The following is a 53,342-nucleotide window of genomic DNA, read 5'->3' on the forward strand; positions in this document are numbered from 1 at the left end:
ATTTATTGATTTGTTGACGGTGTTAGCCACGACGCAGTATTTGCACAAACCGGGTCATTTGTTTGGGGGTTTGGGGTTGTGTTTTGGCTTTGTGGGAACTGTTTCGCTGAGTTATTTGATAGTTATTTGGTTTCTGAATTTGGCGGGGATGAATTTTGGGCCGATCGGGAATCGACCTTTGTTATTTTTTGGGATTTTGTGTACAATTCTGTCGGTGCAGTTGATTTCTTTGGGGATTTTAGCTGAGTTGATGGCGCGGAATGTGGATGCTGATTATGTGGATAAGCAAATTAGCGAAATTATTGATGATTCTGGTTTTGATATTTAACCGCAGATTAAGGCAGATAAACACAGATAAACGCAGATAATTTTAAGATTGGAGAGTGAATGCCGTGCCGCTTGCAATTCAAGTCTAATAAATATCATATCGCCGGGAAATTTTGTTAAAAGCGCGTTTGAGATTACCTAATCTTAAATAGTATCCATTTGCCTTCTTTATCTACTATTTCTCCGTCAATATTTGGATGCCAATCGCTGCGAGTCAGGATATAATCTGCCTGATATTTTCTGGCTACTTTGACTAAATCCCCACTGCTGCGGCGGATGAAAAAGTCATTTCCTCCCCAAATCATTTGCGGGTTTAAGGGAACCCCTAAAACAGCTTCCATGCGAGTTTGCCATTCTTTGATGCCTTTTTCGGTAAAGGGAAAGTTCTTGAAGTTGACGACAATCGCTCTTTCGGAGAAAAACTGGAAGCTGGTAACTGAGGGGGGAATTAATACGAGTGAATCGCGGCTGCTACTTTGCGAAAATCGCACAGCTAATTTGCTTAAGTCGTCTCTGGGAACGGCATTGATATTAACTCTGGTTTGAAATACATTTAATATAGGTTTGGGGAGAATGCCTACAATTCCAAAAACTAAGGTGGCGGTAGTTATTAAGGCTAATGTGTGAGTTAGAGTCTGTTTTATAGATGTAGCTAGGGATGTTTTTTCTAAAATAAATGGGAAGGCGAGGATTGAGAAAAGCACTGGGATGCTAATTATTCGATCGCCAATTATTTCCCACGAGTCAGTCACCGGATATATCAAGCTAAAAATTACCGTTCCTGCTGCTAAAATCCACAACAATATATTATATCGTTTGGGCCATACATAATTTTTTGTTTGCCAAATTGATAATCCTAAGAAAATGATGCCCCTAAAAGGCAAAGTTAGTACAGCTAACAGCAACAAGCTAACAGCTATTTGTTTTTCTCTGTAAAGTCTATCTACCGTCAAAGCAACAGCAATAAATATAATTAATTGAGCAAAAGGTACGGTTCTAGCTAACTGTAGTTTGGCGATCAAAGCCAAAGGGTAAACTTCGACAAATACGTAATTTAGAAATAATGCAACAATTGATGTGCCAACAATTACATAAAAATTAACTTTGTCTTCTTTTGGCAATAAATCGGAGTTTTTGATGCACAGCAAGCCACCAATTATGAAACATATAAAGTTGAACCAATTCCCGACATCCCAATTTGAGGGGAGGATGTGGTGGGGGTTGCGGACTTTCGCGTGAATGTAGACAAAATCGGCGTTGTCGATAGTATGAGTGCTGGTAGTACCTGTTAATAACATCGGTACGTAAACGATACTTGCCATTCCTGCTAAAAGTGCGATCGCCAAAATCAATATTTTAAACTTCCGCTGTTTTACAGATTCAATAAATAAAACGGGCACCATCATCAATCCCGGCAACAAACCAACTAAAAATTGCAGCAAACAGCCCAGTCCAAAAAAGAAATATCCTGTCAGCCATTTCTGGCGCAAACTAAAGTAAATTCCCCAGATTGCGAAACCCATTGCGAAGGTACTGGGTACTGATTTGGTGGAAAATATCAGGGTGTTACCAACATCTGTAAATGAAGCGGCTATACATAAAAAAGCCATCGCTGCGGCAGGCAGTTTTGAATTAGTATAAATATTGATAATTGCGTAGCAAGCGAGGATAAATGAACCAAAGGCTAGGAATTGATAAATAAAGTGCGCTAGGGGAATGCTGGTTCCTAAGTTGGCGAGCAAATAAATGATATAATAATAGTAGTACCTGGGATTAAATTTCACCATTTCCTGAACGTAATAATCATTTTTATACAGTTCAGGATTTAGCATAAATTGAATTGGCGGCACTTCGGGAAAATTACCTCCAATTGGGAAAATATAGCCAGTTGCCATCAGGGAGGCGATGATGACAAAAGTATATAGAGATAAATTAAAATACTTGTGGGATTTTTGATATTTCTGCATTATACCTCTTGCAATCATTCCCAAATCATCTTCAAATACATCTGCGTCTATCTGTGTTTATCTGCTTTACATCTGCGGTTTCTGTATCTATTAATGATTTAGGCAATCTTGTCTTATTTACGGTTCAATTTACCTACTGACAGCTAAATTGTTAATCTCCAGTTGGCATTGGTTTGTTAAATCCTGTTTGCTGCTACTCAATACCTCAAGCAGCAGATACATGGGATTTTTGCCCTCAACTAATAGATTTAAGCCGATCGCACTTTTTTGACTGTAAGCCATCTCTGCTGAGTCTACTAATTTACCTTGCTTGTCCCACAAAGTCAAGCGCAGGGAAATTCCCGGACATTGTTGGTTGGGTAAATTGAGTTTGCCGGTAACTTGCGCCCTGTCTGAAATAGCACCTAAATACAGAAAAGATGTATCGAGTTTCGTGCTATTTTTAATGGGATGAGTTACAATTTTATATAGGTTATCCGATTCTCGATTGACTGAATAATTGGCGCTTGTGTAGACTGACTGCTGCAAACTAATCCAATCTAACTGCGTGCCCGGTCGATCGACTATTTGCCGCTGCATCGCATCCAGAGTCCTAACTGCCGTTGCTGTATCAGTCGGCCGCACCCTCCGGTAAACGCTGACAGTCACGCCGTTTTCTAGCTTAAACTGTTCCGGTAGCAATTGGAAATCGCGGGCAATTTCCCAGTTTTCAGTAAAGGCATCGTACACCACTTTAACCACATCTTGTTCGTGCGATCGCAAAACTTGTTCGTCAGTCGGTAACACCTGCTGAAAAGGTACAGCAACCACCGCATATTGTGACTGCAACAACTCCGGTAGCGGGTAAGTATCGCGCGAGTCAATTTGCGGCCTCCCGATTGTATTTAATTTCCACCAGCCCTCCGGCGGATTTAATTTGCGGTTGGCTTGTCGGAGTATGTTAGCATTAAAACTGTTAGAAGCACCGGCAATGTAAATCGGTTCTTCGTTGGGTGCTAATTTTCGCAGAAACTCTACTAATTTTACAACTTCGCCGTAGTCCGATCGCACTAACGGCGGAAAATTACCCACAAACAGTCTTGACAAATTAACTTTGAGAGGAATTAACCCGACTGCGGCATTCAAAACCAGGTACAAACCCGCCGCGCCCAGCATAAAATACCGGACTTTTCCCTTGAGTGTCAGCCAAGTTGTCCAGAAAAATGTTGACAATCCCAAAAGTGCGATCGGTGTAAGATGAATTGTATAGTGCAAGTAGCCGTAACGCAACACTAACAGCCATTCAACCAGCGACAAAACCCCAAACAACGAAACAAAAATAGCCGCCGACGGAACCAGGATTCGGGTGAGAATTCCCGCAGAAAAACCAATCACTACCAGCAGCCAAGTTCCCAAACCGTAAAAATCCGCATAACGAGTTAAAATATCATTTACAGGCAAACTCCAAGCGACATACAAATTGCGGTAGTCAACCGTCAGAGCACTGCGAGTAAAATCTCCCGCTACCAACATTAAAATAGTCAAGCTAGTTGCAGCTATCAAACCCAATTTGATGCCGGATTCAAACAAATTTTTCCAAGCTTTGTTTTGAATAGTTTTATATAGCAATCCTAAATGAATTGTGGGATGGGCTTCTAGCCCGTCCCGATCGGAATCCGTTTTATTTTGAATACATCGATCGGGGAATCCTAAATGAATTGTGGGATGGGCTTCTAGCCCGTCCCTATCGGAATCCAGAACCATGTTGATAACTGACTTGGGATTGCTATACTGTACAATAAACTCGATAAAAGCCTGTAAAGTCGCTGCACCAAAAAATGCGATCGCACTATAAGCAAAATGGCGCCGCAACAGAATAGCCGCCGCCAGCAAAAACCCAATCCACGGGATTTTCCACCAAGATTTCAGCTTAACATCCTGCAAATAAACCAAAATTGCCAAGGCTACAAACACACAGCCTCCAGTATCCAGATATCCCCGCAGAGTCGGTATCCAACTCATCGGAATTAATAAACTCAGCAGCACCGTTGACCAAAACACCCAGCGGGGATAAACTGGAATTAGCTTTGCAGAAATTGCCCCCAGCAACAGGCGAAACGGCAGCACATAAATCAGGGATACGCTGAGAATGTAACTCAGCCGAGACTCGCCAAATAAGAGAATAAACGGCACTAACGGCAAAGAAATTAACAGGTTTTTTTCCTTAGATAGCGATTCTATAACTCCGCGCCATGCTTGGGTTGGCGAGTCTCTAAATAAATTTGCCGTGTTGACTGTAGCGGTATTGTATCCCGCGTAATCCCACCAATAGAAAGTATGTTCGCTAGATACATAAATTGATGTTACTGCAACTGTTATAAAAACAAGTATAAACAGGAAAAAACCATCAATTATAAATTTTCTAGGCCATTTTAAAAAAACAAAATTGAATAATTCCATCACTCTCGCAGCCCTAAATAACTTCTAAACTTCCTCTTTCTCTCTTGCTTCGCGCCCTTTGCGCCTTCGCGGTTCGTTAACTTACTTTAAAACAGTACCTTGCAAAAAACCCTCCAACTTTTCTGCATATTGCCGATTGGCGATCGCACTTGGATGAAGGTCATGAGGTAAATTATTATTGGCAGGTATTTTCAAATCAACCGAAATATCGGCCGTAGCAATTCCCTCCTCACTTAACTCCTCCAACATCTTAGCAGAACCCGCATTAATTCCCGCCACAACTAACTTAACATTATTAGCCTCAGCCACACGGTTAAATTCTTCAATAATTGCCTTAGAAACCTCGTGACTTTTGTACAATCCCTCTTCAAATTGATTGTAATTAACCTCCAAAAAATGGCTTAATGCAGAAACCCGCATCAGCGGGAACTCGCGATATTCAAGTTTTGCCATTTTGTAGGTAAAATTATTTTCTCCATTCAGCCTAGCATCGGGCTGGAATAAAATACCCAGTTTATTCCAAGCAGCCATTTGCTTTCTTCTCGCCCTTAACAAAGTATTGCGGCGGTCGTGAAATCCCGCATAAGCAATCACCGCAATTTTTGGTTTATTTCCTTGTTTGAGTGCTTCTTTGAATTGAATCAACGAGTGCAGCGTGCCGTAGCCGTTAACCCCGAAATTCACTATTTCATATTTGGGTAATTTCTCTTGCAGCAACCAAGCATAAGTTTCGCTGTCATTCAATGACCAACCGTAGGTAAAAGAACAGCCAAATATCCAAATCTCAGGTTTTTTTGAAGATTGATTGTAAGTATTGAGTGGATGTGTTATTCTGAGACTATTATTGAGATGAGTTGCATTAAATGAGTAATTGCCGTTAAGCGTTACCTTGAACTTTCCCGGCAAATGTTTGTAGCCGAGTTCGGAGTCTTTGGTGAAAAAGTTACCTTTCGGTTCGACGGCAACATCAACATTTTCTATTTGCCAGGGTTTGTATCCCGCAACTCGCAAGACAATTTCAGCGGTGGTAGCAGATAGAAATATTGGAAAAATTAGATAAGTTATTAATCTGAAAGTAAAATTCTTAGCTATACCTTTTTTCATCAAAAAGATGGGTAGAAACCCCGTCCTTCTAGGACGGCTTTATATTGTCTTTTTTTTTGATTACTACCGCCTTGGAATTGGTTGAGTCGGTGTACTTTTGTGTTGCACTTTCAACGGGACAGTTACCGTTTCAAATCTTCCAATCCTGTACGCATAGTATTTGCTCACTCAGAGCCTCCCTTGCGGGGTAATGTTAGCTTGTCGGTCAATGTTTTTTAAGCTTTTTAGGCTAGCAGCACTGTTTCAGTGACCTTAGAACTGTTTAACCACTAGCGACAGAGCAGGGGACTAGCTTCGCATCCCAGGGTGTCGTGACTCAAAAAACGTAGTCCGCAAAGGACTTAGGCTGGTCAGGATGGCTTTCTAGATTTCTCTTTCAAGCCTCGTGCCTTCAGGCCGAGGTTCCTGACATTTTAGATGGCGGTGAAAGCAATCGACCGTTTTGGCGATCGCCCAAAACAGCAAACAATCGCAAATCAAATCACCGCACATGATATCACGGACTGGGCGATCGATATTTCTGGTTGTGCTACAAAGGCAGGTACTGAACGCAGTTAACTAAATCTTCAGGTTCGTTAACCTTAGCAATGATTTCCAAGTCACGAATGCAATCGCCAACAGTTACACTTTGTTGGTGAGCGTAGATGACGCCAGCAAAATTTACTGCTTCTTGCTGGCGGCGGTTTGCGATGGCTAAAAAATCCTCATCTTGGGTAAAAACAACGCGCTGAAGCTCGGCTGCGCGATCGAGTATAATAGGGTCGGGCATACCTGTTCTACCGTCGTCTTGAACTCTCAGAACATCTACATCCCGTCGCCGCAATCCCTCTGTAACAGGTAGAGGTACATTCTCATCCATGTACAGATTTATACTCATTTAATTAGTCCCTGGGCTCGGAGTTTTTTAGCCAAAGCAGATTCGCCAGCTTCTAGGCGCAACTTTTCGGCATACTCGAACCTGCGCTGCATATCTGCATCCAGCTCTTGTTTGTGATCCCAGTAGTAGGATAACGCAGAGTAAATTTTGCTCAAAGTCAGGTGAGGATAGGATTGGAATAATTCTTCAGGAGTCCAGCCGTAAGCTTTTACCGAAGTTATTAATTCAACGACTTTCATTGTGGTTCCGGCGATGAGAGGAACATTCTTCTCATCTAATTCCACATATTTGTATTCGGTTGCAGTTAGAGTCACGGTTTTTACCTTGTCGATCGCACTTCTATTATATCGATTAGATCGATCGCCCCAATCAAAACAAAACCCGCAAAAGCGGGTTTTCCAACAGTATCTTACAGAGGGACTTCCTCTGTGCAGCCACCGGCTTCAACCAGTGGATTAAATTCTAATAACCAGGCTCCTCCTCGTACTCAGGAGTCTTAGTCTTCTCAGGGATATTTACCCGAGGAGCCTGGTAAGGCTTCGGCGCCTCATCGTCAGCCCAAGCATCCGCCTCCACATCATCCTCGTACTCGTACTGCACGATCGGCTCCTTCGGGCGAGAAATCTCAGAGCGAGTGTACTGCGGCTTCTCCTCGTACTCCTCCTCATAATCGTCCTCCTCGCCGCCCCAATTATCCTCTTCGTAATCCTCGTAATCGTCGATCGGCTCAGGCTGCACCGCGCGCATCTGCTGCGGCTGCCGCACCGGAGGCCGGTTCCACTGCGAATCCTCATCCCAAGCTTCCTCAACCGCAGGCGCTGCTACCTTGCTACGCATTTCCGGTGCAGGTATCCGCACGCCCGGGCCCAATTGATTTCCCGTAGCCACGGGTTTCGGATAATAACCTTGCTCGTCCTCTTCCCGTTCCCAAGGTGCTTGGCCCAAACCGACGCGCTCCAGCAAACCCACACTAAGCTGTCTGAGCCTTTCCTCGGAACCTTCAAACACAATCAAACGATTTGGGCCGCTGCTGACAATTTCCTCAATCCCCAACTCGTAAGTGCTGAGAACTTGGTCGGGGATTTGGGGGATTCCCAGGGAAGCGATAATTATAGAAACTAACTTACCGTCTTCGGGGTCGAACCTAAAGCCCCGCACCCTACCTAAAAGTTCGCCGGTTTCGGTAATAACTTCGCTGTTAATCAAAATGCTGTAGACTTCAACATCAACATCATCTTCGATCGCGCTTTCATCTTCCACCAACAGCACGTCGCCGATTTCGCTGACATTGTTGAGGAACATAAACCTCGGCATTCCAGCGACCGCGAATATATTATCACGCAGACCGATCGCCACAACTTCCCGCCGATCGATGTCCACCCACAATTGACTAACCACCCCCAAGCGTTTACCTCTGTCGCGGGTGATGACCTGAGTGCCTAGAATGTCGGAGCGTTGGCAAATTTGTTCGGATGTCATTCTAACTTTAATCCTGATTTATTAAGTACATATATCACTCAACACGAGCGTTGACATAAACTCCGGGACTACAACTTCAGTCAGTCGATTTTAGATTTTAGATTTTAGATTTTAGATTTACTCCACAGATGAATGTGGGAGCTTGAACTAGGGTCTAAAATTTTCATCTATCCACGACTGTTGTCGGCGGCTTGTATCCGTTTTTGGGTAGGGTCATCAACAGACACTCAGGGACTATAGCTTCAGTCCGATGACTTGAGTATAAGCTCCCCGCGCTTGAGTAACGCCAATTGTACGCTCAGCCGATTGAATCATAGGTCGCCGCAAACTCACAACAATAAACTGGGCTTGTTCAGACTGTCGTTTTATCATTCTAGCTAATCGCTCCACATTTGCCCCATCCAGAAACATATCCACTTCATCAAAAGCGTAGAACGTAGACGGGCGGTAGCGTTGCAGCGCAAAAATAAAACTCAGCGCCGTCAAGGACTTTTCGCCTCCCGACATAGAAGCCAGCCGCTGTACGGGTTTGCCCTTCGGGTGAGCGACCAAATTCAAGCCGCTGCTGAAGGGGTCTTCCTGGTCATCTAGCTGGAGATAGCCATCGCCTTCGGAAAGTTCCGCAAAGATAGTCTGGAAGTTCTCGTTAACCGCGTCGAAAGCTTCCTTAAAAGCGCGCCGCCTGAGTGTGGTAAAGTTTTCGATTCTCAACAGCAGTTCAGTGCGTTCTCCTTCCAATGTCGTCAATTTTTGACTCAATTCTTGAAGGCGTTCTTGAGTGCGGTTGTACTCTGACAAGGCTAGCATATTGACCGGTTCTAAAGCTTGAATTCGTTTGGCGATCGCCTTTACTTCCTGCTGCAATTCCGTCAAATTGGCTTTCTCGACATTTTCAGGAATCGACGGCACGGGGTCGGGCATTTCCGCCCGCTGCGCTTCCAATAGAGTGCGGATGGCGGCTAATTGTTCCCGGCGTTCTTGCTGGGTTTCGTGGAGTTTTTGCAACTGCCACTGTAACTGCTGTTTGGCTAAATGCTGTTCTCGCAGTTGAGATTCCGCCCGATCGCGATCGCCCTTCTGCACGCCCAATTTTTCCTCAATTTGGGCCAAAGCCGCCTTAGCTTCGGCAATTTGTCCGTCGAGTTCTAACTGCTGCGAAACAATGCGATCGATCGCATCCGCCCCCGCATTTTGCTGCACTTGCCAATCCTGCAATTTCTCGCTGCCTTCCTTAATTTTGTCTTCCAAACGCCCGAATTGATTTTCCAAGTCTACAAGGCGCTGCTGGACGTTTCTCAGAGCCAATTCTCGCTCTTGCAGTTGCGCTTCCAGAGCGCGCAAACCCGATTGCATTTGCTGCCATTCGCTGTGACTGTTCGACTCTTCCAACTGCGCCAAAGTTTGCCGGTACTGCTGCAATTGACTTTCCTGTGCGGGCAATTCTCTCTCCAGCAACTGCAATCTCGATCGCGAATTAGTTAATTCCTGTGTATTTTTCGCAATTTGCGATCGCACTTGTTCCTGTTGCGCTTGCAAATTCTTAATTTCAGAATCCAACTGTTCCAAGCGCAACTGATTCTCGCGCAAATTTTGTTTTGCTTCCATCAATTCTTGGCTGCGAGTTTTGACAGCAACAGAAGCGCGATCGATCGCAATTTTGCACCGTTCCAAAATCCGCTCAATTTCCTCCAACCTTTCTTGCAGAGATGCGATCGTCCTCGCTTCAACAGCCTCGCCAGCATCAACCGTGCCAAAATGCAAAGTAGATCTGTTAGTAGAACTTCCCCCAGTCATCGCCCCGCTAGTTTCCAAAATTTCCCCGTCCAAAGTGACAATCCGGTACTGTCCCAAATAGCGGCGGGCATCACCGAGGTTGCTAAACACAACCGTACTGCCAAAAACGTAAGCAAAAATTTCCTGATACCGCGAATCGCAATCAATCAAATTAACAGCCGCATCCACAAATCCAGCCGCGCGCCGCAAATTTTCATTCACCGAATACCTGCCGCCCCTAATCTTATTCAAAGGCAAAAACGTCATCCTTCCCGCCCGTTTTTGTTTCAACAATTCGATCGCAGCAGCAGCCACGCTGTCATCTTCCACCACCATATTGCCCATGCGGCCGCCCGCCGCAATTTCCAGCGCCAACTGATAGCGCGGTTCTACCCTGCCCAGTTGAGCCACCAAGCCGCAAACTCCGCCAATTCCGCTTTGCGCGACAATTTTTGCAGTAAACGTTCCCGTCGCTTCTTGCAGTGCTTGAAACTGCACTTCTAGTTTGTCTAATTTGCGCTGTCTTTCCCGCTGTTCTTCCAACAAACGAGTTTGAGTTTCCTGTTGCAGTTGCAATTCTTGTTCGGCTTCGACTAAAATCTGATTCAGCGATTCTACTTGCAAAGATGCAACGCCTTTGGTTTCCACAAGGCGAGATTGCTGAGTTTTTTTCGCTGCAATTTCCTGTTCCAATACTTGCAGCGATTGGTTTTGTTCTTGAATTTGGCTTTGCAGGCGATCGGCTCTTTCGCCAATGGTAGCTTGTTCTGTACGCTGCGGTTCCAAAGTTTGCTGAACTGTTTCGATTTGGCGGTGCAGTTCCGTTTGCTGCTGTACCCAAACTTCGGCCGTCGAGGCGATCGCATTTGCAACTTCCCGATTTTCATCTAAACTTTGCTGGGCTGCGTCCCGCTGTTCCTGCAAACTTCCTATTTGAGACTTAACATAAGATATTTCAATCTCAATTTGCTCCAAACTTTGCTTAAATTGCCGAACTTCTGACTCGGTTTGTGCTATATTAGCAGCCATTTGGCCAGCAGTTATTTCTAAATCCTGTTTGCGGTTTTGCAGTTGCCGCCGTTCCGCTTCCTGAGTCGCAATTGTCGCTTGCAAAGCCAACAATTCCGACTCTCCCAAAGCTTTAACGCGGGCATTCAGCGCGTCAAGTTCGGCGGTTGCTGCTTGAATTTGGGTGCTAATTGTTTGCACTTGTTCCGTGAGAGATGCAGAAGTGCGATCGCCCGTTTCGATTTGTTCGCGCAGTTTCCATTCTTGTTGCTGCAATTGCCGGAATTTCAGCACAATTTCCCACTGCGACTTTTCTTGAAATTCCGCCCGCAATTTTTGATATTTTTCCGCTTTTGTGCGATCGTTCGCGAGTCTATCGCGCTGAGAAATCAGCTCTTTTTCCACAATGCGGCTGCGTTCTTCCACATCCTTAACTTCATCCAACTTCTGCCTTGCTAAGGAGATTTTGCGATCGAACTGAGCCACCCCAGCTAATTCGTCAATGATTTCTCTGCGTTCCTTAGAATTCATCGAAATAATACTCGTAACGTCTCCTTGCAGCACGACGTTATAGCCTTCGGGATAAATTCGCAAGCGGTTGAGTTGTTCGTGAAGTTGAGTCAGCGTGCAAGGTTGGCCGTTAATATAATAAGTTGAAGTGTAAGTACCTTGGCGAGTAACTCGAAGTTTGCGCGTCACACTCCACTCATCCGATTTTAGATTTTGGATTTTGGATTTTTTATTAGTAGCGGCGAGTAGTTGTCCGTTGTTGTCTTGAGTTGCTGCGATTTCAATGTCTTCTACGTCTTCAACAGATAACTCATCCGATTTTAGATTTTGGATTTTAGATTTTAGATTGGATGATTGTCCGTTGTTGTCTTCAGTTTCTGTAATTTCGATTGCTTCTATATCTTCTGCTTCCACAGATAACTCAGCCGATTGTGGATTAGCAGCAGATAGTTGTTCGTTACTCTCTTGAGTTTCTGAGATTTCATCCTCATCTTCATCCTGGGCGAACCATTCCTCCCCCACATCTTCCAGCGCAAAAGTCGCAGTAACGCTAGCTTCGATCGTACCGCGTTTGTTTTGGGCGCTGTTCACCAAATCCGGCAAACGTTCGGCCCGCATTCCCTTGGAACTCGAAAGTCCGAGACAAAACAGCAAAGCGTCGAGGATGTTGGACTTTCCAGAACCGTTGGGCCCGGAAACCACAGTAAAACCGGGCAGCACGGGAATGGACGTTGTGCCGCCAAAAGATTTAAAGTTAGTCAGTTCGATCCGTTTAATGTGAACCATGTGCTAGGAGTAGCTTTGGCTCTAGGTTGTTGTCACAGGGTAGCACAGGCAATGGGGCGATCGACAATGTGTTAACTTTCTGGCATTGTCGATCGAACCGATATCTTACACCTTTGTCAACAACCGAGTCGGCTTTTACTTAGGAATGAGAATTAAATAACTTAGGAATGAGAATTAAATAACTTGTATTTTTTGTAGGAAGTTATTTAATCCACGATCCTTACAATGCGTGATGGTTCTTGTGGGATGGGCGTCCCGCCCGTCCAGAAAGGGCGGGCGGGACACCCCACTTTCAAGAGTGTAAATTATTTAATTCGCGCTCCTTAAAAAGTTCGTTGAAAAACGTACAACATCTGCATTCCGAGCGAGCGCTACAAATTAACGTAAATTTTGATACAGATAACTCGCTGAAACTCGATCGGCAATATTTGCGCGATTAAACCTGAAAGCCTTGCCCAGAGAAAGTTCCAGTAAATACAATGCCTAAAATCCCTAATGTTACCCCTAGACATATAAAAACTTTCCGGTAAAATCGAACCAAAATTAATAATGTATAAAGTAACGAAGCGCATTATGGAGGGCAAACCCATTACACCAGCTCAGAACTCATCTAACCTGCCAGCTTCACCTGAAAGCGACGAACAACAAGTATTGCAAATTTGGGGTCGCGAACCCCTTAAAGGACACGTCAAAATCAGCGGTGCCAAAAACTCGGCTTTAGTCGTCATGGCAGGAGCCCTGCTATGCCCAGAGGATTGCCGTCTCCGCAACGTTCCCGGTCTAGTCGATGTCGCCCGCATGGGGCAAATTCTCTCGGCTGTAGGAGTCAACTTACAGCAGAACGGGGACGTTTTAGACATCAACGCCAGCAACCTGATAGACGCTCAAGCCCCCTACGAATTAGTCAGCCAACTGCGGGCGAGCTTCTTCATCATCGGCCCGCTGCTAGCGCGTTTGGGATTTGCCAAAGTCCCCTTACCCGGTGGGTGCGCCATCGGCGCGCGACCCGTTGAACTCCACGTTCGCGGTCTCCAAGCCCTCGGTGCCGAAGTCCACATCGACCACGGCACCGTTCACGCTTACGTCAAAGGGCCGAACCGCCGCCTGAAAGGAGCCAAAATTTATTTGGACTACCCCAGCGTCGGCGCAACTGAAACTTTGATGATGGCGGCGACTCTGGCGGAAGGAGAAACCGTGATTGAAAATGCGGCTCAAGAGCCGGAAGTCGCAGATTTGGCGAATTTCTGCTGCGCTATGGGAGCAAAAATTCAAGGCGCCGGCACGAATACGATCGTCATTTCGGGAGTTCCCAAGCTGCACGCGGTAGACTATTCAATTATTCCCGATCGCATTGAAGCCGGAACATTTTTAGTAGCAGGAGCCATCACTCACTCCGAAATCAGTTTGTCGCCGGTAATTCCCGACCACCTCACCGCAGTCATTGCCAAACTAAAGACAATTGGGGCGAAAATTATTGCAGAATCCCCCGACATTTTGCGGATAGTTCCGGGCAAAACTCACTCGGCCACAGACATCGAAACTCTGCCTTATCCCGGTTTCCCCACAGATATGCAAGCTCAGTTTATGGCTTTGCTGACGCTGAGCGAAGGCGACAGCTTGATCAAAGAAACCGTGTTTGAGAATCGCTTGCGCCACGTAGCAGAGCTCAACCGCATGGGCGCCGACATTCGCCTCAAAGGCAATGTAGCGATTGTGCGGGGAGTGTCGCGGCTGTCGGGTGCGCCTGTCGTGGCAACAGATTTGCGGGCTTCGGCGGCGTTAGTGTTAGCGGGACTGGCAGCCGATGGTGTCACAACCATCAGCAGCTTGCAGCACTTAGACCGCGGCTACGAGCAGTTAGAGGTGAAACTGCAAAAATTGGGAGCTAAGTTGCGGCGCGTCAAAGAGGGTACAGACCCGGCGACTGCTGAGGCTCCTGTCAATCCCGTGCGATCGGGTTTAAACTGTTAATTAGTCATTAGTCAGCAGTCATTAGTCATTAGGAAGAAGGAAGAAGGAAGAAGGAAGAAGGAAGAAGGAAGAAGAAAGAAAAATAATTCAACCTTTTTCAATTGCCAATTCATAATTCCCATTTCCCAATGACCAATGACTAACGACCAGTGACTATTGACTAATGACTCAGGATTAAAATGTCGAACATACCGCTCATCGGTTTAAAAGCAGACCAGTTTCGCCACCCGCTAGACTTGGAAGCCACCAGCACTCTCAAACAACTGCCGGGCCTGGATTTGATCGTGCGACAGTTGCTGGGACAACTGGGCGAACAGTTTTTCATGCTGGAAAATCTGGCTTCCAGCGTCCAAGTCGGCGAAAATCAACTGCCGCATCTGCATCAATTGCTGTTGGATGCCTGCAAAACTCTTGATTTGGAACCGCCGCAGCTTTATGTCCGCCAGCATCCGATGCCAAATGCTTACACCTTTGCGATGCGGGGAAGACAGCCTTTTGTGGTGATGCACACTTCTCTAATTGATTTGCTCACAGACGAGGAAGTTAAGGCAGTAATCGCTCACGAGTTGGGGCATTTGAAGTGCGAGCACGGAGTTTACCTGACTCTGGCTAATTTAATTGTGTTGGCCGCGGGTCAATTTTCGCCTGTAGGAACCGTGCTGGCGCAGGGTTTGCAGGCGCAAATGTTGGAATGGTTGCGGTGTGCCGAATTTACGTGCGATCGCGCCGCCTTGCTCGCCACTCAAGACCCAAGAGTGGTAGCATCTTTGTTGATGAAACTGGCCGGAGGTTCGCCGACTTTAGCTCCGAAACTGAATGTAGATGCGTTTTTGGCGCAGGCGCGGGCCTACGACGACCTCAGCAGCACTCAACTCGGAGAAATGCTCAAACAAGCTCAGACGGCTCAGTTGTCCCATCCTGTACCAGTATTGCGCGCCAGAGAGATCGATCGCTGGGCAAGTTCAAAAGATTATGAATCTTTGCTTGCAGGAAATCGAGCGGTGTGTTATGATGGTGAAACGAAAAAGGGCGGGTGGCGAAATTGGTAGACGCATCAGACTCAAAATCTGACACCGAAAGGTATGAGAGTTCGATTCTCTCCCCGCCCACTGCTAGAAAAGCTTAATAAATTTAGGGTTCCAGATGATAAGTCTGGAACCCTAATTTATATTGGGCATGGGGCATGGGGCATCGGGCATCGGGAATTGGGGATCGGGAATTGGGGATCGGGAATTGGGCATCGGGCTTGCAGTCAACAGTCAACAGTCAACAAATTTTATGGGTGAAATAGCGGCTTTAGGCGCTGCATTTGTCTGGACTCTATCTTCCACAATCTGGCAGCGAGTGGGACAGCAAATTCCAGCAGTGGTGCTAAACTTACTCAAAGGTGCGATCGCCCTTTTCATGCTCCTTGCCACTATACTAATTTTAGGCAAATCTTTACCAGCAGTCAACCCCAATATTTTAGCAATGCTGCTCATCAGCGGCGCCCTAGGAATTGGCATCGGAGACACCGCTTTCTTTATCGTATTAAAATATTTAGGCGCGAGGCGAGCGCTGCTTTTAGAAACCCTATCTCCCCCTTTAACAGCTTTATTTGGCTTAATATTTTTGCAAGAAAAGTTATCGCCCATTGCTTGTACTGGCATTTTTTTAACAATCTGCGGCGTAGCTTGGGTAATTGCAGAACGAACAGCCGAAACCACCTTACCATCAAAACATCTTTGGCAAGGATTAGCCATTAGTTTATTAGGACAAACATCCCACGCCGCTGGGGCAGTTTTATCCCGCGCCACCTTCACTCAAATAGATATCGATCCCCTGTGGACAGCAGCCTTGCGTTTGAGCGGCGGCTTAGCAGTCATGCTGTGCTTTTTGAACCCAACAAACCTTGACACTTTTAAGCAATTAAAAGCGCCAAAAATATTAGGTGCAATAATTCTAGCCGCTTTTTTAGGAACCTATCTCGGGATTTTCCTGCAACAGACTTCGCTGAAATATGCACCCGCAGGAATCGCTCAAGCACTTAGTTCTACCAGTCCCCTATTTATCCTGCCCTTAGCCGTGCTGGCGGGCGAAAAAGTGAGCCTTCGGGCTGTTTTGGGGGTAGTTTGTGCGATCGGCGGAATTGCCCTATTATTGGGATCGAACTAATTAGATGTAAGACTTGAGATTTAAGCTTTTAGATTTGATACTTCCAAAAAGAATGAAACTGTAGGTTTGCTCCCAACCATGATAGTCATCAGTGATTCCCCAATCTAAAATCTAAAATCTAAAATCTAAAATCTAAAATGGTATGACTGATTATAAAGGCGTTCGACAAACTAGCAATTTAGCACTTATTCACCAACAAATCAATTGGCTTCACCAACAGCCTGATGGCATCATATTTCAACAAAATTCCGGTGACAATTGCATCGCCGTCAAAAAAATGCAATCATTCTTACTACTGCTTTTAGCAGACAGAGAAACCTTAAGCACAAATGTAGCTCAATCAATCCTAGACCTCAACAATCCACTAAATTTAATATTTCCATATGCCAGAGCAATGCTGCTAGCATTAGTCTGGAAACATCAACCCAAAAATATCTATATCATCGGCTTTGGCGGCGGCAGCATCCCCAGATTTTTTCACCACTATTTCGCTGACGCGATGGTCGAATGTACAGATATTGACCCCACAGTAGTCGAAGTTGCTCGCAAATTTTTTGGCATTCAATTTGACGACAGACTAAAAGTCGCGATTCAAGACGGGCGCGAATATCTTGACCAACAAAATCCAACAGTAAAAAAAGATATAATTATTGTGGATGCTGGTTTTGGCAGCGGCTATATGCCCTATAGATTGGTGACACAAGAATTTTACCAACTGTGCAAAACTCATTTGTCAATGGCAGGTGCTTTAGTTGTCAACCTGTTCCACAAACAAGAGTTTAACGCAGCGGCGGTGAAAACCATTCAAACTGTGTTCGCACAAATTTATATATGCAATTTAGAAACCAGCAACTGCATTGTGATTGCGACTAATACTCCCTATTTAGCTAAAAATGAAATATTTTTGAAAGCCGAACTTATTCAAGATTTCCACAATTTAGGATTTTCCTTAATAGAAATGTCGCTTCAGTTCAAAAAATTAGCTGAATTGCCGGAATGGGTAAAAAATTGGGAAACGCTGCCAATTTTTACAGATGCTGAAATACCCGCAGGATATTTGGACTGATAAATATATGACTTACGCACTCGCCCACGAAGACACCGGGTTTTTTAACTCTTATTGAGGGTTTTAAGCCAATACGCTTGGGTTAAGGAAAATTGTAGCGAAAATGTTGGGCGGAGTGAAACGGAGGGTTCGTTCACTCGTGCCCAACCTACACACGATCAGTTTTGTTAGCACTAACTGAACTTTATTGGGTTTTAATACCAATTCTCGCCTCGTCTTGCAACAATCATGAGTGTTAGGTTTGTTTACGCTCACGCTTCAGGTAAGGTGCGTCGCTTTGAGATTGTCGCTCTTTTTTAGGATTTAAGGGTGGCGACGCACCCTACAGTTAACTGGTCGAAAAGTAGCTAATGGATTTAAAGAAACAATGAAAATTATTTTTGATGAATATCTACCAAAATGGAATTATCGTGCAGTGCCGACTATTTAACCAACGCTAAAGTTATTAAATTTTCATTCCTAAGACCAAATCTAAATCAGTCAAGAGTTGATACTAGGAAACATCTGTCTAAAAAATACTTGACAGTGAACTTCGGGCGGGGTAATATAGAAGTAGTGCAAAAAATAAAAAATATGAGACTAAAAAGTTGGGAGTCTCCCCGCAGCGAGGGCAGAAACTCCAAAGGCAAAGGCGGCTCAGCCAGAGCTCGACAGCTCAAAAAGCAACAGCAAACTCTGCGAAAACAGTTAAAAGCTCAACACGATCGACCAAACCACCAACAAAACCATCAAGGGAAGGAAACCGATAATTCCTTCCCTTATTTTTTATCTTTCTGCTGTGGCTCAATCCCGCTGAATGTTCGGACAAATCGTGCGAGTAATGCTCGCCTGCGAGGGTTGCTCTTGCCAGCGGTTGAGAATGGATTGCAACTCCCCCTTCAAAGTTTCTAACGCTGCAATTTGCTCGGAAATTTCCTCTACCTTCGCCGTTAGATGCTGCTTCGCTTCAGAGCAGGGCAACTCTCCCCGATCGCGAACTTGTAAAATCTCCTTAATCTCCTGAAGGCTCAAACCCAGAGTCTGAGATCGTTTAATAAACGCTAACCTGTTGAATACCGTTTCGCCAAACAAGCGATAACCAGCGGGCGATCGCTCCACCGCAGGAGACAGCAAGCCCATCTCCTCATAGTAGCGAACAGTTTTCACCGACAAACCGCTACAGGCAGCTACGGAGCCAATTTTGTAAAGTTTCTCGGCAACAGAAATATTCATAAACCAAGCATCAAAGATCTAGGATTGAAAGACTTTTCTTGCCATATCTTTTACTTTCTCAGATGCAGGGAGTCGATCGCAAACCAAGCCCAGTCGCCATTGCCCGTTAATCTTAATAAGGAGGATTTTTTTTAGACACGTTGTTAAGCACGGGCAACTGGGGTCGAGAAGACTGAGGAGGAAGATAGTATTCGGCAGCCGGTGCGGGTTTTTCGGCTCCAGAGCGGTAAATTTGCCACCAGCGGAGAGCCATCGCCACCCCAGCAGTACCCAGCCCAAAAGCCAATAAAGAGCCGCTCGCACCGATGCTGCCGATCGCTGCATCGACAACGCCCACTGTCACAACAAAGCTGGTAATTGGCTCTCTACGGTAAGCTGACCTCAAAAGTCGCGTCCACGAAGCATTCATTAGGTTTTACTCTGTTCTATATTTACTTACAAGCTCTAAAACTTAGAGTTGGCGGAACGATCGGGATTTCTAGCAAGGGAGACTAGCTTCACCTAAATTTATATTCTCGCCTGTGGGGAATTGTACGAGAGCGAGGCCAAATTGCCAAGCTTGTCAAATCAAAATTTCACCGAAAAACGAGCGAGAAGCCCCTGACTTTAGGCATGGGGAGGACAGCGGCAGCGACTTTAGTCGCTAAAATCCCCTTTCGGGGTTGGAGAGGTATGGTTGCCTCTCCAGTGAGGTATGGTTGCCTCAATTTCCCTTTCGGGTAATGTTCGCTTGTCGGTCAATGTTTTAAGAGCTTGTTAAGCTAGTCGCACGTCCTTAACCCTTGTACAGATGTTTAACGACTAGCGATAGAGCGAGGAACTAGCGTCGCATTCCCCGGTATCGTGACTCAAAAAACGTAGTCAGTAAAGACTTAGGCTGGTAAGGTAAGCTCAGGATTCAATCCCGCTCAAAGAGCCGGACAGTCTTAAAAGCCTCCGCCTTTAGGCGTGGGGTTCCTTACCCGAGATACATCCAAAAGCCAGCTCTTGCATTCTGTGAACCGATCTCTCTCGACAGAGAAGTCGCTAGGCTTGTTTCTAATTAATATTCTAATCAATTCCCGAATTTGTCGCGGTCAGCAGAGGTGACACCCGCTGCGGGAAAAGTCAAGACAAAGTGTGAGGCTGACCGCGCCAAACAGCTAAAATTAGTTGAGACCTAACCAGGACAGCAACCCCTGCCCTGTGACATACTCGATAATTAAAGTTAGGGAAAAACCGATCATCGCGGCTCGACCGTTAAGGCGTTCCGCGTAGCTGTTGAAGCCAAACTTTGGCTGTTCCAGTTTGGGAGTGACGGTGGGTTGTAGTTGTGTCATTGCTTTGGGTACCTGGCGATCGACGCTATTCAAATGTGAAATCGAATGTTAGTTACAATTCTTAAACATTGCTGCTTCTATTATAAAGAGGGTTAACCGCCGTCAACCGTCCCCGAAGAGAAAAAACTGCTGCCCGCTAAAGCCACTTAATTATATCCGCTCAAAATATGACTAATCAGTTAGATAACGATAAGCTTCCTGTCGCCGCACAGCGAGTTGCCTTTGCCCTTCGTACAGCAGGCTGGGTTTGCTTCTGGGTGCAGTTAGTGCTAGCGGTGGTGGCGGCGATCATTTTGCTCTTTGCCATCCCCTTCGCTATCCCCAGCGCTACCGCCCCTGCGGGATCGACCAGTGCCGGCACCGGCGGCGGCGTATTTTTTGCCATTTGCGGGCTAGCAGTGCTCAGTTACAGCGTATATCGCGCTTTCGGCTTCACCCGCTTGTCGAGAAAACTGCGATCGCCCGCCAACGCTGTGCGCCCCAAAAAAGCAGACACTATTAAAGACGTGCAGTTGACACTTTGGAGCAACTTATCGGGAATGGTGCTGACGCTGATCGGCGCAGAAGCTATCAGCGGCACTCTGTTAGCCAAATCTCTAGCTCAGCCGCAAGCTTTGTTCGGTGCCGCAGTCGATTTGGGTCGATTTATTCAGCCGCTAGACATATTTGTGGTACTCGCCAATACTCACGCCACTGTTGCCCACTTTGTCGGGATTATGGGGGCTCTTTGGTTGCTCGATCGCATCCACAAACAATAAAAAATCGGTAAAAAGGTAATTGGGAATTGGGAATCGGTAATCGGGAATTTCTACTCTCCCCTCTCCCCCTCTCCCACTCTCCCACTCCCCCCCTCTCCCCCTCTCCCACTCTCCCACTCTCCCACTCCCCCCCTCTCCCACTCTCCCCCTCTCCCCCTCTCCCCCTCCCCCACTCTCCCCCTCTCCCCCTCTCCCCCTCTCCCCCTCCCTTACTCCCCCAACCGACATCCGGAATCACTGCCAACCTGTCGAAGAACCTACTCAGATACCTTCTAGCAAGACAACATAAATATCATGGCACTGAAACCCGAGGCTTATTTTGGGGTGACAGATCACGCAACTATTGAAATTTCACAAGAAAGTTTTCGTTCTGTCCTCGGTCAAATAGAATCTGAACTCCTCTGTAGCGACACCTACAGCCACGCTCTAGCTAGCCTGCAAACAATGTTGGGCGAAGCCGCCTCCGCTGCCGAAATTTTAATTAGAGCAGTTAGCAGAGAAGCCGTCAAGCTCGCATTCGATCGATTGGGCAAACAAAACAAAATTGAAGCGCAAGTAGCCGAAGAGAGTTTGGCTACTGTAAGTCCCGCCATTGGGACGGTGACAGAATTTAGAGAATTAGAGCCGCCAGTACCTGCTCCTGTTTTCTATTGGCGCAGCGCTTCTTTGGCAGATCCCCCCAAAACCGAGTCCGACACTGAAAATGTCGATCGAGACACTTACATTTCAGAAGAAAACAAACAAGCGCCAAAAGACGAAATTCAAGTCGAGTCGGCTGCACCTGCAACTGTCATCGTCCCCAGAAAATCCTTCCCAGGATTCGGTTTTCTCCAGAATCATAAAAAACTCACCAAGGAAGAAACAGCAGCTTTAGCCGTTCAACAGCGGAAAGAGTGCCTGTGCGAGTTGGGTAGAGAATTGCGCAAGGGACGGCAAATTCGCGGACTATCCCTCCAGCAACTCCACAGTCAAACTCTCGTGCCGCTGCACCACATCGAAGCGATCGAAAATGGGGAAATCGAGAAATTGCCGCAAGATATTTACGTTAGAGGTTTTATTCGCCGGATCGGCGATGCTGTGGGACTCAACGGCAATGCTATGGCGGATGCTTTGCCCAAGCCAGATCCCAGCCAAACTCTGAATTCGTATTTATCTGTTCCCGACTCCGATTCTGCCGAAGGCTTTCAAATGAGTACGGTGCATTTGTACCTCGGCTACACCGCTGTGATGGCTGGGGCTGTAGGGGGTTTGGGTTGGCTGTCCCAGCAACCCGTGGTGCCTGGGGCAAAAGCAGTACCTCCAATGCAGGTGACACCGCCAGCCTCAGTTGCACCGGCTCAGAAGACCCCACAAAAAGCACCTCAACCGGGTTTGAAGAAGTCTAACACTCATGGGGGAATGATTGTGGGGGCTGACATGGCGCCGCCGGAGGTGATTTTTGGTTAGTCTTTTTTGACAACCTAAAAAAAACAGAACACCAGAGCCCCGACTTCTTTAAGAAGTCGGGGCTCTAACGCGCGAGATCGTTTTACGTTTAATATCGATCGTCCCACAGCATCAAAAGTGCATTTTCCAGTACATCAGGAAACCCGATATGTGCGCTGACACTCCCCAGCTATCAAGGCGTGGGGATTCTTGGTTCGCCGATCCACCTTTAAATTACCTATCCTTTCGGCACTACTTAAACCAAAAACCCGTTCGATAGAACCAAGTTCCGAGCCTAACTCAGACAACTCCAGAGGGCCGATCTCCCCAAGCGTTAAAGAATTACTTCTCTTGTTCCCGTATGCCCTACGGTACAATGGATTGACAGGTTTTATTTTTCTGGTTTTGGGTTGCGTTAACTACCCTAGCTATGTTTAATGTGGTTTTCGCTACCCACATTAAACATCTAGCATAGTTTTTTAGTTGGTCTAAGCTGTTGTGCATTTAAATTGTATATTTCGAGTCCCGATCGAAAATCGTCAAATCCTCTCCCCCTCTCCCCTTCTCCCCCTCTCTAATACCATAGGCAATCTAGATGCAACACAGCTTAGTCTTTTCACTTCGCGTCACGTCGCGGTTTATTATACTAAATTTTAAAAATATTAAATATTTTTATCAATCCTGGGTACTACAATCTTGATGAATTAAAGCCGTCCTAAAAAGACGGGGTTTTAAACCCAAATTTTTGATAAACTATCTATTCGACCAGTCACTTCGAGGTTTCTGACAAGATGAGTTACCCTGCCACCGCTGCTCCCTTGGAGATCGATCCGCTATCTACTCAGCCGCAAACAGTCACGAGTTTGGCGGCACCAGACACTGCTTTGGTAACGGCTGCTCAACTGCCACAAAAATCTTGGACGATCGAAGATAGCGAGAAACTGTACCGCATTCAAGGTTGGGGCGAACCGTATTTTTCGATCAACGCCGCCGGTCACGTTACAGTGTCTCCCAAGGGCGATCGCGGCGGTTCCCTCGACTTGTGCGAACTGGTAGAATCCCTAAAACAGCGAAATTTGGGTTTGCCTCTGCTGATTCGATTTGCTGATATTTTGGAAGACCGGATCGATCGCTTAAATTCGTGTTTTGCCAGAGCGATCGCCCGCTACAATTACAAAAATGTCTATCGCGGTGTCTTTCCAGTCAAATGCAACCAGCACCGACAATTAATTCAAGATTTGGTGCGTTTCGGTCAACCCCATCACTTCGGACTCGAAGCCGGCTCGAAACCAGAATTAATGATAGCTTTGGCTACCTTAAAAACCCCGGGCGCTTTGTTAATTTGCAACGGTTACAAAGACCGGGAATACATAGAAACCGCAATTTTGGCGCAGCGGCTAGGGCAAACTTCCGTAATTGTGCTGGAGCAAATTGAGGAAGTAGAACTCGCCATCGCCGCAAGCAAAGCATTAGGAATTAAACCGATTTTGGGAGTGCGGGCAAAACTCACTACCAAAGGCGTTGGCCGCTGGGGAGGTTCCACGGGCGATCGGGCAAAATTTGGCTTGACAATTCCTGAAATTATCCGCGCCGTCGGCGAACTAGAAAAAGCTGGAATGCTCGATTGTTTGCAGTTACTGCACTTCCACATCGGCTCTCAAATTTCCTCAATTAGCGTCATCAAAGACGCCATCCGAGAAGCCAGCCACATTTATGTAGAATTAGCTAAATTGGGAGCTAATATGAACTACTTGGATGTAGGCGGCGGACTCGGCGTTGACTACGACGGGTCTAAAACAAACTTCCACGCTTCCAAAAACTACAATATGCAAAACTACGCTAACGACGTAGTAGCGGGGGTGAAAGATGCTTGCGACGAGCGCAAAATCCCGGTTCCAATTATCATTAGCGAAAGCGGGCGGGCGATCGCATCTCACCAATCAGTGTTAGTTTTTGACGTACTCGGTACTAGCGATGTCCCCAGAGAAGTACCAGAACCAGTAGAAGAAAACGCGCACCAAATTCCGCGCAATCTTTACGAAATTTACCAATCGATCACTCCCGAAAATTACCAAGAAGTTTATCACGATGCCATCCAATTCAAGGAAGAAGCAGTCAGTTTATTTAACTTAGGCTATTTGGGAATTGCGGAACGGGCGAAAACCGAACAGTTGTACTGGGCTTGCTGCGATAAAATACAGGCGATCGCGCGGCAGAAAGAATACGTATCCGACGATTTGGAAGACTTAGAAAAGGTGATGGCATCCATTTATTACATCAACTTATCTGTTTTTCAGTCAGTACCCGACAGTTGGGCAATCAACCAATTGTTCCCAATTATGCCAATTAACCGACTAGACGAAGAACCGACTCAGCGCGGTATTTTAGCGGATCTAACCTGCGACAGCGACGGCAAAATCGACCAATTTATCGATTTGCGAGATGTCAAGTCTGTTTTGGAGCTGCATACTCTCAAACCTGGAGAACCCTACTATTTGGCGCTATTTTTGGGAGGTGCTTATCAAGAAATTATGGGCAACCTTCACAACTTATTCGGCGATGCAAATGCAGTTCACATCCAGCTAACGCCTTCTGGCTATCATATCGAACACGTTGTGAAAGGGGACACTATGAAAGAAGTTCTCAGCTACGTACAGTACGATGCAGAAAGTTTGGTTGAAAGCATCCGCCGTCAGACAGAAGCAGCTTTGCAGCAAAATAAAATTTCTCTTTCCGAAGCCCAACTTTTGCTGCAAAATTACGAGCGGAGTCTGGGCCAATATACTTATCTTCAGTCGTGAAATGTAGGGTGCAACCTAAGCACGTTGCCAGAATTGAAAGCTGAGATAATAACCGTAAAAGTAGGGTGCGCAGCGCGCACCTTACCTTGAGCAATTACCAATTATTCAGGATGACTACCGAGAATTTCTGCGATCGCCCGCCGCTCTTCTCCGTGTTGAGTCGGTAAAACTTGGCGAGCGTCAGTAATCAGCCAATCGAGAGCCGCCGCTTGCAAATCGATCGCAGCCCCGGTTTTATCAACGCAGTAGCGCCCGAACACCAGTTTGTCAACCAACCGCACCTCCGGGCCCAAACGGGAATACTCAAAAATCACGCTGTTTTCCACAGTCGCCCCGCTGCAAAGCCAACAATTCGGGCCGATCATTGTCGGGCCGATAATTTTTGCTCCATCCTCAATGATCGTCATCCCGCCAATGTAAACAGGCCCAGTAATATCAACTTTATCCCAGTTCACAGCTACATTCAAACCAGCGTAAATGCCGGGGCGCACTTCAATTCCCGGAATCGAAACATTTTTAACTTGTCCGAGCAACACGCTCTGAATTGCTCGCCAATAGTCAGGAACTTTGCCGATATCCACCCACTCAAAGTCCATGCTAATCCCGTAAAAAGGCGCGCCTGCTGCTACTAGCGCGGGGAATAACTGCGAACCGATATCGTATTCCTTGCCCGAAGGGATGTAATTGAATATTTCCGGTTCAAAAATATAAATACCAGTGTTAATGTCGGTACTCAGAGCTTCCTCTACAGAAGGTTTTTCTTGGAAAGCTTTTATTTTGCCAGAATCGTCTGTTACCACCACTCCGTAACTGGGAACCTCCTCGCGGGAAACTGATTTCATTACAATAGTAGCGATCGCCCCTTTTTCCCGGTGCCACTTCACAGCAGCAGTCAAGTCCAAGTCAATCAAAGCGTCGCCGCACAGCACCACAAACGTATCGTCAAAAAACGGAGAAAAGTCCTGAATTCGTTTCATGCCACCAGCCGAACCAAGAGCCTCTCCAATCAGTTCTCCCTCCTTAATTCGCCCTTCAAAAGAATAGGCAATTTGTACCCCAAACTTTTGACCGTCGCGGAAGTAGTTTTCAATCACGTCTGCCAAATGGGAAACATTGACCATAATCTGGTCGAATCCGTGCTGGCGGAGTAATTCAACCAAAAACTCCATCACTGGCTTTTGCAGGATGGGAATCATCGGTTTGGGTATTGTCTGAGTAATGGGACGGACGCGAGTGCCTTTACCTGCCGCCAGAATCATCGCTTTCATTCTTAACTTCCTCAACCCTCTGTTAATTGATATCAACTCAACAATTAGATGCTAGCGGTTGCGATCGATCGGTTCGATCGCGGCAAAATCCTGACCTTTTTACAGGCGATATCGTACCAGGCTATCAATCATTTATCCCCAATTTACCTGCATTTAAGAAACCAGGAATCTCGAATCAGCAATAACTTCGCACTCCCGCTCTCCACATTCGAGACTCAGCAGCAGAATGCTGGCGAGCTTAAGTTCTGCCTGGAATCTTAACCGACGCAGCGGCACAGTTATTAGTTTCGCCCGAGAACCTAATACCCTGCAAGCTCAAAGCGCCCGGATTTTGAGGTCTTGATAAAACTCCTCTTGAAGCAACTCTACTTTAGACTGAGCCGACAGCAGCAACAGCGCCCAAAAAATACCCACACGGTCATGATTTGGCAAGGGAATTTCCCCAGTCGATAGCGGGAGTTCTGGGTCAACAGAGGAGTGCAAATCGTTATGATGCCAGAGTTCTAGCAATTTGTCCAAGTCCAGCCAACCCTCGTCAATTTCCTGGCCCCGCTGAGCCAGAAACCGTTCGAGTTCGCTAGCAGTTTCCACGAGATTTTCTTGGTGAGCTAGCTCAAAGATAGCCTGAGCCGCTTGCGATCGCATTTTTGAGGTAGGGCGGCGCCGGGGGGTAACAGTCTGCTCCATTGCTGCTTTCATTAGCTGCAACTGCTCGATCAGTTCTGGGAGAGTCACCGGGCGTTTTTGCGGTAGTTGAGCTACACCGCGACGGCGCAATTGCCGCTCTAAATGCTGCGGCAAGTGTCGCCCGCCTGAGTGCTCTGCGTCTTCGACTGTCGCCTCGTCCGACTCGGGATTCGCGGGGGGTTCGCAGAGGACGATACTTTCTGCTTTGAGCAAAACCAGCATGGAAGCGTACAAAAACGCTTGGCCGGAGTGGGACAAATCAGAGAAATCCTTACTCGCATCGCCATCGCAGGCGTTTGTAAGCTTGCTCAAACATCGATCGAACACTTCAATTACCTTAACGTCCCAAGGATCGATTTCTCCCCGTTCTGCTAAGTCTATTAAAATTGCGATCCCCTCAGAAATCGTTTCTAAACCATCTTGGTCTCTGGAAACGGCCATTCGATTTTAGATTTTAGATTTTAGATTTTAGATTTTAGATTTTAGATTTTAGATTGGTGTTCTCCGAAAACGAGAGATCCTATCAATTTAATTGGCCGTCATTTCAGCAGTTTTGACCTCGGCCGCTGCTGTGTCTAAACTTGTGGTTTCTGCACTTTCTAACAAAGGTTGTTTGGCTTCTACTTCTGCTTTATAGCGTTCGATATCTTGTTCTAATTCCTGAATCCGCTGCTGTTTTTCGCGAACTTGGCGGATTTCTTGGCGGGACGCGAGCGTTCGCTGCATTCTCGACCACAAGCTGAACAGCCACGCTAAAACGGCTCCCAATCCGGTCGCCATAATTAGTTCTACGCACAGCGGAGCTTTAACTTGGACGCCTTGGATAACTTGAATCGCGGTCGGCTGTGTATTTTCGATGCTGAAAAATACTAGAGCCAAGCAAATCAGAAAGATGAAGAAGAAATTTAGCGCTCGCATTTTCTCTGTTCCTAATTATCAATTCAAATTAAGCAAACTATTAGCCATTTGTCAACTTTTTTTAGCATATCCTCCCAGTTTTTTTGATAACATCAAATCTGGTCAATCAACCATAATATCCGGGAGAGGGGCGAGTTTATTGGGGTTCATAGTATTTATTGAATATATGAGTAAACCCGCCCCGAAGCGAACATATCCTGTTTAGGTTTGGCCGATGTTTTGCGGTTTATTGCCGATTCCGAGTGCTGGCAATATTTGATATTTCAAAGCAATGCCCGCAGCCACAAATAAGGCAATAATCAGCGCCCCAATTCCTACGGGACTCGGAATCCAGAATATTGCCTCCAAATAGTTAACTTCCCCGGGTTTGAGCTTCCAAACTAACTGTTTTCCCTGCTGATAGCTTTCGGGAACCAGCGCACCGGCGACAGTTTCAATACTTTCGGCACCCCAAGGCGTGTTCAAGCTAAAGTCTAGCTCCAAAAGTCCCCCCGGACTCAGCAGGAGACTGCCGTTAGAGGAAAGCAGAGAAAGAGAGCGCAAATCCAATTCCAAACTCAACTGATTTCGCAGCACCAATAACAAATTATTCTGCTTGACATTCAGGTGAGATTCAAACTTCGGCAAATCGGTTTCTAGGGGACTTGCAACCCGAGATTTTGCGGTTTGTGCGATCGGATTGTAAAATTGGTTGAACTTGTCTTGCAACTCGGCTCCATTATTGAAAGGAATCGTCACTAGAACTTCTGTATCGGAAAGCCGTTTAGTTTTTCCGTCCAGCAACCTCACCCGGCGTTCTACGCTTTTCAACCATTCTGCAACTGTTTCGCTGCTGAAGCTCGTCAACCTTTCCCCCAGCTTAATGTGCTGCACGATTTCGCCGCGAGTTTGACTCTCAAAGTTAACCCCGACATCGTACTGAACGCATCCAGTCACTAGAGTTAAAAGGCAAAAAACCAAAGGTAAAAGAAAGAAAAAATGTTTTTTCTTGTTCCCAATTCTATCCTTGACAATTTGGTGCTTCATTTTACCTTTATTGTATTTTTTAACTGTTAATTGGTTTCCAGGCAGAACCCATTGGTGACAACTTAAGCCTGAAACCTTTGTATCTCTGGTTCACAGCCGAGTCTAGATCCCCCTAAATCGCCCTTAATAAGGGGAGTAGGGGTTGACTTCGATCCATTTCCGGTTCCCCCCTTCTTAAGGGGGGTCAGGGGGGATCTGAGCCTAATCATCAAACAGCAGACCGGTATTACGTTTAATGTTAAGTTGTTACCAATAGGCAGAGCCTGGTAACGAGTAAAACCGCACTGAACTTATTGCCTCGAAGCTACACCCAAGTGTTGAAACAGGATACTCGGCAAATAGGCTGCACCGCCTACCCATTCGGCTTCGCTGCTCAAATCTGCCAAATTTTTAAACGCTTCAAAAATGCTGCCTGCCACCATTGTATTCTTGACGCGGCCGACAATTTTGCCTTTTTCTACTTTATAGCCTAAGTCCAAATTGACAGAAAATTCTCCAGCTAACTGATTGGACTGACCGGCACCTAAAACCTGCTCTACCATGAGCCCTTCGTCCATGCTAGCAATCAAGTCTTGAGTGGCGGTATTTCCTGGGGAAATGCAAAAGTTAGTCAAATCAGGGCCTGGGCGAGACAATCCGCCGCGAAAACCGTTGCCGGTCGATCGTACACCTGCGCGGGCGGCCCACCTGCGATCCCAATAAAATCCGGTGACAGTACCTTTGTCTATCAAGACTTTGCGGGTGGTGGGCGTACCTTCGTCGTCAAAGGGACAAGTAGAAGGGCCTAAAGTGGGGTCTTCAAAAAAGGTAAAGCGTTCGTCAAATAAGGTTTCGCCGATTTTGTCGGCTAGGGGAGAGGCTTTTTGAACTACTGCTTGACCTGAAAGGATGGTATCAAACAGGCTGCCGAGGGTGCTAGCGGCGGCTCTGGGGGTAAATAATACTGGGTAGGAACCGCTGGTGATGGTGGCTGAATGTTCGGCGAGGCGGTATTTTTCAAGGAGTGATTCGAGGATGCTGTTGGTATCGAGGGGCCGATCGCGCGCGACATCGTAACTGTATGCTTGCATAAAGTCTTCTCCTTTGACCAAATTGCCTGCGATCGAGCCGCTGACTATTTGGCTGCTTCTTTCGGCATATACGTCTTGCGTCGTGGCAATTTTCACGCGGCCGCTGCGGACGTGAAAGCCTACATCTACCATAATATCGGGATTGTAGACGTGAACTTGCTCGATGAGGTTTTTGCCGTTTTCGACTAATTCTTGAGTTGTGGGCGGAGTGTAGGTGGTTTCCGGGCCTTTTAGGTGGAAGTTGGAGGCGAGTTCAAATTCTGCGGGGTCGCCGATTTCGGCTGTTTGAATCGCTGCATCTACTAAATCGTCTATCCGCGTTAAATCAGTGGAACTGGCAAAACCGATTTTGCCTTTGTAAATCAGCCGGAGTGCTACGCCTTGCAGTGCTTTTGTTTGGAGAGATTTGAGGCGATTGTTTTCAAATTCGATCGGCGTGTCTTGGCTCGACAGGTAGTATACTTCAGCGGCATCCGCGCGTTGAGATGCCAATTTCAAAATCTGCTCTATGGTAGAATCGCTCACAATAATAATAGCCTTTGAGGTTGGTCTTTTTTTTATTTTAGCTTTGTTAGCTGGCAGGCTGACGATTTTAAATTTTATAATGACTGATTCTGTAGACTTATTGCATAAATTTTAGATTAAATATATCAACCGCAGATGTCAGGCAGATTAACGCAGATTAACGCAGATAATTTCAAGATAATTTGTGAATAAATGCAATCTTGTCTCTTCTTGCTTCTATCCAATTTCACCATCCGTTAAATCCGTTAAATCCCGTACATTGCTCGTTGCCTAACTTCCTTCTCTGGCGATGATAAATACAAAAATATTTCACCCATCGGTTACATTCGTGGAGCGAATCCGTTGCCGAAGTTCCTTCTACTTAACTCAACCAAGCTAAGCCGGCTAAGGTAAAAAATATCGCCATTAATGAAACCCAGATAAATTGATTATCTTTGGTATTAACCTGACTCAAATCTACAGGCTCTGGTACGGCTGGCTTGGGTGTAGCGTACTTGATATCAGCGTTCGGATTGGCTTGAAAACTGATTGATTGATTTTCATCTAAAGCTGCCAAATCGGGAATTTTTACTGTCCATTCGTCAGGGATGCTGAGCTTGGGCGCTTCAAGAATGAACAGCAAGCGCTTTGCTTGTTGGCGGGTTTCTTGGCGGGGATGGCGGGTGAGTTTGCGGCAAAGCTCGATCGCCCTTTCTGTATTGCCAGAGGCTTCGTAGGCTGTCACTAGCCACATCTGCACCTCGCCGCCCAACCGGGAATTTCGATCGACTAAACCGCTGGCTGTTTCTAAACTCTGGACGGCTTGAGCGTACCGGCCGCTCTCAAAAGCTACTTGCCCAGCTTGGTACTCAGTTTGAACAATTTCTAACTTTTCTGAAGTCACCAGCGCCCACCAAATTCACAAATATTAGTTCCCAAATTCCCCCAACGCTAGAACTCGCTGTTGTTTTGCGACATACCCGACTCGTTGTCGCGTTTGGAACCCAGCAAGTCTAACTGGTCTACTCTAATTACTGGCATTGAGCGATTAGCTCCTGTACTGCGGTCTTGCCAGCGATCGAACTTCAAAGAGCCTGTCACCCCAATTTGAGCGCCTTTGCGAACGTAATCAGCAGCGATTTGCGCTGTTTTGCCCCAGATTTCTAGAGTAAACCAGTCTGGTTCGTCGGTCTTGGTCGATCGTCTTCTCACTGCCAGCGTCAACTTGCACTTAACTGTACCCGACTCAAAATACTTCACGTCCGGGTCGCCGCCGACGCGGCCTACTAAAGTCACAACATTAAGACTCATAAACTTTTTCGGGAATGTGGTCGATCGGTGGTGTAGTTAACCTCTTAGATCCGCGCCATTGCATCCAAACTGAACTTGCAACGACACCGATCGGGGCTTCATCCTGATTTTACACCCACTTACCAGAACATATTGATCGTGGATGATTGGCGAGTTTCCGCTCAACCTGTGCTCGACAATGTACATTTCTGACTAGACTCAGGATGAAAAACGTAATAGAATCCACCTCGGTTACACTTTTGTAACAACATTATTGCACACAATAGTATTTTAGTTTTGGGGGGGGGTACAAATCAGTGGGTCTTCTCAATCGATTTTCTAGAGATATGGGTATCGACCTCGGTACTGCTAACACGCTCGTTTATGTATCTGGCAAAGGTATTGTTCTGCAAGAACCTTCTGTAGTGGCGATCGACCAAGACTTAAAAATACCGCTGGCTGTTGGAGAAGAAGCCAAAAAAATGCTCGGGCGCACGCCTGGGAACGTCATAGCACTGCGCCCGCTTCGCGACGGGGTAATCGCCGACTTCGATACGGCCGAACTGATGCTAAAGACTTTTATCCGCAGAGTTCACGAAGGCCGAACCTTAGTTTCGCCGCGGATCATTATTGGCATCCCCAGCGGTGTCACCGGAGTGGAGAGGCGTGCTGTCATTGAGGCGGCTACTCAGGCCGGTGCTAGAGAAGTGCGGTTAATTGATGAACCCATCGCTGCGGCGATCGGAGCTGGACTGCCTGTTGCTGAGGCGACGGGCAATATGATTATAGATATCGGCGGGGGCACGACCGAAGTTGCGGTTTTGAGTTTGCAAGGTACGGTGATCAGCGAATCTGTGCGGGTAGCCGGCGACGAACTCAACGAGGCGATCGTCCAATACATGAAAAAAGTTCACAATTTGGTAATCGGCGAACGCACTGCTGAAGAAATTAAGATTCAGGTGGGTTCTGCATATCCAACGACCGAGGATGACGACGTGATGATGGAAGTGCGGGGCTTGCACTTGCTCTCCGGTCTGCCGCGAACTGTTACGATCAAAGGCCCAGAAATTCGCGAAAGTATGTCGGAACCGCTTTCAGTAATTGTGGAAGCTGTCAAGCGTACTTTGGAACGCACCCCCCCGGAATTAGCAGCAGATATTATTGACAGGGGAATTATGCTGGCCGGCGGCGGGGCGCTGATGAAAGGTTTAGATACTCTGATCAGTCACGAAACAGGAATTGTCACTCACGTGGCAGCCGATCCGCTTTGCTGCGTGGTTTTGGGAACTGGTAGAGTATTGGAAAACAAACAGTTGGAACGGGTTTTCAGCGGGCAGTCGTCGCGCAATATGTAGTTAACAAATTTGGGATTTTGGATTTAGAAATAGGGCTGCCATCTAAAATCTAAAATCCTGACATAACAATTTTAGATTACTGAAACTATGCTAAAAAACACACTCCGCAGGTGGTGGGATCTGCGACTGCAAATTGCCCTTTTAGGTTTAGCTGTAACTGCCGCTTGGGGAGTTCGACAAACACAAGGTGCTGCACTGTTTGAAGTTTACAATTTTGTGACTCGTCCGTTTCAAGCCAACGGCTCGGGGCAAGAGCAGCTCATCTCGGCGCGCACTCAAGAATTGCAAGCGCAGCTATTAGAATTAGAAACTCAAAATCTGAAGCTAAAAGAGCTTTTAGGTTACGTTTCGGCTCAGAAACCTAAAGGGATTGTAGCTCCTGTTGTTGGTCGCAGCGCCGACCACTGGTGGCAGCAAGTAACTTTGGGGCGCGGCAGTAACGATGGCATCAAAACAGATTTTACTGTGATGGGCCCCGGCGGTTTGGTAGGTCGGGTTGTCAGCGTTACTCCTAATACTAGCTTGGTGCTGTTAGTCAGCGACCCTACGAGTCAATTGGGTGTGGGAATTACCCGCACTCGCCACATGGGTTTTATGCGCGGGAAAGCCAAAAATCAGGCTGTGATGGAGTTTTTTGATAATGTTCCCAATGTAAAGCCTGGGGATGTGGTTTCAACTTCTTCTTTCAGTCAGTTGTTCCCTCCTGGTTTGCCGGTGGGAAAAGTGGTTTCGGTGGATCTGAATAAAACTCCGGCTCCAGAAGCTGTTGTTGAGTTTTCTGCACCGATGAATTCTCTGGAGTGGGCGGTGGTTTACCCTCACTCTAAGCAAGCCGAACAAAAGGCTTCGCAGGATCGATCTTCTGCACCATCTGGGGGAGCAAAGCAGCAATGAAGGCTTTATCTCGGATGTCTTCGCGATCGCGCCCATTTCTCAATTTCGCAGTTACATTTGTTTCTGTGATGCTGTGCATACTGATATTGCCCACTCGGATGCCGGGAACGGAATTGCTGGGAATTAGCCCGAACTGGCTGTTAATTTGGTTGGTAGCTTGGAGTATTAAGCGGAAACGTACAGTTTGGGGAGCTGCTAGCATGGGCCTGGTTTTGGGGTTTCTTCAAGATGCGATGACGGCTCCTCATCCCACCCACGCTGTGAGTCTAGTTATTGTCGGAGTCTTAACTGTTCTGTTGCTGAAAACCTGGTCGATTCCGGTAGATATTGTTGAGAGAGATCCGATTCCGATCGCGTTAATTGTGTTTGGGATGGCGGTGGTAGCGGAAACGGTGATGGGGATTCAATTTTTGGCTGTGGGCGATCGGGCTTTACTGGAAATTTGGAGCGATCACCAGCGAGTGGCTTTGTGTTCTGCTATTCTCAGCAGTCTTTGGGCTCCGGTGATTTATTTTCCCCTGAATCGCTTGTGGGAAATGACGAGGAATTTAGAAAAATCTTAGTAAGTCATTAGTCAGCAGTCATTAGTCAACTGTTAACAGTCATTGGTCAACTGTTAACAGTCACAAGTAATAGTTAACAGTTGTCAGTCCACTATTACTTGTGACGCCGAACCTAATAAGTGATGAACGGCAATAATCAAGTCGCTGAGAATGAAATTAGGCTGGTGCTTTTGCAGTTGAGAGCGGCTGCGAATGCCACAGGTAACGGCTATTGTGGGTATTCCCAATGCTTGTCCTGCGAGGATATCTGCTTCGGTATCTCCGATCATCCAAGCCGAACCTAGGGATGACTCAAATTCTTCTGCAACTTCAGCCAATAATTCGGTTTTTAAGGCTGTATAGTTGTGATAAGCCGCATCCGGCATCTGAGTTCCGCGAATGCAGGTAAACAGTCTGGCTAAACCGTAATTTTGCAACAGTTGAACGGCTTGATTTCTCGGCCGCAGGGTGACTAAAATCAGTCGGACGCCCCGAGAGTGCAGAAGTCCGATCGCCCATTGCACTCCCGGCTGGAGGCGATCTAAGTGCAACAAGTCTGGCTTATTGACAATCTGACTCACGCATCCGAGAAAAACGTGAATTTCTTCTCCCCACAAGCCGGAAATTTTAGCTATTTCAGCATCGGGCACTCGGTTTTGTTTCATTTGCCAAAACTGCTGTTTGCTGAGGATTTGGAGGTTGAGGTTGATTCCCCTAGCCAGATAAGCTGCTTGAGTGTCGGCCAATCCCTGTTGATAGGTGGCGTAGTAGCGATCGGACACATCGACGATCGGCCCGTCTAAATCGCAAAATACCGTCATCCGGGGGGACGAGTCAGCCTCTGATGCTAGCTTGTACTGAAGGTTTTCGGAGTCGGGGGCGACAACAGTTAACATAAAACGTTAAGTAAATCAAAGGAGCTATACATTTCTTGACTTTAGCAAAAAATGTATAAGTTATAATACATAATTTTTAATTATTTTATTAAAAAAACCTATGAAAATTTAGAGGATTGGGCTCAATAAGGGCGATCGAGCCTGCGCGTCGATAAAATTCAGGGAAAAAGTGATTTTTGTGGCTGTTAATATGTGCTTTAGCCATTAAAGTTTAGAATTAAGTTTTTAGTCGTTTGTAATTTACCCATGCTCAAACAAAGCGATTTTGTTAGGAATTCGGACACTAATCGAGTAGAAGTGCTGTCCGAAGCACTGCCTTACATTCAACACTTTACCGGTCGTACCATTGTGGTCAAATATGGCGGTGCGGCGATGAAAGATAGCACTCTCAAAGACAAGGTGGTTCGGGATATTGTGCTGCTAGCTTGCGTGGGTATGCGTCCGGTTGTGGTTCACGGCGGCGGCCCGGAAATTAATATTTGGCTGGAAAAATTGGGAATTGAGCCGCAATTCAAGGATGGTTTGAGAGTGACTGATGCGGCAACGATGGAAGTTGTAGAAATGGTTTTGGTGGGGAAAGTAAATAAGGAAATTGTTTCGTTAATCAACCAAGCTGGCGGCAAAGCAGTGGGATTGTGCGGCAAGGATGCCAATCTGATTCAAGCTCGTCCGGACGGCCGCGAGGGAATTGGGTTTGTTGGTGAAGTCAGCGGCGTGAAAATCCAGATTTTGGAGTCTTTGGTGAACAGCGGTTATATTCCGGTGGTGTCGAGCGTGGCGGCGGATGAACACGGTCAATCTTACAACATTAATGCTGACACGGTGGCTGGGGAAATTGCGGCTGGTTTGGGAGCGGAAAAGTTGATTTTGATGACTGATACTGCGGGAATTTTGGAGGATTATCACAAGCCAGAGAGTCTGATAGCTAAGTTAGATATTCAGGAAGCGAGACAGTTGGTTGAGTCGGGAGTTGTGTCTGGGGGAATGATTCCGAAGGTTAATTGTTGTGTGCGGAGTTTGGCTCAGGGTGTGAATGGTGCTCACATTATTGACGGTCGAATTCCTCATGCTTTGCTGCAAGAAATATTTACGGATGCGGGGATTGGGTCGATGATTGTTGCTTCTGAGTTTAGCAGCCCGAAGTTAAGGAATAAGTAAGGGGTAAATTGGAGCTTGGGGCGGGTAAGTCAAAGGGTAAATCCTTACTTTACCCGTCCATAGAATCGCTTTCTAGTTTGCCAGCAGGACTTGTGGAAACTATTGTTGAAGTGTATGATACGGGAAAGCAATGTCAGTATTTAATGGAGTTTGCTGATAGTCAAGGGATTGAATATGCTATGGCTATTTTGAAAGCAGATGAAATTTTACTTTTGCAATACGATCTCGCAGTTGCTTAGTAATGTGAGGAGAATAGAAGTTACATAAAGGCGAGATCACTTTTGGAAGAAAGGGAGCTCGTTCGCGTGAGATTTGGGATGGGAGATGGGCGATCGCACTTTTGGAATAAAAAGCCGATTCACGCTCGGGATATCCACCATTCACGCACTTTGTCAACCCTGTATCGATGATTTATTTGCTACACTTAAGAAATCATCCTAGTTTGTAAGCCTGATGAATACCATCACGATCGCCATTTCAGATGAGCGCCTGCTGAAATTACAACAACTCGCTGCACAGATGAATGTATCGATCGAAGAATTAGTCTTGATGAGCATTGAAAGCTCGATCGCACAACGAGAAGTTTCCTCCCCAAATACCGCTCAAGATATCCTCAAGGAAAATGCGGAAATCTCGACAGAGGTAGTTGACAAATTTTATGCTCTTGCTACGGAATGGCAGAGTGAAGTTGCGGGGATGTCTTCGACGGCTCAAATGTCTCTGCATCCTGCATATCAGGAAATTATTAGTATGGGCACTAAAATCGTGCCGCTGTTGCTATCGGAATTGAAAAAAAATCCCCTTTATTGGTTAGCAGCGTTGAGTGCAATTACGGGTGAAAATCCGGTTAAACCAGAACAAAAGGGAAGGGTAAAACAGATGGCATCAGCTTGGATTGAGTGGGGTAGAAATCAAGGCTACTCGATTGAAGAGAATGTATAGAAGACCTGAACTTGAAATTAAATGGCAAAATTTGTCTGGCACTGATTATCAAGTTACTAGCCGAAAGTCACAGGAATATAACTGCTTTGCGTGGGCTGCTGGAGAAGACGATCGCTGGTGGCAACCCATACCGGGAAAGCAATTTTATTGGCCCGAAGGCGTGCCGCAAGAGGAGACTTTAGAAGCCTATATTCAGGCTTATCAAACGCTGGGATATGAAATTTGTAATGACGATACATTAGAAGCTGGATATCAGAAAATAGCAATATATGTTGACTCTAGCGGTATCCCAACTCATGCAGCCCGACAATTACCTAATGGTAAGTGGACAAGTAAACTTGGCTGGTTAGAAGATATTGAACACGAACTGGATGGATTGACAGGCGACAGGTACGGAGTTGTCGGTCAAATTCTTAAACGTGCCATAAATTAGGGAAGGGCGATCGCGCTTTGGGACTGAAAGGGATCTCGCTCGCGTGAGATTTAGGATGGGATAGGGGCGATCGCGACTAAGCCGATCGCTTTTTCAGCAAGCTTTGAGCCTAAGTTATAATAAAGATCGCTTTATAAGGAGCAATTAGATGAATATTGTCCTCAAACCAGAATACGAAGAGTTTATTCAAGCGCAAATGCAAAGTGGGAAATATGGCAGTGTTGAAGAAATCATTGGAGAAGCGATCGCGCTTTTGAGAGAACGAAAACGACACATCGAAGAACTGCGTGAGAAAATAGCAGTGGGAAGTGCACAAATTGCTAAGGGACAAGTGACTGATGGGGAACTTGTTTTTGCCAGACTGCAAGAAAAGATCGATCGCATAGAACAGTCAGAGGTATGAACAGTTACACATTTTCTGATGAAGCTGTGCGAGACTTGAATGAGATTTGTGACTACATTGCTCGAAATAGTTCTAAGGCTGCCAGCGAGCTTTTTGATGCCATCCGTCAAAAATGTAAACTTGTGGCAGAATTTCCCAATATGGGGAAACGCTATGAGATATTTTCCCCCAATTTACGGGGATTTATTGTTAGGGATTACTTGATTTTTTACTACCCCAGATCGGACGGGATTGATATTGCTCGCGTGGTGCGTGGCGATCGAGATTTGGTATTATTGTTTTCAGAGTTAGGGGAAGATTAATCGGTGTTGGATGGATCTGAATGGCGATCGCACTTTCGGAACAAAAGGGCGATCGCCCTTTGGGATTCGGGATGGGAAAGGCGATCGCCCTTTTAGTTATTTGGGGGAAAAGGCGATCGCTATCAATTTTTACTCTCGAATGCGAATTCTGTAAACTTCTACCAGTAGTAATTTACCTCGATAATGCTCCTCACTATCGTGCAATGATAAGTATTCTGTTAGCCTTGCCATCAATTGAGGAATAATTTCCGGGTGATTTTTCAGTTGAATAGAAATGATTCCCTGATATGAACTTGGCGGATAAGTCACAATATCTGCGAAATCTCCATTGAGAGAAACAAGTATTGCATTTAATTCCTGAGCTTTGGCAATGACAATAGTATCGGGAGATTCAATTGGGATGTAATCTCCCAATACAAAAACTTCATGCTGGGTATCACGAAGAATTTGAATAATAGACTTAGGAACGCATTGATCGATGAACAATCTTAAACTCATTAGGCAACTGTTTCAAAATCAGACAAATCGCGAGCATAATCAAGACAAGCAGCTATCTGTTCTTTGGCGATATCTGGAAACTCGTCCATGATTTGTTCGACAGTGTTATTTGATGCTAAATATCCTAAAATCAGACCAACGGGAATTCTAGTTCCTTTGATTCTTGGTTTACCTCGCAGTACATCGGGGGTACTAACGATATGTTCTCTCCAGTTTACAGGCATAACTTGTCCTTTCTGAATCTGATAAGTTATATTTTAACTTAGGGAATGGCGATCGCCCTTTGGGATTCGACATGGAAAGGCGATCGAACTTTTTGGTTGTTTGGGGGAAAAGGGCGATCGCTTGGATAAAAGGGGCTATTGAGAGGAAGTAATCATCAAGCAACTTATTTCGGCGTTGCTGATTTAGGGTATGAAGGGCTAAATATGCAAGTCAGAGAAACCAGTATCCACAAAAGTTCGGGATTTTCAAGTTATTTTTTTCATACCCTGATTAAGCAACGCCGATTTTAATATTCAACTTACATTTCCGTCAACTTCAGAAACTCCGAAAAAAGAAGATTTGGATAAAAATGGTTAGATGGGCGATTTATGATAAAATATCAGAAATGCACCCACGCTAGCCTCAGAAACCCGGTTTCTTCCTAGATTTATCGTTAGTAATCGCAAAAATTCATAGAAACCGGGTTTCTCGCCCGCGATGCCTTGTTATAAAATATCACAAATAAAACTGTCTCACCCGCTCCGATTTTACCTGCAAAAATCAAAATAGTCAAATCTATGTCTAGATTAAATGTACGGTCAAAAAATCAAGCTCTTGGCTTTGTCATTGGTTTATTAATTTTTGTCATTTTCATTCCCGGATGCTGGGCTTTAACAACTAAGATTGCTCCCACAGCAGCACGGCAAGTAGATAACAAAGTAGCTGTGCGTGCAGATGTACAAAATACATCAAATTCTCGCTCTTCTTTAGGAGTTGGGCTTCACGGTATTGCTGACTACTCCACACAATTACCCTTTTTAGATACTTTCAAATCTTCTAGACAATGGATAACTCAATGCGTCAGCGGACAACCAAACTGTAAAGGTGAATGGGATACAGAAGAATATAATCTTTTAAATCTTGATGAAAATGGGTGGGTGAAGTCTCTCCCATCTCCCGAAGATGCTCCTAAATATACTAGAGTAAGTACCCTATTACTTAGGGAAATCCCCAATCGCTATCCTTCAGGGCAATATATTGTTAGTTATGAGGGTGAAGGTGCGATCGAATATACCTATGATGCCAAAAAAGATGAGGCTGCGTCGAAACCCGGGAGGGATATCATTAATGTGGATGCCACACAAGGCGGAGGCATCATGATTATAATTACTGCTACCGATCCCAAGAAAACAGGGAACTATATCCGGAATATTAAAGTTGTTCGCTCCCAAGATGAACAGCTTGAGCGAAGCGGTGAAATATTTAACCCGCTGTTTATAGAAAAGATTAAAAAATTTAGAGTCTTGCGTTTTATGGACTGGATGGGGACAAATGGTTCGGAACAAAAAGACTGGTCAAACCGACCTAAACCAGAGAGCGTATCCTATGCTTACAGAGGAAATGTTCCCATAGAAGTTATGGTGAATTTAGCTAACAAAGTCCAAGCAGAACCCTGGCTTAATATGCCGCATCAGGCTACGGATGAATATATGACTAACTTTGCTAAAATGGTAAAAGATAGTTTAGATCCAAAGTTGAAAGTTTATGTAGAGTATTCTAATGAGGTGTGGAATTGGTCATTTCCACAATCGCATTATGCTTTGGAACAAGGTAAAGCGAAGTGGGGAGATAAAGGCGATGCTTTTATGCAATGGTACGGAATGCGTACTGCTCAAATGTGCGATATCTGGAAAGGCGTCTTTGGGGATCAAAAGAATCGAGTTGTCTGCGTGTTAGGAACTCAAAGAGCTTGGAGAGAGTTAGGAGATTATGCTTTAGATTGTCCCTATTGGGTAGCTGAGGGCAATAAACCTTGTTATCAACATGGCATTGATGCCTATGCTATAGCGGGATATTTTAGCGGCAACTTGGGCGGGAAAGAAGGTGTCAGCACAGTAGAATCTTGGTTAAATGACGCCGATGGCGGGTTTGGCAAAGCTTTTAAGCAATTAAAAGAGGGCGGGTTACTTCCTGGTTTAAAAGATAGTTTGCCAGATGTTGATAGTGACTTTAAGTATTTCTTAGATGTGGCTCAAAAAAAAGGTATCAAGTTATTTGTTTACGAGGGCGGTCAACATATTGTAGGTACGGGCGGAGTGGAGAATAACGAAAAACTGACTGAGTTTTTTATGGAATTAAATAGGCGTCCAGAAATGTATGATATGTACACCCAATTACTCAATAGTTGGAAACAAGCTGGAGGCAGTCTTTTCATGCACTTTGTGGACGTGGGTGGATTTGGTAAGTGGGGAAGTTGGGGGGCTTTGGAGTATGTTGAGCAAAAGGGTTCGCCTAAGTATGATGCTTTGATGGATTTTATTGATAAGAATCCTTGCTGGTGGGATGGCTGTGCTGTTGAGGGAAGTTGATCGCAATTGGTAGGGTGCGTCAGTGGGGAAAACGTACATTTTTCGTACTAACCTGAAGACTGACGCACCTACAGGCTGATACTGTGCCGTGGAGGGAAGTTGAGGAATTGTGTAGGGTGCGTCACGAAAGGAAAACACGCATTATTTGTACTAATGCCAATTTGCAAGAGTCTTGCTACAAAACAAATGTTATGTTCAATAGTCCGGACAGTTTTCAATCACTAACGGCAGAATGCTGGTTTCAGCCTTCTCAGTGAGGTCAAATGCTAACGGTAGAATGAGGGTTTCAGCCTCGGTCTCAAAAACTGTCCGGAGTATTGATGTTTTTTTATTCAAATATTGTCGATTGGTGCGTCGCTATGAGATTTGCTATCTTTTTTTGGGGATGGTTGATGGCGACACACCCTACAAATACTACTGGCTGTGGAGGGATGATGAGGAATTGGGTGCAATCAAGAATCGTTCGATCGCACTTGCTCAAATTCTTCAGCATCCCCCGCCAAACCAGAACCCTGGCTATTCCTTAACTGCGGCGATTCGCCATTACTCGCAGCCGCACCGTAACCCCCAGAATACCTGTCCTCCAAACCCGAATCCCTCAGCGAAATCGCACTTCTGTGACTCGGCGACAATCGATCGGTCGATCGGCGATTTGTCCCCGACACGGGCGGCTTCCGAGTTAAAGTTTTCCAAGCAGCCATAACCCCAGTCACCACGCTGCGAGTAGTTACCTGCACGTTTTGCGCCTGCTTTTTAGCGCTACCAATACTTCGATCGACCTGTTTGACAACCTCGCCCGCACTTTGTACACCCTCGCTGACATCATCCGTCAACTCGCTAATTTCCAGCCCAGTCAACCGAATCGCCTCCAAAGTGGGCGGAAATTCGCGAGAAAGTGTGTCAGCGAGCTTTTCCACGCTGCGCGCAGCCCGCGTCAATGCTTGCACCGCAGGTATTAAAGTCACTAAAACAGCAGTCAGGCTAACCGCCACTAGCAAAATCGAAAGTCCTAGCCAGAATATAGGGTCACTCACTGGAATTTGGGATTTAGGGTTGGGAATTTCACGTCATTTAGCGGATGGGCGCAGCGGCGGACTCACTTCGGCTTCAGTTTCCGACAGCGTTTGGCGTTCCCGCTGAGTCGCTTCCAAACCTGCCGCGATCGCCTCTTTGAGTCTAATCAAAGTTTCGTCCCAATTTCGGATGGCAGTTTCAGAAAGTCGATCGGCCTGCAACTGCACGCTAGTCGATAAATCTTCCGCCAACTCCGGCAAAGCATCGGCCGATTTTTTCAATATCTGCCGCGTCTCCTTGCCCGGTCGCGGTGCCATCAGCAACCCAGTCACGGCCCCGATCGCAGAACCCACAAGCAAACCGCCAATAAATAATCCTGAACGTTTAGTTGACATTTTTATAACTTCTCTCCATACACCAATTTTAGGCACGTTTGCCCGATCGCAGCCCTTTACAAAGGTAGAAATATTCTCGATAATTCTGGATTTCTACCAGAGGCGGCGATTTGCTGCTGCCATCAGTCCGCAGGTAGAGAGGGCAAAATTTGCAGCAGTTTTAGGATAGCTTACCTCAAAGGTCGATCGCGCCTGGGCCAAAGCATCCGTCCCAAACCCAGCAATCCCAAAAGTTGCTGAACCTGTTGCAGTTGCAATTCCATTTGTTGATAGCGCCGTCGCAGTTGGCGGGCACCTTGCTGCCTGTTACCAAGGAAATCCGGCGACATACTGAGGACATTGCTGCTAAAGCGTTCGATTACTGCGAGCCGAATTTCCAAACGTGCGATCGTCCGCCTGATTTTCCACACCTTCGCAGCGATATAAAAACAGACAAGAGATATTAGTAGATTGATAATTACCACACCAGCCAGCATTTCTCACCTATTTTCAACTAATAACATATTCCGCGTTTTGTAGAAGACCGGGCGGTTGAAACCGTACGTCCGATCTTCAGTCCGCGGAGGCGGACATCGTTCGTGTAGACGCGGTTTCAACCGTACGTCCGATCTTCAGTCCGCGGAGGCGGACATCGTTTGTGTAGACGCGGTTTCAACCGCCGTCTTAGTGTCCGGCAAACAAACCTTAGTACCGCCCAAACCGCAATAACCGTTCGGGTTTTTAGCAAGATACTGCTGGTGATAGCTTTCTGCGTAATAAAACTCAGCAGCCTCAATAATTTCAGTGGTAATCTTGCCGTAACCGGCCGCCGTCAAAGCCTGCTGGTAAGCATCGCGCGAAGCTTCAGCTTGCTGCATTTGGGTAGCTGAATACGTGTAAATTCCCGATCGGTACTGAGTACCAGAATCATTGCCCTGACGCATTCCTTGAGTAGGATTGTGACTTTCCCAAAAAACTTTGAGCAGCGTTTCGTAACTAATTACTTTCGGATCGAATACAACCAGAACTACTTCATTATGTCCCGTCATCCCGCTGCAAACTTCGTTGTAAGTAGGATTCGGAGTAATCCCGGCCGCGTAGCCAACAGCAGTCGAAAAAACTCCATTTTGCTGCCAAAATTTGCGTTCTGCTCCCCAAAAACAGCCCAGGCCAAACACGGCAGTCTCCATACCGTTTGGAAAGGGAGGTTTGAGCGGATTGCCGTTAACAAAGTGACTTGCCGGTACCGACATCGACTCTGCGCGTCCCGGTAATGCCTCTTGGGGAGAGGGCAGGCTCGACTTTTTGCCAAATCCAAATAGCACCATAAGTTTGTGAGGGGATCTCTGATAAACGTCTTTACCTTACTTAATAATATCAGATATACACTAAAAATAGTCGCCCTCTTGAAGGTAGAAAGTAAAAGCCAGAAGGTCGATTCTTTTTGCGGAGGCTTTTTGGTGATACTGCTCACTGCCAACGCAGTTTTCAATCACATTAGACCGCTGCTCGCTGTCACCAAACCATACCTAAAATATCACCTATTGTTCAGGTATAAATCACGCAGATTTTAGGCAAAACATCCGATGATTAAACGTATGGTGTTGTAGTAGTTATTCAATACCAGGTTTTGGGAGTATGTACAAATGGCAGCTAAACCTTGCAGTGAACCCTTAAAATCCAATCCGTTTATTACTTACCGCGACCCGATTACAGGGAAATGGATTGTTGTGAATCAGAATTTGCCGAAAGCAGCGGAATACCCACAGCTAGCAGCAGCTTGATTTCTACTCTTAACTTTACCTGAAAAATCAACTATCATTTCTGATTGCGTCAGGGCCGGTTTTACCAAGCATCTATGCCTAAAACAAACAATCTCGTAAACCCGCCCCGCTCAACGGTCAACTAGAATCTACATTTTTTTTATTAGATCAAAGAAAGGGTTGATGTAGATTATTAGTTGTAAGGGGCGGGTTTAGGTAGATTGTTTGCGGTTATTAAATATTTTGGGTAAAACCCACCCCTACGGTATTTATGGTTATTTAATCGGAGTTGAGTTCATCTCTTTTTGCAGTTCCAAATACCGATAGAGATATTCCGAAATTATCCCGTGCAAAAACAAGTCGCGTGCCGCATTAAACGGACTGTTGGGCGCTAGCGGGTGGCGGTTGACAATTACATGATTCCAGTCGCAATTTCCGGTAATCTCGCTGACGTACACTCCGAAGTTTTCATCTAACTGAAGCGACATCACTGCTCGCGCAAATTCGTCGCTAGTCAAACACAAAGAATAAAAGACTTTAAACAATTCGATCGCCGATTCCAAATCCAAAATTCTCAACCATCTGCGTTTTTCAAAATCTATTGCAACTTCTACTGGTTGAATGCTATCATAATTTATTCCCCGTTTTTTGACTGCCTGCAACCAGTTAGGATTTGTCAGCATTGCCTGGTTGTAATCCCAGACAAAATTATAGAGAATTAAGTCGTGTTCGAGAAACGCATTGTCAGCTAAATCGCTAACTGTTCGCGGATAAAGCTTTGACTTTTCAATCTGGGTGTCGGGGCCGTTGTCAATCAAGAAGTTGATAATGTTGGAGCCGGCGCAGATGTGTCGCACAATTAAATAACAAGCTTCTGGCGAGACAAAGTTATTTAGGAAAAATGCAGCCGATTTGTGCATTAAAGTGTAAGCGCGAAATTGAAATGGCAACAGGCGCTTTGCGGTCATAATTACCGCCAGCAACAAGTTAGCAATTATTTTGATCGGGATGAGCAAATAACTGCGAGTCCAGTTTTGTAAATCCCGGATCATGTAGGCTTTTGCCACTAAATCGACGGGAATAGATCGATCGCAAAACAGCACATCCCAAACATTCGGATCTCGGCGGTTGTAGGGTTTCGTAGCGTAAGGGATTTTTCGCTCATCAGGGAGATTTTCGGTATCTTGTTTTTGCAGCTTTTGCATTAGCGGATTTCCTCCAATTGCAGCAAATATAAACGAGCAGTAACGCTGGCAGTTTTGACAATGCGGCGGGCGATATCATCCGTCATCCATTCGGCATTAATTAAATTTTCTAATTTTGCTAAATGCGACTCGTCATTAACTCCATGATAAGCTAAAAACGATACTTGTTCGTCTTGCAAACCGAGAGTTTCTTGAATTTGTTTTGCCCACTTTCCCGCCAACTGATTTCCCAATCCTTCGATAATAAACATACTGCCAATTAAATCGACCGGATTTTCCCGCGATGCTTGGTGGAAGATAAAAGCTGATAGTGCTTCGCTGCCAATATTCTTATCATATTCCACAATTTTTGCCAATTCACCGCCCACCGAAACATAATTTTGTTCTAGCATTTGATAGTCGCGGTGTTCGTCTTGGGCGTGGCCGATAAAAGTCGATCGCAGGCGAAAGTCACTCATGTTAGAAGCAGCGCGAGCAATCCAGCGAGCTCCCTCGACAACTTGCGGGCGCAGATTGCAAAGTAAAGCTTGATAGTCTTCTATTGTAAACTCTCCTCGGTACAATTTGCGGACAATGGGCACGGAACGAATTTCGCGATCGAACTTCAGCCAAATCCCTGCTAACTCCCGCAACAAATAAGCTTGCGGAGAGTTAGAGTTTTCCGGTTTAACGCTTTCGAGAGGCGAAGCTTCGGGAACCTCAAGAAAATTAGAAATTTGAGAAATCATAGGCTTCTCGGTATTTTCCACAGCAGTTAACATCATGTATGCCGTTGTAAAGCGGCCGCTTTCCGGCACGAAACAAAAGATTTTCTGTCCGGGCTGCAACTTGCCAGAATTGAACAATTCCTCTAACATTAAATAAATCGAAGCGCAGCCTGTATTTCCCCGACTGTACAAGTTAGTAAACCATTTTTCTTCAGGTATCATGCAGCCTGCTTGTTCCAGAAGTTCCACAATTTGTCCCCGGAAAAAGTGAGAGGAATAGTGGCACAGCAGCCAGTCAATTTCTTGTGGGAAAACTCTCCCGGTTTTAATCAACCGCAGCCAACCTTCAACGCCTAATTTCATTACATTGTCCAGCAAGCGAATATTTTGCCGCAAGTCAAAAGCTCCCGCTGTGGCTGCATCGAGGTAGGAGGAATAATCCAACCAGCTTTTAGTTGATGTTTCGTTTGCTAATCCTGAATACATACAAACAGGATAGGCGTTGGCGTGGGAAACGAGTTCAATCCATTCTATTTTTAAACTAATTCCCGTGGAGTTGGGATGGTTTTGCAGCAAAAAGGCTCCGGCACCGTCTGATAGCATCCAGCGCAAAAATTCTGTATCGAAAGGCAGGGGTTTTCCCGCTTGCACGGAAGTTTCTGCTTCAAATTTGGTGTTTTTGAACAGGCGCGAGGGAAATTCGGAAGCGACGGCAATTGCTGTTTGTTTTTTGCCGAGTTCGAGTTGAGAGGCGGCGTAATTTAAAGCAGAAACTCCGGCACAGCAAACTCCTTGAGTTGACACTATTTCTAGGGGAGATAATTCGGAAAGTTCCCCGTGTACTGTGCTGGCAAATCCCGGTACTAATAAGTCTGGTAAAGTAGTGGCGCAGGCCAATAAGTCGATCGCCCCTGGTTCCAAATTTGCCTGGGCGATCGCGTCGCGGACGGCAAACGCTGCCATTTGGCTGTTAGAATATATTGTTTGCTGCTGTTTGTCGATCGCGTAATAGCGCTGTTGAATGCCGTTGCTGTTGAGAATTCGCTGCCTGACTCTCGAAGGACGCGAGGCAATTTTGCCGAGATATTCTTCCATCTCATCATTATTAATCGGTTCTCCCGGCAAAAATTTGCCAATCCGATTGATATAAGCACTGTACATGGCGTAAACCTCTAAAGTTGCTAATTTACTCTGGTTCGTTAGTTTGTTAAATCAAGCCAGAAAATATCTAAAATTGATTGTGCTTTGGGAAGCAGCGAACTTGCAAGGAGAAACCAGCTATCTTGTAAAGCTTCTCGAAATCACAGAAATCGAGCAACAGCGAGCACAAGTAACCTGAAGCAGGGTGAAGTTTTTTCGGAAAGTGAGCCAATATGTAAGTAGAGTTCCTTCACTGCTTGGCAACTACAATGGATTTTGAAGAAATAAATGTTTGGTATTCTCAATCTCAACGCCGCACCGCTGTCTCGCTGTTGATGAAACGAGTCGGCGTAACTCGCACTAGGGCTGAATGCTTGATCAGGCTGTGGATTTACTTATTGGTGAAACAGCTTCAGGAAAATCAGCCGCGAATCAAACCGCCGCTGGCGAAACTGGAATTGCCAGCAACAGAAGTGCAGTGTACTCACCGGGAAGCAGCAGAACTATTTTACTGCGATTCCGATCGCGGGAGCGATCGGGCTGCGGGAATGATGTTAGATAAATTAGCAGCCCTGGGGTTAATTAAAAAACACTTTGACGGTAACACTACTGAAATAGAAATTCAACCCATTTCAGAGATTTTAAATATTTCCGAACCTCAAAAGCCTGTACAACTTCAATTAGATGATTTCAACCCTAGGTGCGATGCGATTCCTGTGGCTAATTTATTAGCAACTAATTACAACTGGATGAACCGCAGCACTAACGCCGTCCCCTACAAAATTGTGAAAATCCTGCGGCTTTTGGCCAGTCAATACTCAAAGGGAATGCGAGTTTTGCGCCGCTCAGATAATCTCAATCCAGTCGGGTTTTACTTACTTTATCCCACCGCTACCGAATCTGAAGTTAATTTTTTTAACGATCCTAGCAAAAGCCTTCATTTAAGTTCTATTTCCGATATCGATCCTTTCAATATGGCGCTACCAGGAGATCCAAATTGCCAGTCAGTATTTGTCCGCAGTTGGATGATCGATCCGCACTATTTGTCAGAATACCGGATTACTTTTCTGGAAGACTCACAAAAAATTTTAGCTCAAATGCAAACAGATTTTCCGAATCTTTGCGACTTGTATACACTGATGATTCACCCCATGTACGAAAAACAGGCCCTGGCTTTCGGATTCCACAAGACTAGCAGTGACAGTCAGTTATCTGTTTACTGGATGTATCTCGCATTAGATCGATTTTTAGCATTAAATATCAAAGAAGCCTTGCTCAAACTGTAAGTAGAAAGAAGAAGGAAGTTCGGCAACGAATTCGCTCCACGGATGTAACGGATGTAACGAATGTAAAGGATAGAAGGAAGAAGGAAGAAGTCGATAAAAAATAGAACGCCCAGAACCCCGACTTCGCCGAAGTTGTCGGGGTTCTAACAGCATTCGCGTTTTACTTTATTTTTTAGTCCCCTTTTGCTGGGACGAAAGTTTGTCTAGGATCGATTTCAATCGCCGAGTAATATCAAATCCGATAGCATCGTCGGGCGTCAAATCCAATCAACATTCTACCACGAACAGTGCAACCGAAATTTATCTAATTCATCTGCGTTAATCTGTGTTAATCTGCCTCTATCTGCGGTTAAAAAAAGAAAATTTCGGAACCGCAGATGACAAGGGATTGACGCGGATTCACGCAGATGAAGATCGGAGAGATAGGAATAATTCCGATGCTAACAGATTTGATATAACTACAAACTTGTTTATAAAACTTCCCGTCCCAAATAGCGTTGCAGCACTTCCGGCACTTTTACAGTTCCGTCTGGCTGCTGGTAATTCTCCAAAATTGCAGCCATTGTCCGGCCCACGGCTAAACCAGAACCGTTAAGCGCGTGCACAAATTGAGTGCCTTTTTTCCCCGCTTCTTTAAAGCGAATATTCGCCCGCCGCGCCTGAAAATCTGCGACGTTGGAACAACTGGAAATCTCGCGGTATTTGCCCGCAGATGGCAGCCACACCTCTAAATCGTAGGTTTTTGCGGCCGCGAAACCTAAGTCGCCGGTACACAGCGCGATCGCCCGATAAGGCAATTTCAGCGCCTGCAAAACTCCCTCGGCATCCTGCACAAGCTTTTCGTGTTCTGCCTCGGAGGTACTCGGATGCACGAGTTTCACCAATTCAACTTTATTAAATTGGTGCAGTCGAATTAATCCCCTCGTATCTTTGCCGTAACTTCCGGCTTCTCGCCGAAAACAAGGAGTGTAAGAACAGTGATAAATTGGCAACTGTTCTGCTGTCAATATTTCTCCTCGATAAAGATTGACAACCGGAACTTCGGAAGTAGGAATCAGCCACAAATCGTCTTGGTCGCACTTGAAACTTTCTTCGGCAAATTTGGGTAATTGACCCGTAGCAGTGAGGGATTCGGTGTTAACTAAAAATGGGGGAATTACTTCTACATAACCGGCTTTTGTGTGGCGGTCGAGCATGAATTGAATAATCGCTCTTTCCAGGGCTGCCCCGGCGCCAATTAAGCTCACAAAACGGGGCTGAGCGACTTTTACGGCTCGTTCAAAGTTGATAATTCCTAATTTTTCGCCGATTTCCCAGTGCGGTAAAATACCGGAATTTTGGGGAATGTATTCGTCTCCCCAGCGCCGGATTTCGACGTTTTCATTTTCATTTTTGCCGATCGGCGTTGACTTGTCGGGCAAGTTCGGCAGCGGCAATAATAAGGCTTCTATTTGAGCTTTTAGGTCTTTTTCTTCTGCTTGTAATTCGTTCGACTGCGTGCCGACTGCGTTGCCTTCTGCTTGCAAAGTCTGAACTTCGGGAGATTCGAGGGGTAAACCCGATTTTCTTTTTTGACCGATGAGTTTGGCTATTTCGTTGCTGCGGGCTTGCAGTTGCGATCGCTTCCCTTCCAACTCGCGCTGCTGTTTGTCTAACTGCACGATCGGCTCGATTTCATAGTTGCCTCCGCGCAGGTTGAGGCTTTCCTGCACGGCTTGCGGGTTTTCTCGGATTAGTTTGAGGTCTAGCACAGATTTATTCTAAATCTTATATGTTAGATCGGTTGGGACAGAACGAGATGATACAGAAGCTTTGTCAATGATTAGCGCATTCAATCATAACTTATTCTGATCTAAAATAACCGTTGGGTATTACCCCTGAAGGGTGACACCCCACAAATGTCTGCTATACTTGCAAATATTAGTAGATGCACCCTGATAATTTTCTACCCCAGCCAGCAATGGCCGGGTTTTTTTTTGTGGCATGGAATTTAAGTCCTGGACGCACTAAGCTGTGTTGCATCTAGATTGCCTATGGTATTAGAAAGGGAGAGGGGGAGAAGGGGAGAGGGGGAGAGGATTTGACGATTGTTCGATCGGGACTCGAAATATACAATTTAAATGCACAACAGCTTATCAGTCTAAAAAACCCGGTTTCTCGCGATTGTCGTCTCAAATCCGGCAATTACGTTAAGAAACCGGGTTTTTGCGTCCCGGACTAGGTGAGTAAGTCCTAAAATATCTTTCCGGTTAAAAGTTAAAGCCAGTGCGAACCAACCAAACCCATTGAGTGTCGTTGCGGCTGTCATTCTCAGGATTAACCACGACCCAAACACCAGGGGTGATCGAAATGTTGTCGTTGACCTGAAAGCGATAGAACGCTTCAATATGATAGGAAGTATCTCGCTCGCGGCGCACATTACTGCTCGTCACGCGACCTGGTAAACCCACCAAAATCCCGGGTAGATTGCCTTCACCTCCCACATCTGGGAAACTTATCCCGATCGCCCCATACACAATATCGGCGCGATCGTCACCGTCAACATTTAGCAAAACCACACCACCTCTACCATCAGAAACGCTGCTAACACCGGAATTTTCTGCATTGGCGCGAGTATAAACGCCCCAACCGTGAACTTGGAAGCGGGGAGCAAGGCGGTAGAATCCTTGTACGCCTACAGAATCGCTGGATGTAGCAATATTGTCCCCAAACGGTCGCGCAGCCAAAAAACTGCCCGTACCGCCTGTGAGATCGGCTTTACCGCTTGGTGCAAAGGTACGAGAATAGGCTACGCCAATGGCTCCGCGATCGGCCCGGTAGGCAAGCTGAACCAGAGCATTGTACGAACCGTTGAATAAACCGTTACTTTGCTGCGAGAGATTGGGATTGCCGGCGACATAGCCCACAGTCAGGGTGAGGTTTTTGACGATCGTCCAGTTGACAGCCGCACCGCCACCTCCCCGGCGGTAGAGGGGATTGTATTGTCCGAACTTCGAGGGAATTCCCTCACTATCGCTGGCGATCGTTGGAGGAGTCAGCAAATCCGTAATATCGGGATACCCGACACCTGTCGGGCCGACGGTCAGCGCCAGATTAGAAGTCAGCGGGGTCACATACAATACGTGAGGGACGGTGATTGTGTTATCGACATTGCCATCAAAGTTCAAGGCCGTCATATTTGTACCCGTATTGTCGGCAATCCTGCCCAAGTTGCCGAATTCCAAACGGGTTCTCAGCATATCGCGACCGGTGAAGCTGGTTTCAAAATTTAATCGCCCCCGGTTGGCAATAATAGTGTTGGTGCGATCGCGCGAATCCCCCACACTGTTACCGGAGGTATCTGTTACCACCACGATAATTTCCGCATTCAGCTTCGTCGTAGTCGAGAACTGATGCGCTTCTAGTTGTGCTGTGCGTGCATCTAGGGCATCGACTCGACCCCGCAACACCGATAATTCAGTTGCAAATTCTGCTTGCAGTTTTTGGACGATCGCTAAATCTTCCCCAGTAATCTGGTTGGTTGTTCCTGTGGCAATTATTTCGCTGATGCGATCGAGACAGCTATTCAATCCTGCCGCAAATTCGTACCGCGTCAGCGCGCGGTTTCCTCTATAAGTGCCGTCGGGATAACCGGCAATGCAGCCGTAGCGTTCTACTAAAGATTGCAGCGCCTGAAACGCCCAGTCAGTCGGTTTTACATCCGAGAGTTGAGAGACAGAATTCACCTGCGCGAAGGGGTCTTCTGCCAAGGTATTTAACGGTTCAGGAGCAACTAATCTATCAATTGGTGCAGCAAAACTTGGGAATGATGTTAGTAAAAATACAGCAGGTGTTCCCAGGATAAAAGCAGTAATCAGGTGATAAAAATGCTGGATGTGCATAGGAAAAAGCTCCGCATAAAAACCGCTCTTGCATCATTCTCAAGAACGGGCAAGATGCCCGTTCCACAATAAAATTCACTCTTTGTGGAACGAGCATCTTGCCCGTTCCTAAACAAGCATCTTGCCCCTTCCACAATAAAATTCACTCTTTGTGGAACGGGCATCTTGCCCGTTCCTAAACAAGCATCTTGCCCCTTCCACAATAAAATTCACTCTTTGTGGAACGGGCATCTTGCC

50 protein-coding genes and 1 tRNA gene (1 of these 51 only partly in view) are annotated in these 53,342 nt (G+C 46.0%); 23 read left to right on the forward strand and 28 right to left on the reverse strand.

Features of this window, described 5'->3' with window-relative positions; all coding sequences use genetic code 11:
- Positions 1-328: the 3' portion of a glycosyltransferase family 2 protein gene (locus QUB70_RS00265; RefSeq protein ID WP_332977729.1), read on the forward strand. The gene continues 647 nt to the left of window position 1, outside the view; 328 of the gene's 975 nt are visible here — the last part of the coding sequence; its start codon lies beyond the left edge, outside the window; it ends in the stop codon at positions 326-328.
- Between the two features lie 133 nt (positions 329-461).
- On the opposite strand, the gene QUB70_RS00270 is transcribed toward QUB70_RS00265, so the two are convergent.
- From QUB70_RS00270 to smc, 7 genes are all read right to left on the reverse strand, one after another.
- Entirely contained in the window at positions 462-2,294 is a 1,833-nt protein-coding gene (locus QUB70_RS00270; RefSeq protein ID WP_332977730.1) for a DUF6798 domain-containing protein, read from the reverse strand.
- Between the two features lie 129 nt (positions 2,295-2,423).
- Positions 2,424-4,733: a hypothetical protein gene (locus QUB70_RS00275; protein ID WP_332977731.1), complete on the reverse strand. Its 2,310-nt coding sequence runs from the start codon at positions 4,731-4,733 to the stop codon at positions 2,424-2,426.
- 81 nt (positions 4,734-4,814) lie between these two features.
- Positions 4,815-5,837, reverse strand: a complete 1,023-nt coding sequence (locus QUB70_RS00280) for an SGNH/GDSL hydrolase family protein (protein ID WP_332977732.1) — start codon at positions 5,835-5,837, stop codon at positions 4,815-4,817.
- A 529-nt stretch (positions 5,838-6,366) separates the two neighbouring features.
- Positions 6,367-6,714 (reverse strand): DUF5615 family PIN-like protein, encoded by a 348-nt coding sequence (locus QUB70_RS00285; RefSeq protein ID WP_332977733.1) that lies wholly within the window; start codon positions 6,712-6,714, stop codon positions 6,367-6,369.
- Positions 6,711-7,028 carry a DUF433 domain-containing protein gene (locus QUB70_RS00290; RefSeq protein WP_293208271.1) on the reverse strand — a complete coding sequence of 106 codons (318 nt, stop codon included), beginning with the start codon at positions 7,026-7,028 and terminating at the stop codon, positions 6,711-6,713. Before QUB70_RS00290 ends, QUB70_RS00285 begins: the two co-directional genes overlap by 4 nt.
- 148 nt (positions 7,029-7,176) lie before the next feature.
- Positions 7,177-8,193: a PRC-barrel domain-containing protein gene (locus tag QUB70_RS00295; protein WP_332977734.1), complete on the reverse strand. Its 1,017-nt coding sequence runs from the start codon at positions 8,191-8,193 to the stop codon at positions 7,177-7,179.
- 234 nt (positions 8,194-8,427) lie between these two features.
- Complete coding sequence (gene smc, locus QUB70_RS00300; RefSeq protein WP_332977735.1) at positions 8,428-12,270, reverse strand: chromosome segregation protein SMC; 3,843 nt, start codon at positions 12,268-12,270, stop codon at positions 8,428-8,430.
- A 549-nt stretch (positions 12,271-12,819) separates the two neighbouring features.
- Between smc and murA the strand changes: the two genes are divergently transcribed.
- From murA to QUB70_RS00325, 5 genes are all read left to right on the forward strand, one after another.
- On the forward strand, positions 12,820-14,241 hold the full coding sequence (gene murA, locus QUB70_RS00305; RefSeq protein WP_332977736.1) for a UDP-N-acetylglucosamine 1-carboxyvinyltransferase: 1,422 nt from the start codon (positions 12,820-12,822) through the stop codon (positions 14,239-14,241).
- Positions 14,242-14,420: 179 nt separating this feature from the next.
- Entirely contained in the window at positions 14,421-15,290 is an 870-nt protein-coding gene (locus QUB70_RS00310) for a M48 family metallopeptidase (RefSeq protein WP_332977737.1), read from the forward strand.
- Positions 15,269-15,350: transfer RNA gene (locus QUB70_RS00315), tRNA-Leu, on the forward strand. The genes QUB70_RS00310 and QUB70_RS00315 overlap by 22 nt, the downstream gene beginning before the upstream one ends.
- Before the next feature lie 169 nt (positions 15,351-15,519).
- Positions 15,520-16,395, forward strand: coding sequence for a DMT family transporter (locus QUB70_RS00320; RefSeq protein ID WP_442927667.1), 876 nt, complete (start codon positions 15,520-15,522; stop codon positions 16,393-16,395).
- Positions 16,396-16,537: 142 nt separating this feature from the next.
- On the forward strand, positions 16,538-17,461 hold the full coding sequence (locus QUB70_RS00325) for a spermidine synthase (protein WP_332977739.1): 924 nt from the start codon (positions 16,538-16,540) through the stop codon (positions 17,459-17,461).
- Between the two features lie 783 nt (positions 17,462-18,244).
- Here QUB70_RS00325 and QUB70_RS00330 read toward each other — a convergent pair.
- The 3 genes from QUB70_RS00330 to QUB70_RS00340 form a co-directional block, all read right to left on the reverse strand.
- On the reverse strand, positions 18,245-18,673 hold the full coding sequence (locus QUB70_RS00330) for a heavy metal-responsive transcriptional regulator (RefSeq protein WP_332977740.1): 429 nt from the start codon (positions 18,671-18,673) through the stop codon (positions 18,245-18,247).
- Between the two features lie 112 nt (positions 18,674-18,785).
- Entirely contained in the window at positions 18,786-19,082 is a 297-nt protein-coding gene (locus tag QUB70_RS00335; protein WP_332977741.1) for a hypothetical protein, read from the reverse strand.
- A 739-nt stretch (positions 19,083-19,821) separates the two neighbouring features.
- On the reverse strand, positions 19,822-19,992 hold the full coding sequence (locus QUB70_RS00340; RefSeq protein ID WP_172186391.1) for a hypothetical protein: 171 nt from the start codon (positions 19,990-19,992) through the stop codon (positions 19,822-19,824).
- 167 nt (positions 19,993-20,159) lie between these two features.
- Between QUB70_RS00340 and QUB70_RS00345 the strand changes: the two genes are divergently transcribed.
- The 3 genes from QUB70_RS00345 to speA all read left to right on the forward strand — a co-directional run bounded on the left by QUB70_RS00345 (position 20,160) and on the right by speA (position 24,976).
- Positions 20,160-20,750 carry a DUF3611 family protein gene (locus tag QUB70_RS00345; RefSeq protein ID WP_332977742.1) on the forward strand — a complete coding sequence of 197 codons (591 nt, stop codon included), beginning with the start codon at positions 20,160-20,162 and terminating at the stop codon, positions 20,748-20,750.
- A 294-nt stretch (positions 20,751-21,044) separates the two neighbouring features.
- Positions 21,045-22,196, forward strand: a complete 1,152-nt coding sequence (locus QUB70_RS00350; protein ID WP_332977743.1) for a helix-turn-helix domain-containing protein — start codon at positions 21,045-21,047, stop codon at positions 22,194-22,196.
- 770 nt (positions 22,197-22,966) lie between these two features.
- Positions 22,967-24,976, forward strand: a complete 2,010-nt coding sequence (gene speA, locus QUB70_RS00355) for a biosynthetic arginine decarboxylase (protein ID WP_332977744.1) — start codon at positions 22,967-22,969, stop codon at positions 24,974-24,976.
- Between the two features lie 101 nt (positions 24,977-25,077).
- Here the strand turns inward: speA and QUB70_RS00360 are convergent, their stop codons facing one another.
- Positions 25,078-26,244: an NDP-sugar synthase gene (locus tag QUB70_RS00360; RefSeq protein ID WP_332977745.1), complete on the reverse strand. Its 1,167-nt coding sequence runs from the start codon at positions 26,242-26,244 to the stop codon at positions 25,078-25,080.
- Between the two features lie 26 nt (positions 26,245-26,270).
- Between QUB70_RS00360 and QUB70_RS00365 the strand changes: the two genes are divergently transcribed.
- The gene (locus QUB70_RS00365) at positions 26,271-26,429 is read left to right on the forward strand and encodes a hypothetical protein (RefSeq protein WP_332977746.1); all 159 of its coding nucleotides are present in this window, start codon (positions 26,271-26,273) and stop codon (positions 26,427-26,429) included.
- A 130-nt stretch (positions 26,430-26,559) separates the two neighbouring features.
- On the opposite strand, the gene QUB70_RS00370 is transcribed toward QUB70_RS00365, so the two are convergent.
- The 6 genes from QUB70_RS00370 to QUB70_RS00395 form a co-directional block, all read right to left on the reverse strand.
- Positions 26,560-27,372: a segregation/condensation protein A gene (locus QUB70_RS00370; protein WP_332977747.1), complete on the reverse strand. Its 813-nt coding sequence runs from the start codon at positions 27,370-27,372 to the stop codon at positions 26,560-26,562.
- An 87-nt stretch (positions 27,373-27,459) separates the two neighbouring features.
- Positions 27,460-27,849, reverse strand: a complete 390-nt coding sequence (locus tag QUB70_RS00375; protein ID WP_332977748.1) for a LapA family protein — start codon at positions 27,847-27,849, stop codon at positions 27,460-27,462.
- Between the two features lie 201 nt (positions 27,850-28,050).
- Positions 28,051-28,875: a DUF3153 domain-containing protein gene (locus QUB70_RS00380; protein ID WP_442927660.1), complete on the reverse strand. Its 825-nt coding sequence runs from the start codon at positions 28,873-28,875 to the stop codon at positions 28,051-28,053.
- 290 nt (positions 28,876-29,165) lie between these two features.
- Entirely contained in the window at positions 29,166-30,470 is a 1,305-nt protein-coding gene (locus QUB70_RS00385; protein WP_332977750.1) for a TldD/PmbA family protein, read from the reverse strand.
- Positions 30,471-30,831: 361 nt separating this feature from the next.
- Entirely contained in the window at positions 30,832-31,353 is a 522-nt protein-coding gene (locus QUB70_RS00390) for a tetratricopeptide repeat protein (RefSeq protein WP_332977751.1), read from the reverse strand.
- A 47-nt stretch (positions 31,354-31,400) separates the two neighbouring features.
- Positions 31,401-31,760: a single-stranded DNA-binding protein gene (locus QUB70_RS00395; protein ID WP_332977752.1), complete on the reverse strand. Its 360-nt coding sequence runs from the start codon at positions 31,758-31,760 to the stop codon at positions 31,401-31,403.
- Positions 31,761-32,056: 296 nt separating this feature from the next.
- Between QUB70_RS00395 and QUB70_RS00400 the strand changes: the two genes are divergently transcribed.
- From QUB70_RS00400 to mreD, 3 genes are all read left to right on the forward strand, one after another.
- The gene (locus tag QUB70_RS00400) at positions 32,057-33,094 is read left to right on the forward strand and encodes a rod shape-determining protein (protein WP_332977753.1); all 1,038 of its coding nucleotides are present in this window, start codon (positions 32,057-32,059) and stop codon (positions 33,092-33,094) included.
- Between the two features lie 87 nt (positions 33,095-33,181).
- Complete coding sequence (gene mreC, locus QUB70_RS00405) at positions 33,182-33,988, forward strand: rod shape-determining protein MreC (RefSeq protein WP_332977754.1); 807 nt, start codon at positions 33,182-33,184, stop codon at positions 33,986-33,988.
- Positions 33,985-34,551, forward strand: a complete 567-nt coding sequence (mreD, locus tag QUB70_RS00410; protein ID WP_332977755.1) for a rod shape-determining protein MreD — start codon at positions 33,985-33,987, stop codon at positions 34,549-34,551. Before mreC ends, mreD begins: the two co-directional genes overlap by 4 nt.
- Before the next feature lie 83 nt (positions 34,552-34,634).
- Here the strand turns inward: mreD and QUB70_RS00415 are convergent, their stop codons facing one another.
- On the reverse strand, positions 34,635-35,426 hold the full coding sequence (locus QUB70_RS00415; protein WP_332977756.1) for an HAD family hydrolase: 792 nt from the start codon (positions 35,424-35,426) through the stop codon (positions 34,635-34,637).
- Positions 35,427-35,672: 246 nt separating this feature from the next.
- On the opposite strand from QUB70_RS00415, the gene argB reads away from it, so the two are divergent.
- The 7 genes from argB (at position 35,673) to QUB70_RS00450 (ending at position 38,818) form a co-directional block, all read left to right on the forward strand.
- Positions 35,673-36,584 (forward strand): acetylglutamate kinase, encoded by a 912-nt coding sequence (argB, locus tag QUB70_RS00420; RefSeq protein ID WP_332977757.1) that lies wholly within the window; start codon positions 35,673-35,675, stop codon positions 36,582-36,584.
- A 77-nt stretch (positions 36,585-36,661) separates the two neighbouring features.
- Positions 36,662-36,823, forward strand: a complete 162-nt coding sequence (locus QUB70_RS00425; protein WP_442927668.1) for a hypothetical protein — start codon at positions 36,662-36,664, stop codon at positions 36,821-36,823.
- Between the two features lie 214 nt (positions 36,824-37,037).
- Positions 37,038-37,526: a hypothetical protein gene (locus QUB70_RS00430; protein ID WP_332977759.1), complete on the forward strand. Its 489-nt coding sequence runs from the start codon at positions 37,038-37,040 to the stop codon at positions 37,524-37,526.
- Entirely contained in the window at positions 37,519-37,959 is a 441-nt protein-coding gene (locus QUB70_RS00435) for a DUF7689 domain-containing protein (RefSeq protein WP_332977760.1), read from the forward strand. Before QUB70_RS00430 ends, QUB70_RS00435 begins: the two co-directional genes overlap by 8 nt.
- A 148-nt stretch (positions 37,960-38,107) precedes the next feature.
- Positions 38,108-38,362 carry a type II toxin-antitoxin system ParD family antitoxin gene (locus QUB70_RS00440; RefSeq protein ID WP_332977761.1) on the forward strand — a complete coding sequence of 85 codons (255 nt, stop codon included), beginning with the start codon at positions 38,108-38,110 and terminating at the stop codon, positions 38,360-38,362.
- Positions 38,359-38,664: a type II toxin-antitoxin system RelE/ParE family toxin gene (locus tag QUB70_RS00445; RefSeq protein WP_332977762.1), complete on the forward strand. Its 306-nt coding sequence runs from the start codon at positions 38,359-38,361 to the stop codon at positions 38,662-38,664. Before QUB70_RS00440 ends, QUB70_RS00445 begins: the two co-directional genes overlap by 4 nt.
- Positions 38,665-38,674: 10 nt before the next feature.
- Entirely contained in the window at positions 38,675-38,818 is a 144-nt protein-coding gene (locus QUB70_RS00450; protein ID WP_332977763.1) for a hypothetical protein, read from the forward strand.
- Here QUB70_RS00450 and QUB70_RS00455 read toward each other — a convergent pair.
- Together QUB70_RS00455 and QUB70_RS00460 are read right to left on the reverse strand one after the other, a co-directional pair.
- Positions 38,794-39,162 (reverse strand): DUF5615 family PIN-like protein, encoded by a 369-nt coding sequence (locus QUB70_RS00455; RefSeq protein ID WP_332977764.1) that lies wholly within the window; start codon positions 39,160-39,162, stop codon positions 38,794-38,796. The genes QUB70_RS00450 and QUB70_RS00455 overlap by 25 nt on opposite strands.
- Positions 39,162-39,386 carry a DUF433 domain-containing protein gene (locus tag QUB70_RS00460; RefSeq protein ID WP_332977765.1) on the reverse strand — a complete coding sequence of 75 codons (225 nt, stop codon included), beginning with the start codon at positions 39,384-39,386 and terminating at the stop codon, positions 39,162-39,164. Before QUB70_RS00460 ends, QUB70_RS00455 begins: the two co-directional genes overlap by 1 nt.
- Before the next feature lie 558 nt (positions 39,387-39,944).
- Between QUB70_RS00460 and QUB70_RS00465 the strand changes: the two genes are divergently transcribed.
- Complete coding sequence (locus QUB70_RS00465) at positions 39,945-41,735, forward strand: cellulose-binding protein (RefSeq protein ID WP_332977766.1); 1,791 nt, start codon at positions 39,945-39,947, stop codon at positions 41,733-41,735.
- A gap of 452 nt (positions 41,736-42,187) precedes the next feature.
- Here the strand turns inward: QUB70_RS00465 and QUB70_RS00470 are convergent, their stop codons facing one another.
- From QUB70_RS00470 to msrA, 4 genes are all read right to left on the reverse strand, one after another.
- Positions 42,188-42,769: a DUF948 domain-containing protein gene (locus QUB70_RS00470; protein ID WP_332977767.1), complete on the reverse strand. Its 582-nt coding sequence runs from the start codon at positions 42,767-42,769 to the stop codon at positions 42,188-42,190.
- 33 nt (positions 42,770-42,802) lie between these two features.
- On the reverse strand, positions 42,803-43,144 hold the full coding sequence (locus QUB70_RS00475; RefSeq protein WP_332977768.1) for a YtxH domain-containing protein: 342 nt from the start codon (positions 43,142-43,144) through the stop codon (positions 42,803-42,805).
- Between the two features lie 170 nt (positions 43,145-43,314).
- On the reverse strand, positions 43,315-43,620 hold the full coding sequence (locus QUB70_RS00480; RefSeq protein WP_332977769.1) for a hypothetical protein: 306 nt from the start codon (positions 43,618-43,620) through the stop codon (positions 43,315-43,317).
- A 135-nt stretch (positions 43,621-43,755) separates the two neighbouring features.
- Positions 43,756-44,451, reverse strand: coding sequence for a peptide-methionine (S)-S-oxide reductase MsrA (gene msrA, locus QUB70_RS00485; RefSeq protein ID WP_332977770.1), 696 nt, complete (start codon positions 44,449-44,451; stop codon positions 43,756-43,758).
- A 318-nt stretch (positions 44,452-44,769) separates the two neighbouring features.
- Here msrA and QUB70_RS00490 point away from each other — a divergent pair, with 318 nt between their 5' ends.
- Positions 44,770-44,907: a hypothetical protein gene (locus QUB70_RS00490; RefSeq protein WP_332977771.1), complete on the forward strand. Its 138-nt coding sequence runs from the start codon at positions 44,770-44,772 to the stop codon at positions 44,905-44,907.
- Positions 44,908-45,161: 254 nt separating this feature from the next.
- On the opposite strand, the gene QUB70_RS00495 is transcribed toward QUB70_RS00490, so the two are convergent.
- Positions 45,162-46,091 carry a DUF6999 family protein gene (locus QUB70_RS00495; RefSeq protein WP_332977772.1) on the reverse strand — a complete coding sequence of 310 codons (930 nt, stop codon included), beginning with the start codon at positions 46,089-46,091 and terminating at the stop codon, positions 45,162-45,164.
- Positions 46,091-47,959, reverse strand: coding sequence for a 3-oxoacyl-[acyl-carrier-protein] synthase III C-terminal domain-containing protein (locus tag QUB70_RS00500; RefSeq protein ID WP_332977773.1), 1,869 nt, complete (start codon positions 47,957-47,959; stop codon positions 46,091-46,093). The genes QUB70_RS00495 and QUB70_RS00500 overlap by 1 nt, the downstream gene beginning before the upstream one ends.
- A 248-nt stretch (positions 47,960-48,207) precedes the next feature.
- Here QUB70_RS00500 and QUB70_RS00505 point away from each other — a divergent pair, with 248 nt between their 5' ends.
- On the forward strand, positions 48,208-49,224 hold the full coding sequence (locus QUB70_RS00505; protein WP_332977774.1) for a hypothetical protein: 1,017 nt from the start codon (positions 48,208-48,210) through the stop codon (positions 49,222-49,224).
- Positions 49,225-49,694: 470 nt separating this feature from the next.
- Here the strand turns inward: QUB70_RS00505 and serS are convergent, their stop codons facing one another.
- Positions 49,695-50,975 (reverse strand): serine--tRNA ligase, encoded by a 1,281-nt coding sequence (serS, locus tag QUB70_RS00510; protein ID WP_332977775.1) that lies wholly within the window; start codon positions 50,973-50,975, stop codon positions 49,695-49,697.
- Between the two features lie 498 nt (positions 50,976-51,473).
- Positions 51,474-53,105, reverse strand: a complete 1,632-nt coding sequence (locus QUB70_RS00515; RefSeq protein ID WP_332977776.1) for an iron uptake porin — start codon at positions 53,103-53,105, stop codon at positions 51,474-51,476.
- Positions 53,106-53,342 lie beyond the last annotated feature (237 nt).

It is taken from the genome of Microcoleus sp. A003_D6, from assembly GCF_036702825.1.
In the GTDB taxonomy this organism is placed as follows: domain Bacteria; phylum Cyanobacteriota; class Cyanobacteriia; order Cyanobacteriales; family Microcoleaceae; genus Microcoleus.

Excerpts from the sequence above, each read along its gene's own strand:
- QUB70_RS00270 (WP_332977730.1), bottom strand. The coding sequence starts at position 2,294 with ATGCAGAAATATCAAAAATCCCACAAGTATTTTAATTTATCTCTATAT.
- QUB70_RS00275 (WP_332977731.1), bottom strand. The coding sequence starts at position 4,733 with ATGGAATTATTCAATTTTGTTTTTTTAAAATGGCCTAGAAAATTTATA.
- QUB70_RS00280 (WP_332977732.1), bottom strand. The coding sequence starts at position 5,837 with ATGAAAAAAGGTATAGCTAAGAATTTTACTTTCAGATTAATAACTTAT.
- QUB70_RS00285 (WP_332977733.1), bottom strand. The coding sequence starts at position 6,714 with ATGAGTATAAATCTGTACATGGATGAGAATGTACCTCTACCTGTTACA.
- QUB70_RS00295 (WP_332977734.1), bottom strand. The coding sequence starts at position 8,193 with ATGACATCCGAACAAATTTGCCAACGCTCCGACATTCTAGGCACTCAG.
- smc (WP_332977735.1), bottom strand. The coding sequence starts at position 12,270 with ATGGTTCACATTAAACGGATCGAACTGACTAACTTTAAATCTTTTGGC.
- murA (WP_332977736.1), top strand. The coding sequence starts at position 12,820 with ATGTATAAAGTAACGAAGCGCATTATGGAGGGCAAACCCATTACACCA.
- QUB70_RS00310 (WP_332977737.1), top strand. The coding sequence starts at position 14,421 with ATGTCGAACATACCGCTCATCGGTTTAAAAGCAGACCAGTTTCGCCAC.
- QUB70_RS00320 (WP_442927667.1), top strand. The coding sequence starts at position 15,520 with ATGGGTGAAATAGCGGCTTTAGGCGCTGCATTTGTCTGGACTCTATCT.
- QUB70_RS00325 (WP_332977739.1), top strand. The coding sequence starts at position 16,538 with ATGACTGATTATAAAGGCGTTCGACAAACTAGCAATTTAGCACTTATT.
- QUB70_RS00330 (WP_332977740.1), bottom strand. The coding sequence starts at position 18,673 with ATGAATATTTCTGTTGCCGAGAAACTTTACAAAATTGGCTCCGTAGCT.
- QUB70_RS00335 (WP_332977741.1), bottom strand. The coding sequence starts at position 19,082 with ATGAATGCTTCGTGGACGCGACTTTTGAGGTCAGCTTACCGTAGAGAG.
- QUB70_RS00340 (WP_172186391.1), bottom strand. The coding sequence starts at position 19,992 with ATGACACAACTACAACCCACCGTCACTCCCAAACTGGAACAGCCAAAG.
- QUB70_RS00345 (WP_332977742.1), top strand. The coding sequence starts at position 20,160 with ATGACTAATCAGTTAGATAACGATAAGCTTCCTGTCGCCGCACAGCGA.
- QUB70_RS00350 (WP_332977743.1), top strand. The coding sequence starts at position 21,045 with ATGGCACTGAAACCCGAGGCTTATTTTGGGGTGACAGATCACGCAACT.
- speA (WP_332977744.1), top strand. The coding sequence starts at position 22,967 with ATGAGTTACCCTGCCACCGCTGCTCCCTTGGAGATCGATCCGCTATCT.
- QUB70_RS00360 (WP_332977745.1), bottom strand. The coding sequence starts at position 26,244 with ATGAAAGCGATGATTCTGGCGGCAGGTAAAGGCACTCGCGTCCGTCCC.
- QUB70_RS00370 (WP_332977747.1), bottom strand. The coding sequence starts at position 27,372 with ATGGCCGTTTCCAGAGACCAAGATGGTTTAGAAACGATTTCTGAGGGG.
- QUB70_RS00375 (WP_332977748.1), bottom strand. The coding sequence starts at position 27,849 with ATGCGAGCGCTAAATTTCTTCTTCATCTTTCTGATTTGCTTGGCTCTA.
- QUB70_RS00380 (WP_442927660.1), bottom strand. The coding sequence starts at position 28,875 with ATGAAGCACCAAATTGTCAAGGATAGAATTGGGAACAAGAAAAAACAT.
- QUB70_RS00395 (WP_332977752.1), bottom strand. The coding sequence starts at position 31,760 with ATGAGTCTTAATGTTGTGACTTTAGTAGGCCGCGTCGGCGGCGACCCG.
- mreC (WP_332977754.1), top strand. The coding sequence starts at position 33,182 with ATGCTAAAAAACACACTCCGCAGGTGGTGGGATCTGCGACTGCAAATT.
- mreD (WP_332977755.1), top strand. The coding sequence starts at position 33,985 with ATGAAGGCTTTATCTCGGATGTCTTCGCGATCGCGCCCATTTCTCAAT.
- QUB70_RS00415 (WP_332977756.1), bottom strand. The coding sequence starts at position 35,426 with ATGTTAACTGTTGTCGCCCCCGACTCCGAAAACCTTCAGTACAAGCTA.
- argB (WP_332977757.1), top strand. The coding sequence starts at position 35,673 with ATGCTCAAACAAAGCGATTTTGTTAGGAATTCGGACACTAATCGAGTA.
- QUB70_RS00430 (WP_332977759.1), top strand. The coding sequence starts at position 37,038 with ATGAATACCATCACGATCGCCATTTCAGATGAGCGCCTGCTGAAATTA.
- QUB70_RS00435 (WP_332977760.1), top strand. The coding sequence starts at position 37,519 with ATGTATAGAAGACCTGAACTTGAAATTAAATGGCAAAATTTGTCTGGC.
- QUB70_RS00440 (WP_332977761.1), top strand. The coding sequence starts at position 38,108 with ATGAATATTGTCCTCAAACCAGAATACGAAGAGTTTATTCAAGCGCAA.
- QUB70_RS00445 (WP_332977762.1), top strand. The coding sequence starts at position 38,359 with ATGAACAGTTACACATTTTCTGATGAAGCTGTGCGAGACTTGAATGAG.
- QUB70_RS00450 (WP_332977763.1), top strand. The coding sequence starts at position 38,675 with ATGGATCTGAATGGCGATCGCACTTTCGGAACAAAAGGGCGATCGCCC.
- QUB70_RS00455 (WP_332977764.1), bottom strand. The coding sequence starts at position 39,162 with ATGAGTTTAAGATTGTTCATCGATCAATGCGTTCCTAAGTCTATTATT.
- QUB70_RS00460 (WP_332977765.1), bottom strand. The coding sequence starts at position 39,386 with ATGCCTGTAAACTGGAGAGAACATATCGTTAGTACCCCCGATGTACTG.
- QUB70_RS00465 (WP_332977766.1), top strand. The coding sequence starts at position 39,945 with ATGTCTAGATTAAATGTACGGTCAAAAAATCAAGCTCTTGGCTTTGTC.
- QUB70_RS00475 (WP_332977768.1), bottom strand. The coding sequence starts at position 43,144 with ATGTCAACTAAACGTTCAGGATTATTTATTGGCGGTTTGCTTGTGGGT.
- QUB70_RS00480 (WP_332977769.1), bottom strand. The coding sequence starts at position 43,620 with ATGCTGGCTGGTGTGGTAATTATCAATCTACTAATATCTCTTGTCTGT.
- msrA (WP_332977770.1), bottom strand. The coding sequence starts at position 44,451 with ATGGTGCTATTTGGATTTGGCAAAAAGTCGAGCCTGCCCTCTCCCCAA.
- QUB70_RS00490 (WP_332977771.1), top strand. The coding sequence starts at position 44,770 with ATGGCAGCTAAACCTTGCAGTGAACCCTTAAAATCCAATCCGTTTATT.
- QUB70_RS00495 (WP_332977772.1), bottom strand. The coding sequence starts at position 46,091 with ATGCAAAAGCTGCAAAAACAAGATACCGAAAATCTCCCTGATGAGCGA.
- QUB70_RS00500 (WP_332977773.1), bottom strand. The coding sequence starts at position 47,959 with ATGTACAGTGCTTATATCAATCGGATTGGCAAATTTTTGCCGGGAGAA.
- QUB70_RS00505 (WP_332977774.1), top strand. The coding sequence starts at position 48,208 with ATGGATTTTGAAGAAATAAATGTTTGGTATTCTCAATCTCAACGCCGC.
- QUB70_RS00515 (WP_332977776.1), bottom strand. The coding sequence starts at position 53,105 with ATGCACATCCAGCATTTTTATCACCTGATTACTGCTTTTATCCTGGGA.